The organism is Cupriavidus sp. KK10, from assembly GCF_018223725.1.
In the GTDB taxonomy this organism is placed as follows: domain Bacteria; phylum Pseudomonadota; class Gammaproteobacteria; order Burkholderiales; family Burkholderiaceae; genus Cupriavidus; species Cupriavidus necator.
Map to the genome: position 1 here is coordinate 6054425 of NZ_CP073677.1, position 55649 is coordinate 6110073.

Below are 55649 nucleotides of genomic sequence, written 5' to 3' on the forward strand. Positions count from 1 at the left end.
ATCGACTGGACGATGTTCGGACGCACCGTCTTGAACAGATTCATGGCCCCCTCGCTGGTGCCGTCATTCCAACCGGGACCGGCGGGCATGGCCACGGGCGCGGTCGCGGGCGGGAGTTTTTGCATGAGCTCCTGGCTCGGCATCATCAGCACGTTGTCGTATAGGTTCTGGGCCTGCTGCTGAGCCCGCTGCCAGCCATCTCCGGCGCCGCGCTCTTCGCGGGCGGCAAGGGCGTCGCCCAATCCGAAAATGTCAGTCATCATTTGAGTATCCGTTTGAAGCTGTTGTAGTGATCTTCCGTGTAGTAACAATCGTTGGCAGCGCGTTGTTCCCCGCCGCAGACGATCCGCTTGGCTCCCCGGTTCCGGCTCCTGGCGCTCTTGACCGTGTATTCGCGGTAATACCCGCGTTCACGTTGCGGCAGGATGCGCTCGTAATTGCCGAATCTCGATCCGTCCTTGTCATACAGGAACGGGCCGCCGGCTTCGATGCGCTCCAGGGTCTGCCGTGCATCGTTGGGCAACTGCTGCACTGCAATGGTTCCCATCCCTTCGGTCTGCACCTGCCGCGCCAGTGTCGGCTGCGCCAGGGCCAGCACCAGCGCCGCGCCGGTCATGGACCGGGCCAGCATGCGCGTTGCGTGCCGCATCAGAGAAACTTGGAAACCCACGTTGCTTGTCTTGGTTGAACCGGAAATCGAGCCTGCCGCTGGTTGGGTAGACGATCTATCTGTCCGGGCCACCCTGGCCAGCGCCCTGCGCTACCCGTAGAGGAGCGCGATGGATGCCGGCCGTACCGGGGCGCTCATGGCGAGCGCCTGTATCAAAGGCGTAAGGTTACGCGCATGCACGAAATTAAGCAATCCCGGCCCGGCGGCACCGATAATTCTTCAATTGTTTCAATATGTTAAGCGTATGTGTGCGCATACTAACCATGCATATATGGATGCAAAAAAAGCCGGGCGAACCCGGCTTTTCGTCACAATAGCCTGCTACCGGCCATGCAACCGGCGCTACCAGGCGGTTTAGCGCTTGGCAGCGGCGTCCACCACGACCAGCGAGGTCATGTTGACGATGCGGCGCACCGTGGCCGACGGCGTCAGGATGTGCACCGGCGCCTTCACGCCCAGCAGGATCGGCCCGATCGCGACGTTGTTGCCCGCAGCAACCTTGAGCAGGTTGTACGAGATATTGGCCGCGTCGATGTTCGGGCAGACCAGCAGGTTGGCTTCGCCCTTGAGCGCGCCGTCCGGCACCAGCTGGTCGCGCAGCTTCTGGTCGAGCGCGCTGTCGCCGTGCATTTCGCCGTCGATCTCCAGGTCCGGGGCGCGATCACGCAGGATGGCGAGGGTTTCGCGCATCTTGCGGGCCGAAGGCGCTTCGGACGAACCGAAGTTCGAATGCGACAGCAGCGCGATCTTGGGCTCGATGCCGAAGCGCTTCAGTTCCTCGGCGGCCATCAGCGTGATCTGGGCCAGTTCTTCGGCGGTCGGGTCGACGTTGACGTGCGTATCCACCAGGAAGATCTGGCGGCCCGGCAGCACCAGGCCGTTCATCGCCGCGTAGACCTTGTTGGTGCCGCCCAGCACCTGGTCGATATAGCGCAGGTGCGCCGCGGTGTTGCTGACGGTGCCGCAGATCATGCCGTCGGCCTCGCCCTTCTTGACCAGCATGGCGCCGATCAGCGTGGTGCGGCGGCGCAGCTCCAGCTTGGCGTACTCGGGCGTGATGCCCTCGCGCGCCATCATGCGGTAGTAGGCGTCGGAGTAGTCGCGGAAGCGCTCGTCGTGCTCGGGGTTGACCACGGTGAAGTCCACGCCGGCGCGCAGGCGCAGGCCGAAGCGCTCGATGCGGTGCTGCAGCACGGCCGGGCGGCCGATCAGGATCGGGTTGGCCAGCTTTTCGTCAACGATCACCTGCACCGCGCGTAGCACGCGCTCTTGCTCGCCTTCAGCGAAGACGATGCGCTTCTTCTCCATCTCGACCTTGCGCGCGGCGGCGTAGATCGGCTTCATCAGCGTGCCCGAGTGGTACACGAACTGCTGCAGCTGCAGGCGGTAGGCGTCCATGTCCTCGATCGGACGGGCGGCCACGCCGGACTTCATCGCGGCCTCGGCCACGGCAGGCGCCACCTTGACGATCAGGCGCGGGTCGAACGGCTTCGGAATCAGGTACTCGGGGCCGAACGACAGGTCCTGGATGCCATAGGCAGTGGCGACGATGTCGCTCTGCTCCTGGCGTGCCAGCTCGGCCAGCGCATTGGCCGCGGCGATTTCCATCTCACGCGTGATGGTGGTGGCGCCGCAGTCCAGCGCCCCGCGGAAGATGAATGGGAAGCACAGGACGTTATTGACCTGGTTCGGGTAGTCGGTACGGCCGGTGGCCATCACCGCGTCCGGGCGCACTTCCTTGACCAGCTCCGGCGCGATTTCCGGGTTCGGGTTGGCCAGGGCCAGCACCAGCGGCTTGTCGGCCATGCGCTGGACCATGTCCTGCTTGAGCACGCCAGCGGCGGACAGGCCCAGGAAGATGTCGGCGCCGTCGATCACTTCGGCCAGCTTGCGCTTGTCGGTCTTCTGGCAGAAGCGCGCCTTTTCCGGGTCCATCAGCTCGGTACGGCCTTCGTAGACCACGCCGGCCAGGTCCGTCACCCAGATGTTCTCAATGGGCAGGCCGATATCGACCAGCAGGTCCAAGCAGGCCAGCGCGGCCGCGCCGGCGCCCGAGGCTACCAGCTTGACCTTCTTGATGTCCTTGCCGACCACCTTCAGGCCGTTGATGATGGCCGCGGACACCACGATGGCGGTGCCGTGCTGGTCATCGTGGAAGACGGGGATCTTCATCTTCTCGCGCAGCTTGCGCTCGACGTAGAAGCACTCCGGTGCCTTGATGTCTTCCAGGTTGATGCCGCCGAAGGTGGGCTCCAGCGCGGCGATGATCTGGACCAGCTTCTCCGGGTCCTTTTCGTCGACCTCGATATCAAACACGTCGATACCGGCAAACTTCTTGAACAGGCCAGCCTTGCCTTCCATCACCGGCTTGGAAGCCGCGGCGCCAATGTCGCCCAGGCCCAGCACGGCGGTGCCGTTGGTGATCACCGCGACCAGGTTGCCGCGGGCGGTGTAGCGGAAGGAGTTGGCCGGATCGGAAACGATCTCTTCACAAGCGGCGGCCACGCCCGGCGAATAGGCCAGGGCCAGGTCGCGCTGGTTCGACAGCGGCTTGGTCGGCGTGACCGAGATCTTGCCGGGGGTGGGAAACTCGTGGTACTCGAGCGCCGCTTTGCGCAGCGCCTCACGCTGCTGCTGTTTCAGATCGTCTTGGGACGGGGACTGCTGAGGGCTGGTCATCGGCGCATCTTCCAATCGGTGGAGCCGTCATTGACGAGGCAGGGGACGATCGGCGGACCGGCTCCACGTGCCCGCCCTTCTCTTCCTTTGGAACCCAGCATTTTATATAGTGAAATACTATTTCACAATAAGCGTTTTGCTTGGGGCACCTTTGCGATTCGGTACAATATGCCCCATCCTCCGGGGCAATACCAGCAAGCGTAGCGCCTGCCCGCAGAAGTGGCGCACCGCGTGCCGGTCATGGCTGTCGTGCGCGGCAGTATCTTGCTGAAATGCCGAGCGCACCCCATCCTGACGCGCTGCGCCGGCGCCGCGGGATTGCCCCGGATCGCCAATCATCTTCGCGCAACGCGCAGCCCTTCCGATCCCGTCCACCCGGCGGGGCGGATCTTCCCGACGACGATGTCCCACGCCCAGCCAGCCCAGCTTTCCGAGTTCGACCTGATCCGCCGCTATTTCACGCGGCCGGTGCGCAAGGCCGCGCTCGGCGTAGGCGATGACTGCGCGCTGATTGAGGGCCGCCCCGGCCATCACCTTGCCATCAGCACCGATATGCTGGTCAGCGGCCGGCATTTCTTCCCGGACGTGGCGCCGCGTGCACTCGGCCACAAGGCGCTGGCCGTGAACCTGTCCGACCTGGCCGCCATGGGCGCCGAGCCGCGCGCGTTCACACTGGCGCTGGCCCTGCCCGAGGCCGACCCCGCCTGGCTGGCCGAACTGGCCGACGGCATGCTGGCGCTGGCCGACGCCCACGGCTGCGAACTGGTCGGCGGCGACACCACGCGCGGTCCGCTGACGCTCTCGCTGACGGTGTTCGGCGATGTGCCGCTGCGTGCCGCGCTGCGCCGCGACGCCGCCCGGCCCGGCGACGATATCTGGATTTCCGGCACGCTTGGCGACGCCCGCCTGGCGCTGGGCGACTGCCGCGGCGAATGGCTGCTGCCGGAGCCCGAGTTCAGCCAGGTGCGCCCGCGCATGGACACGCCCACGCCACGCGTGGCACTGGGCATGGCCCTGCGCGGCATGGCGCATGCCGCACTCGACATCTCCGACGGCCTGGTCGGCGACCTGGGCCATATCCTGGAACGCTCGCAAGTCGGCGCGCTGGTCGACGTCGATGCGCTGCCGCGCTCGGCGGTGCTGGCCGGCCAGCCGGACGCGATCCAGCGTGAATGCGTGCTGGCCGGCGGCGACGACTACGAGCTGTGCTTCACCGCGCCCGCCGGCAACCGCGACGCCATTGCGGCGATCAGCGAACGCCTGGCGCTGCCGCTCACACGTGTCGGCGCGATCACGCCCGAGCCCGGCCTGCGGCTGGTCGACGGTGCCGGCAACCCGACCCGGTACGAAGGCGCCAGCTTCGACCATTTCGCTGCCCCCTGACACCGGGTCACAGGCATGTCATGATGCCGGCATCGGCGCGCTGCGCGGGCGCGGGAGTCCCGCAGGCATGGCAGTGCAAGCCGGCCATAACCATAAGCAGTAACTGCATCACACGAGCCAACTTTGATGTCCACCTTCCCTCCCGGGGCCGCGCCGCGCGACCCCGCCCTGACCCTGGAAGCCGGCCAGACCGTCAAGGTCACGCGCCCGAGCGCGCGCTTCATGCTGGCCCATCCGGCCCACCTGATCGCCTTCGGCTTCGGCTCGGGCCTGTCGCCCGTTGGGCCGGGCACGGTCGGCACGCTCTACGGCTGGCTGTCGTTCGTGGTGATTTCGCTGTGGATCGCGCCCACCACCTGGCTGTGGATCATCGCCGGCGGCTTCCTGGTCGGCCTGTGGGCGTGCGCACGCACGGCGCGCGACATGGGCGTGCACGACCATGGCAGCATGGTCTGGGACGAGATCGTTGCCTTCTGGCTGGTGCTGGCCTTTGTCATGCCGACCGGCTTCTGGGGGCAGTTTGCCGCCTTCCTGTGGTTCCGGCTGTTCGACATCGCCAAGCCGGCGCCAATTGGCCACTATGACCGCACGCTCAAGGGCCCGGGCCTGCGCGGCGGCTTTGGCGTGATGTTCGACGACATCTTCGCGGCCTTCTATACGCTGCTGGTGTTTGCGCTGTGGCGCTCGTTCTGAGCCACGCATCGCCAGCCATGACAAGCTGATTCCCCCCAAAACTACCCTGTATCCACCATGTCTGTCAGCCGCCTGCTCGACCAGCTCGCCATCCAGGCCGGCGTCGCCCTTGCCGACAAATCCCTGATGCTGGCCACTGCCGAATCCTGCACCGGCGGGCTGGTGGCTGCCGCCATTACCGATGTATCCGGCTCGTCCGGCTGGTTCGAGCGCGGCTTCGTCACCTATTCCAATGAAGCCAAGTCCACCATGCTGGGCGTGCCCGCCAAGCTGATCCGCGACCACGGCGCGGTCAGCGAGGAAGTGGCGCGCGCCATGGCCGAAGGCGCGCTGCTCAACAGCCGCGCTCAGGTGGCGCTGTCCGTCACCGGCGTGGCCGGCCCCAACGGCGGCACCCCGGAAAAGCCGGTGGGCATGGTCTGCTTCGGCTGGAGCAACCGCATTACCACGCATACCGAGACCCAGCGCTTTCGCGGCGACCGCGGCCAGATCCGCCGGCAGGCGGCCGAGCATGCCATGCGGGGGCTGCTGGAGCTGATCCGGAACGAGGCCTGAAGCCGGCGGCCGGCAACCTCCGCCCAGTAAAAAACCGCGCCGTCTCCGGTGCGGTTTTTTTCCGTGCCCGGCCTCAGCCGTGGCGATAGCGATTGATAGTCTCGCGCGTCTGCAGCGCGACATTGCGCGCCGCAGACGCAAAATCCTTCTCGCGGCTGGCGTAAAGGATGGCGCGCGACGAGTTGATCATCATGCCAGTGCCGTCCGCGGTGCGCCCCGCCTTGACCGTGGCCTCGATGTCGCCACCCTGGGCGCCGATGCCCGGGATCAGCAGCGGCATGTCGCCGACGATCTGGCGCACGCGCGCAATTTCGTTGGGGAAGGTCGCGCCGACCACCAGGCCCATCTGGCCGGTGGTGTTCCAGCGCTCGCGCGCAGCCTCGGCCACCAGCTGGTACAGCGGCTTGCCGTCGACCTGCAGGAACTGCACGTCCGAGCCGCCCGGGTTGGAGGTGCGGCACAGCACGATTACGCCGCGGTTCGGGTAGGCCAGGTAGGGCTGCATCGAATCGAAGCCCATGTACGGGCTGACCGTGACCGCGTCAGCCCTGTACCGCTCGAAGGCCTCCAGCGCGTAATGCTCGGCGGTCGAGCCGATGTCGCCGCGCTTGGCGTCCAGGATCACCGGGATGCCGGGGTGGGCGTCGTGGATATAGTGGATCAGCTGCTCGAGCTGGTCTTCGGCGCGCTGCGAGTGGAAGTACGCAATCTGCGGCTTGAAGGCACAGACCAGGTCGGCGGTGGCGTCAACGATCTCGCGGCAGAACGAAAAGATGGCGCCGCCCGCCCCGGTCAGGGACAGCGGCAGCTTCTGCGGGTCAGGGTCGAGCCCGACGCACAGGAGGGAATCGTTGCGCTGCCAGGCGGCAGCAAGCTGCTCGGTGAAAGTCATGGGTACTCGGAATATCCTGGTGGCGCCGGCGCCCCATTGGCCGCGACCGGCGCGGTTGGCCGCAGCGGCGTGAAAACCTCTCACCCCTGCAGCATATGTCGCTTCCGGCAATTTTACCCGCTGCGTGCTATCGTTTTGCGCTTCCTCTCAAAACAAAGCGCGGCATGACGCACAGCCGCGCCCCGTCATGTCTCTCGATCGCCGCGGTATCTTCCTGCTTGTCGTGCTCACCCTTGCCTGGGGTATCAACTGGCCCATCATGAAGGTAGGCGTAGCGCACTTTCCGGCACTGGGCTTCCGCCTGCTGTGCATGGCGGGCGGGCTGGTGGCGCTGGGGCTGGCGCTGCGGCTGCGCGGCGATTCGCTGGCCGTGCCGCGGCGCGAATGGGGCACGGTGGTCCGCCTGGCCATTCCCAACATGGTGATCTGGCACCTGTTTGTGATCTGCGCGGTCAAGATGCTGTCCTCGGGCCGCGCCGCCATCCTGGGCTACACCATGCCGATCTGGGCAGTGGTCTGGGGCCTGGTGTTCTTCCGCGAACGCATTGGCGCCTGGGCCTGGCTGGGCATCGGCTGCGCGCTGGCCGGCACGGTGCTGCTGCTTTCCGGCGAGATCACCGCGCTGACCGGCAGCCCGGCCGGCACGCTGCTGATGCTGCTGGCCGCGGCCGGCTGGGGCTTCGGCACCCAGCTGATGAAGCGCACCCAGACCGACGTGCCCATCGGCGCCATGACGTTCTGGATGCTGGCCGTGACCCTGCCCTTCCTGGCGGCCGGCTCGCTGCTGCTGGAAGACGGCTGGCGCATGCCCACGGCCATCGAATGGGGCGCCATCGCCTACAACGCGGTGGTGGTCTTCGCCTTCTGCCACCTGGTCTGGTTCGGGCTGGCGCGCAGCCTGCCGCCGGTGGTATCGAGCCTGTCGATCATGTTCATCCCGGTGGTCGGCGTGTTCTCGGGCATGTGGATGCTGGGCGAGCAGCCGCACTGGCAGGATTACGCGGCGATCGTGCTGATGTTCCTGGCGCTGTCCTCGGTGATGCTAGCGCCGCTGCTGTGGCGCCGGCTGCAGGGCGTGCTGGGCTGATCGCCGAGTGGGCGCGCCCCCCGGTCGTGAGAGGGCAACAGCGGGCCGTGTGCGCGGAGATTTCACTTAACAAGCCACCCAACGTTGGGCTACACTCGCGGCCATCACAATCCCGGAGAAATTACGTGGGCAGTAGCATCGGGTGTTCGAGTTGCCGCAGCAGCGCTGCGACCTCTGCGAATGCCATGTCACTGCGGGCTGCGTAACGACGACCCGCCCGGAGCACCCGGCTCCGCGCCTCGTCGGCCTCGCCCGCAGCAGAACTGCGGGCGAGTGTCTTTCCGTGCCACCGGCGGCGCCATCCATGCGCGCCGCACCGCGTGCGGATTTTCCCTCTCCCGGCTAGCCAGCCAACCCAGGCAAACGCCATCGCCTTGTACTGCCCGCCGAGTCCGTTGCGTCCGGCAGCCGCGGTACAGCGCGATCACGCTTGCCCGTGGCCCGGCCCTGGCAGGGCGCCTTCCGGCGTCTCGCCAGGCCATGCAGGGCATGACGGACTACCTGGGAATGCGGCGAGCCGCCTGCGCTTGTCTTCGCGCTTGTCTTTGTTTTTCGTCGCAATCAGCAATAAGGAATCCCGGGGATGATCAACCTGTTCGTCCTGCAGAAAGGCCGGCTTGCCCAGGAGCAGGTCGACGAGCGCAATGAGCTGCTGCAGCACAAGCCGATCTGGATCGATGTCGTCAATCCCGACGACGAGGAACTGAACTGGATCAAGGAAGCCTATGGCGTCGCCCTTCCCGAACTGGAGGACCTGGGCGACCTGGAAGCGTCCGCGCGATATTTCGAGGGCGAGGACGAGAATATCCATATCCGCACCGACTTCCTGCTGGACGAGGAAGAGGCCTTATCGCGCAACGTGCGCGTGGCTTTCGTGCTCACGCGCGACGTACTATTCTCCATCCACGACGAAGACCTGCCGGTGTTCCGGCTGGTGCGGCTGCGCGCGCGTATGCGCCCGGGCTCGGTGCGCAATGCCAAGGACGTGCTGATGGACCTGTACGCGACCGACGCCGAATATTCCGCCGACTCGATCGAGGAAATCTACGAGCGGCTTGAAGAAGCGAGCCGCCGCGTATTGGCCGAGAACGTGACCGATGCCGCCGCCGCCGACGTGCTGGAAACCATCGCCCGCGAGGAAGACTTGAACGGGCGCATCCGCCGCAACGTGATGGACACGCGCCGCGCGGTGTCCTTCCTGATGCGCAGCCAGTTGCTGTCGGCCGAGCAGCAGGACGAGGCCCGCCAGATCCTGCGCGACATCGACTCGATCGAGAACCACACCGCGTTCCTGTTCGACAAGATCAACTTCCTGATGGACGCGACCGTCGGTTTCATCAACATCAACCAGAACAAGATCATCAAACTGTTCTCGGTGGTGTCGGTGGCGCTGATGCCGCCCACGCTGATCGCCAGCATCTATGGCATGAACTTCAAGTTCATGCCGGAGCTGGACTGGGCCGCGGGCTATCCGTGGGCGATTGCGCTGATGGCGGTGTCGGCGGCGATTCCGCTGGTGTATTTCCGCAGGAAGGGCTGGCTGAGCTGAGGCGCTGAATCTGCCGCTGCCTCGCTCCCCTCTCCCGCGCGCGGGAGAGGGGAGCAAACCCTCAGTCGGGCAGCGTGGCTGCCCCCATCCGCCGCGCGATGATGCCCGCCTTGGCGCGGAAGTTCACGCGCACGTTGGCGCAGTACTCCTTCTTGTCGAAGCACTTGGGCGCAGGCAGCGCCGCGGCCAGGCGCGCGGACTGGCCCACGCTGAGCTTGTCCGCGCCGGTGCGGAAGTAGTGCTGCGCCGCGGCCTGCGCGCCGAACACGCCCTCGCCCCACTCCACCGAATTCAGGTAGATCTCGTAGATGCGCTGCTTGTCCAGCCAGAACTCGAGCATCCACGTGATGGCCAGTTCCTGGCCCTTGCGCAGGTAGTGCTGCTCGGACGACAGGAACAGGTTCTTGGCCAGCTGCTGCGTGATGGTGGAACCGCCGCGCACGATGCGCCCGCGCTTCTTGTTGCGCTCCCACGCATCGAGCATGGCATCGAGCTCATAGCCGGGGTGGTTGACGAAGTCGGCATCCTCGCTGGCGATCACCGCGCGCTTGAGGTTGCGCGAGATGCGGTCGTAAGGCACCCATTGCCGGTCGAGGCCGCAGTTCCAGACGTTGATGCCGCACAGGCGCCAGCGCTCGGCGCGCATGAAGGTGGTGGTGGTCGGGTTGATGTACTGCCACGAGGCGATCTGCACGAAGAAGTACAGCTGCATCGCCACCACGCCCGCGGCCACGCAGCCGAGCAGGTAGCCCAGCCAGCGCACCGGGTTGAACACGGCACGGGCCGGCGCGGCGCTGGCCGTGCGGTTGCGGTTGGCCACGGCTGGCGGCGCCCCGGTCAGCCCTTGCGTTCGGCCTGCAGCGCGGCGCGCAGCTCGGCCAGCACGGGCGCGGTGCGGGGCCGCACGCCACGCCAGATATAGAAGGCCTCGGCGGCCTGTTCGACCAGCATGCCCAGGCCGTCGCTCACGCGCGCGCCGCAGCGGGTGGCGAACTGCAGGAACACGGTAGGCTCGGCGCCGTACATCATGTCGTAGGCCAGCACGCCTTCGCCCAGCAGGAACTCGGGCACCGGCGGCACTTCGCCATGCAGGCTGCTGGACGAGGCATTGATCACCACGTCGACGGCTTCGTCCTCGGACAGCCCGTCGAGCGCGTCGAGCCCGCCGCCCCACAGTTCCACGCCGTACTGGTCGGCGGCTTCGACAAATTCTTCCAGCATGTCGCTGGCGCGCGACGCGGTGCGGTTGGCCACCACGATGCGCGACGGCCGGCATTCGATCAGCGGCAGCATCGCGCCCATGGCGGCGCCGCCAGCGCCCAGCAGCAGCACGCGCTTGCCTTCGATCAGCGTGTCGAGGTTGTCCTGGATATCGCGCACCAGGCCGATGCCGTCGGTGTTGTCGCCATGGATCATGCCCTCTTCGATCCACAGCGTGTTGACCGCGCCAGCGGCCTCGGCGCGCTCGGTCAGGCGGTCGGCCAGGTCATAGGCCTCCAGCTTGAACGGCACCGTCACGTTGCAGCCGTAGCCGCCATCGGCAAAGAACTGACGCACGGTGTCGGCAAACCCGTCCAGCGGCGCCTCCAGGCGGTCGTATTGCACCGCTTCGCCGGTCTGGCGCGCAAAGGCGGCGTGGATCGCCGGCGAGCGGCTGTGCGCCACCGGGTTGCCGATCACCACATAGCGGTCGGAAGTGGCTTGGGAAGAATCAGTTGATGTCATCAGCGTGCCTGCAAGCGGGTTTCCAGCCCGCTGCGCGAAAACTTGAAAGTGGAAATGACTTCAAGGATGTCCTGGCGCGACGCCATCTCGGCGGTAAAGGGGCCGAACGGCGCGGCCGCGCGCACGATCGCCACGGCCTGGCGGTCCAGCGCGGGATCGCCCGAGCTCTTGACCACGTCGATGGCATCGACGTTGTAGCCGTCGCGGTTGTAGCCGAGCTTGCCCAGCCGATTGACGTTGATCACCAGGATCAGCTGGCCGTACAGCGGCTTGCCGTTGCGTTGCGGGAAATCAGTGGTGCCGCGCGCCTCGATCTTGTGGCGCAGCCGGTCGTAGTACTGCGCGTAGTCGACCGCCTGGGCGCTGGTGGCGGTCAGCTGGAAGCGCTTGGGCCGCTTGGCGTAGTGGTCCAGGTTGCGGCCGATCTCGGCCTCCAGCCTGGCCATCTCGTCGGTCGAGGTGCGCTCGTCCTGGCCGCGCTGCGGGGTGTCCTGGCGCTTCTCGCCGGGCTTGAGCGGCTGGTTGCGCACCGGCGGCGCGGCCTCGCGCGACTGGGTCAGCAGGCGTTGCTGCTCCTGCTCCAGCTGCTCGACGCGGCGCTGCACCTGGCGCACCAGGTCGCCTTCCTGCGTCTGGGTCTGCGCGGGCAGCGGCGTGGTGGCGCGCTGCAGGTCATGGTCGCCGCCGCCGTCCAGGTTGGCTTGCGCCAGCGCGGTCGGGTTGCGCGGCTTCTGCGCCGACTTGGCATTGACCAGCACCACGTCCAGCGCGGCATCGCTGCGCTTGATCTCGAACACCTCGGGCGCGGCCACCCGCACCATCAGCAGCAGCACGTGCACGGCCACGGAAATGGCCAGCGCCTTGGCCAGCGTACTGCTGTTGTGCCACCTGGCATGCCACCAGTGGCGGGGAGCGGCGAGAGTGGCGTTCACGATGGATGGAGGGTGGCTGAAGGGGCCGGCGGCGGCCTGGCAAGACCGGGGCCACTAGCCCCGGATCAGACAGGCATTGTAAGTGAGCGCCGCCGATTTCCGAAGGCTTCAGCCGGCCGCCGGGGTGCCGGTGTCGCGCTCGCCCGACGCCGCCCCGGCATCGTCGTCGCCAGGTTCGGCCGGGGTTTCGGCCGAGACCCCGGCGGCCTGCTCAGCGGCTTCCTCGGCGGCCGCCTCGGCAGCGGCTTCGGCGGACAACTCTGCGGCTTCCTCGTCGCTTTCCAGCTCTTCCTCGGGCACTTCGCCTTCACCGGCGAAGATTTCCAGCACCCGGCAGGACACTTCCAGCGTGATCTCGTCGGTCTCGCCGATCTCCAGCAGCACCTGCGTGCCGCGCTGCGCCTGGACCAGCTCGGGCACGCGCGTGACCAGCGGGATCTCGGTAAAGCGCACCGCGCCTTCCTTGAGCACCGAGGCCACCATGCGCTCGCGCTTTTCCTGCTTGAGCCAGCGCAGGCACCAGTAGCGCTCCATGGTCGACTGGTGGTCGGCATAGGCGGCGTAAGTGCCTTCGAAGTCCGCCACCGCGGCCAGCAGGTCGGCGTCCTTGGGCTTGAACGGCGCCACCAGCTTGGCGGTCACGCCGTGCTGGGCCACCGCCAGGATCTGCCACTGGTTGACCAGGTCGACATAGCGGCGCAGTGGCGAGGTGCTCCACGCGTACTGCGCCACGCCCAGGCCCTCATGCGGCGCCGGGTAGGTCTGCATGCGGGTGCGGTGCATGCCCCACGCCTTCTGCGTGCGGTAGATGCCCGGCACGCCGTTGTCGGCCAGCAGCTTGCCCCAGGTGCTGTTGGCCAGGATCATCAGCTCGGCCACGATCTTGTCCAGCGGCGAGCCGCGCTTGCGCTGTTCGATGCGCACGCGCTGGCTGCCGTCGGCCTGGTCGTCCAGGTAGAAATTGAAGTCGGCGCGGTTGTGGGTCTCGGGGCGCAGGCCGCTGGCCAGGCGCGCCTTCTGGCGCTCGTCGTACAGGTAGCCGGCAAAGTGCCACAGCTGCGTCAGTGCGTCGCGGAACGGGTAGTCGCCGGTGCCCGCGGCAAGCGCAGCCTCGGTGATGACATCGTCGAGCAGGTTGTGGCGCAGGTTGGCGGCGATCGGCACCATCTCGGCGCGGGTCTCGCTGCCGGTGATCAGCCACACGGTCGGGTCCACCGTCACGTACAGCGACAGCGCCGGGCACGTGCGCCCTTCCTGCAGCGTGTAGCGCTCCACCACGGCGTCGGGCAGCATGGTGATCTTGTCGCCCGGGAAATAGACCGTGGACAGCCGCTGGCGCGCGACCGCATCGAGCGGTTCGCTGCGGCGGATGCCCAGCGCGGGCGCGGCGATATGGATGCCGATGCGCAGCTTGCCGTCGGGCAGCCTGGTCACGGACAGCGCATCGTCGATCTCGGTGGTGGTGACGTCGTCGATGGAGAATGCCTCCACGTCAGCCACCGGCAAATCGGCGGGCGGCTCGGGCACGTCGGTATCCGGGAAGCCGGTGCCCTTGGGGAAGCATTCCGCCAGGAACTTGGCCTCATGCAGCGCGCGCGCGCTGGCGACACCGCCGGCGGCCACCATCAGCCGCATCGGGGTCATGCCCAGCGCCGTGCAGGCCGCATCCATGGCCTTGAATTCCAGGCTGTTCTTGTCCGGCTTGAACAGCAGCTGCAGCACCTTGTTGCGGAACGTCTCCGGCAGCGTCAGCGCCTTGAGCTGGTCTTCATACTCGGCCTGCACCAGCGCCTGCTGGCGCTTGCGCTCGAGCGCGGCCAGCGCCGCCTTGAGCTGGTCTTCGGGCGCGCGCTGGTAGCGGCCGCGCCCCTTGCGGCGGAAGTACACCGGGTTGCCATGCAGCGCCATCGCCAGCGCCGCCTGCTGCACCGGGCCGGGCTCGGCGCCGTAGTACTCGGCGGCCAGCTCGGCAAAGCCGAATTCTGCCTCTGGCGCGCATTCCCACAGGAAGTCCAGGTCGATCTCGGCCGTCATGTCGCCGGTCTGGCGCACCAGCTCGATTGCCGACGGCTGCGCGAACTGCAGCAGCACGTCGCGCGACTTGACCTTGGTGCGCTTGCCCGCTGGCAACTCCACCTGGTAAGCCTCGCCCTGCTGGTTCAGCACGGTGCCGGCGCGGATTTCGCCGCCTTCTTCGAACAGCAACTGCATCGATCGGTACTTTCAGAAATGCGCGGAACCGCGCCTGGCCGCCAAGAGGCAGCGCCGGGGCGGGTCCTGTGGGAGAAATGGTGCAACCGGGCGCAAATTCGTGCGAACGGAAGCGAGTGCGGCGCGCGGGGTGCGAATCGCTGGCCGCGAGCCGCGCCGTATCGGTACGGCCCGAGACCTGGAATGATACCGCACCCCGCTCCGGCGGCTGCGGGGGCCGGCGCACCGGCAAGGTGCGTGCACCCGGCCCGCAGCGGCGCGCAGGCTCAGAGCGACATGCCGCCGCTGGCCTCGATCGCCACGCCGTTGACGTAGCTGGCGTCGTCGCTGGCCAGGAAGGCGTAGATGCTGGCGATCTCGGCCGGCTCGGCCAGGCGGCGCAGCCAGCAGGACGATTTCATGCCGTCCAGCACCTTTTCCGGCACGGTCTGCAGGATCTCGGTATTGACGAAGCCCGGGCACACGGCGTTTACGCGCACGCCCTTGGGGCCCAGCTCGCGCGCCCAGGTCTTGGTAAAGCCGATCACGCCGAACTTGCTGGCGGCGTAGTTGGTCTGGCCGAAGTTGCCGTACAGGCCGACCACGCTGGAAGCGTTCAGGATCACGCCCTTGCCCTGCTCGGTCATCAGGCCGGCCACGGCCTGCGCGCAGTTGAAGACGCCCTTCAGGTTGACGTCGATGACGGCATCGAACTGGGCCTCGGTCATCTTGGCCAGGCGTGCATCCTTGGTGATGCCGGCGTTGTTGACGAGGATGTCGACGCGTTCGTGCGCGGCCAGCACGGCGGCCACCATGGCATCGACTTCGTCGCGCCGGGTCACGTCGACGCGGTAGGCCGACACGGTGGCGCCGGTGGCGGCCAGCTTGTCGGCGGCCTCGCGCACGCGCCCTTCCTGCACGTCGCACAGGACAACGATGGCGCCGTCGGCGGCAAAGCGCTGCGCGGTGGCAAACCCGATGCCGGCGGCGGCACCGGTGATGATGGCAACCCGACCCTGCAGTTTCATCTCGTGATCTCTTTCTTGGTTTCGGTAGTGTGTGTGGAGGGGCTTCGGTCTGTGGTCCGCAAATACCTGGGATGCGGAATCGCCTCGGTCCCCGGGGATGGCCGCGACAGCAGGTCCGGCAGGAACACTTCTGTCACGAGCATGACGCCGCCGCCTCGCCGGAACACCGAGCGCCGCGCCGGCAGCATGGGCAGTGGCGCCATGGCCGGCAGCACGCGCTGCAAGGCCTGGCGCAGCGGATGGTGCGGCAGCAGCCGCGCAAACTGGAACGGCTCGCGCGCCACCGCCGGATCGACAAACAACCGACCGCCAAGCGGGCGCTCGCCCAGCCCGCGCAGGAACGGCCAGTCGCGGCGCGCATGGCGGCAGCGCACCACGGTATGGGCAAACACGGCGGGAATATCGTCGCAGATCAGCAACACCTCGCGCGTCAGCGCGGGGGTGCGGTCGTGCTGGCCCAGCACCTGCCATTCATCGGCCAGCGGGCGCTGCGGGCGCTGCAGCAGGCGCGCCACGCGAAAGCGCTCCGACGCTGCCACCAGGCGCGCCGTCAGCGAGCCGTCGTCACCGGTCACCCAGCGCCGCAGGTTGGGCGTGATGGCTGCATCGAAGGCCAGGTGCGGGCTCCAGCCGCAGCGGCGCGCGGACTGCGCGCTCATGCCGGGCCTGCGCCGGCCGGCACCTTGCCGCCGGGGCCATAGCCGCAGAAGGCGAGCACATCGTCGACGTAGTCGGCAAATTCGCTGATGCCGTGGTCGCTGCCCTCGATCACGCGGATGTTCGCGCCCGGGCAGGCCGCGACCATCTCTCGGTAGTCCAGTACCTCGTCGCCGGTGGCGGCGATCAGGTAATAGCGTTCGGGATCGGTGATGGTGTCCACGCGCAGGTCCAGCAGCTCCTGCAGGTGGCGGCGCTCGACCGTGACCGAGCCGCCGCCGTGCCACAGCGGCTGTTCACCCAGGTACGTTTCCAGGTCGGTCCAGGGGTGGATGGCCGGATTGAGCAGCACGGTCTTGCAGCCATGGCGCTCGCCCAGCCAGCGGGCATAGAAGCCGCCCAGCGACGAGCCGACGATGGCGATCTCCTGGTCGCCGCCGGCCTGCGCGGCGCGGATCGCGGCCTGCGCCTGGGCAATGGCCATTTCGGGCGAGACATTGAGCGTGGGGCAGGCGTAGTAGCGGCCCACGCCCCACTCGCGCATGCGCTCCTGCACCAGCCGGGCCTTGAACGACTGGGGCGAGGAGCGGAATCCGTGCAGGTACAGCAGCATGGTCGTCCTTCCCGCCGGTCAGCGTGCGGCGCCCTGAGCCAGGGCGTCCAGCAGCTTCTGGTGCACGCCGCCGAAGCCGCCGTTGCTCATCACCAGCACGTGGTCGCCCGGCTGCGCCGCGGCACGCACGGCCTGCACCAGCGCGCCCAAGTCCTGGAAGGCGGCAGCCTTGTCGCCCAGCGGCGCCAGCGATTCGGCCAGGTCCCAGCCCAGCGCGTCCCTGCCGGCCGGGGCGCCGTAGCCGAACACCAGGTCGGCCTGCTCCAGGCTGGCCGGCAACTGCGCCTTCATCACGCCCAGCTTCATGGTGTTGGAGCGCGGCTCCAGCACCGCCAGGATGCGGGCATCGCCGACGCGGCGGCGCAGCCCTTCCAGCGTGGTCTGGATCGCGGTCGGATGGTGGGCGAAGTCGTCATAGACCGTCACGCCGCCGGCCACGCCGCGCACTTCCATGCGGCGCTTGACGTTGGCAAAGCGGGACAGCGATTCGATCGCCTGCGCGGCCGGCACGCCCACATGACGCGCGGCGGCGATCGCGGCCAGCGCATTCATGCGGTTGTGGGTGCCCTGCAGGTCCCATACCACGGTGCCCTGGACGGCATCGCCAAACCAGACGTCGAAGCTGTCCTTGCCGGGCGCCGCCGTGGTGGCAGCATCGCTCTCGCGCCAGTCGCCTACGCCAAACTGCTCGACCTCGCTCCAGCAGCCGCGCTCCAGCACGCGTGCCAGGCTTTCCTCCACGCCGTTGACGACGATCCGGCCCTGGCCGGGCACGGTGCGCACCAGATGGTGGAACTGGGTCTCGATCGCCGCCAGATCCGGGAAGATGTCGGCGTGATCGTATTCCAGGTTGTTCAGGATTGCGGTGCGCGGGCGGTAGTGGACAAACTTGCTGCGCTTGTCGAAGAAGGCGGTGTCGTACTCGTCGGCCTCGATCACAAAGAAGTCCGATTCGGTCACGCGTGCCGAGATGCCGAAGTTCTGCGGCACCCCGCCCACCAGGAAGCCGGGGTTATAGCCGGCATCCTCCAAGATCCAGGCCAGCATCGACGTGGTGGTGGTCTTGCCGTGCGTGCCGGCCACCGCCAGCACCCACTTGCGCGCCAGCACGTGCTCGCCCAGCCATTGCGGACCCGACACATAGGGCAGGTTGCGGTCGAGGATGGCCTCCATCAGCGGATTGCCGCGCGAGACCACGTTACCGATCACGAACAGGTCCGGCTCCAGCGACAGCTGGGCGGGGTCGAAGCCTTCGATCAGCTCGATCCCCTGGGCCTCGAGCTGGGTGCTCATCGGCGGGTAGACATTGGCATCGCAGCCGGTGACGCGGTGGCCGGCCTCTTTTGCCAGTACCGCCAGGCCGCCCATGAAGGTGCCGCAGATGCCAAGGATATGAATATGCATGGGTTCCCGGAAAGACTTGAAGCCCGCAGGCGTGGGGATTCGGCACCCGGCGTGGCGCGGCGGCACGGCGGCTGTTTCAGGCCGTGTCTTGCGGTGCGGTGGCCGGGCAGGAAGCCTTCGATTGTACCCGAGCGCCAGCGGCCTTCGCTGCACTGCGGCAGCGCGCGCGCCGGTTGCGCGGGAGCCTCCGGTATCATGGGGCATGACCCGACGCACCACCCCCGACCCTACCCGCCTGCGCGAGGAAATCGCCCAGGCTGCCGCCCGGATGATTGCCGAGGACGGTGCCGACTACGCCACCGCCAAGCGCAAGGCCGCCCGCCAGGTGCTGGGCGAGCAGCGCGTGCCCGGCGAATGGCTGCCCGACAACGAGCAGGTCGAAGCCGAGGTACGCGCCTACCAGGCGCTGTTCCACGCCGACAGCCAGCCCCGCGTGCTGGCGCTGCTGCGCCGGCTGGCTGTGCTGGCCATGGAAGACCTGGCGCCGTTCCGGCCTTACCTGGTCGGCGCCGTGCTCAACGGCACCGCCACCGAGCACTCCGATATCTATCTGCAGTGCTTCTGCGACAGCGCCAAGGATGCGACGCTGCACCTGATCAACGCCGGCGTGGACTTCGAGACCAGCGAGAGCCGGCATTTCGGCGGCCGCGGCGAGGTCGAGACCCTCAGCTTCCTGTGGAAGGGCCAGTGGCCCGACCGCCGCGAGGCCCGGCTTCTCGCCGGCGAGGTGCGCGCGGAACTGGGTGCCCCAGTCGGCATTCATATAGCACTGTATGATGCCGTCGACGAACGCGGCGCCGTGCGTGCCGACGCCTCGGGGCGCCCGGCCCGCGCCGACGTGCAGGCGGTACGGGCGCTGATGGACGCGCCCGGCGATGCCGACCCGGCCTGACGCCCGCCCCCTACTACACAGGTCCGAGCCATCCCCATGACTGAAACCGTTTCCTCGCCCGCCCGCCGCTCCCGCCTCTGGCTGTGGATCGCCGTGGCCGTGGTCGCCTGCGCCACCGGCGCACTGGCCGGCCATTTCGTGTTCTCGCCCAAGCCCGCCAGCGACCAGGCGGTGGAAACCTTCTTCCAGACACGCCTGCCCGACGCCGCCGGCGCTGACCTGGACCTGGGCAAGCTGCGCGGCAAGACCGTGGTGATCAACTTCTGGGCGCCCTGGTGCGGGCCGTGTGTCGAGGAAATGCCGGAGCTGACCGCGCTGCATGAGGAATACAAGAGCCGCCAGGTCGAGTTTGTCGGCATCGGCATCGATTCCGCCGCCAATATCCAGCAGTTCACCACGAAGGTCCCGGTGGCCTACCCGCTCGCCGTGGCCGGTTTTGCCGGCACCGAGCTGTCGCGCAACTTCGGCAACAGCGCCGGCGGCCTGCCCTATACGGTGGTGATCAACCCGGACGGATCGGTGAAGTATCGCAAGATGGGACGGGTGACGGCTGAGGAACTGCGGGCCGTGCTGCCACGCGCCTGAGCATATTCTTCCGCCAAGTTCGCTGAATTTCGGTTTTCTTCAGCGATTTGTTTCGCCGGGGCACCAAAACGGCCAAAATGTGCTTCAAGGGCCGCCGAAGCGTCGCAAAGGTCGCCAAGCCTTGTATTGCGCGCTAGACAAATCCCTCTAAGCTACGGTAATCTCCGCGCAATTTCGTTGATCTGGTCGAGCCGCCGTGACTGCAACCCGCTCCCTCCGTCGCTCAGCCCGCTACCGCAAGGTGCTGGTCCTGCATGGGCCAAACCTGAACCTGCTGGGCACGCGCGAGCCAGAAACCTACGGGCACACGACGCTTGCCGATATCGACGCGGCCCTCGCCGAACGCGCGGCAAAAGCCGGCGTTTCGCTGGATACGTTCCAGTCCAACCATGAGGGGGCACTGGTCGACCGCATCCACGCCGCACGCGCGGAAGGGGTCGAGTTCATCATCATCAACCCGGCTGCCTACACGCACACCAGCGTGGCACTGCGCGATGCCCTGGCCGGCGTGGCGATCCCGTTCGTCGAGGTGCACCTGTCCAACGTGCACCGGCGCGAAAGCTTTCGCCACCACTCCTATTTCTCTGACGTGGCGGTCGGAGTGATCTGCGGGCTCGGCTGGCAGGGTTACCTGCTGGCGCTGGACTACGTGCTGGACCAGGAGCAGCCACCACCCGAGAGTTCGGGGAGCTGAACTCCCAAGATTTTTTCGACAACCTGCGCGCGCCGCCCGGCGGCCTGCGCCCGTTGGCGTGCCTCGGCACGGCGGGCGCGGATTTCCGGTGGCCGGCAACACGATTCTTCCGCCGCGGCCCGTCCCGGGCAGCGGCCGGATAACCCGATTCAGGAGGATAAAAAGATGGACCTGCGCAAGCTGAAGACGCTTATCGACCTGGTGGCCGAATCCGGCATCTCCGAGCTGGAAGTCACCGAAGGCGACGGCAAGGTACGCATCGTCAAGCAACCGCCGCAAATCGTCGCCGCGCCGATGGCCATGCCGCAGATGCAGGCGCTGCCGCCCGCCGCGGCCGCCGCACCGGCTGGTGCCGCGGCACCGGCTGCAGAGCCCGTCGCCCAGCTGCCTGCCGGCCATGTGGTGACCTCGCCGATGGTAGGCACGTTCTACCGTGCGCCGTCGCCGGGCGCCGCGCCGTTCGTCAACGTCGGCGACTCGGTCAAGGAAGGCCAGACCGTCTGCATCATCGAAGCCATGAAGCTGCTCAACGAAATCGAGTGCGACAAGGCCGGCGTCATCAAGGAAATCCTGGTCGAGAACGGCCAGGCCGTCGAATACGGCCAGCCGCTGTTCGTCATCGGCTGATCCTGACCGGCATGCCATGCCGCACGCTGCCATCGGCCACGCAAGTGGTCCCCGCAGCAGTGCCCGCGCGGCATGCCGTGGCGTTGTTTGGCGCCAGGGACGTTGTGGGCTTCGCGGCCCGTTCCGTGCAGTTCCATGCAGTTCCGCGCAGTATGGCGGCCGCGGCGGCGACAGCCCCCGGGCCGCGCGCCCGGCGTGCCGTTGCGGCACGCAGCGGGACCGCTACTGTTCTCGCAGAGAGAGACCATGTTTGAAAAAATTCTGATCGCGAACCGCGGCGAAATCGCTCTTCGCATCCAGCGCGCCTGCCGCGAACTGGGCATCAAGACGGTCGTGGTGTACTCCGAGGCCGACAAGGAGGCCAAGTACGTACGCCTGGCGGACGAAGCCGTCTGCATCGGCCCGGCCCCGTCGCCGCTGTCGTACCTGAACATGCCGGCCATCATCTCGGCCGCCGAAGTGACCGACGCGCAAGCCATCCACCCCGGCTACGGCTTCCTGTCCGAGAACGCCGATTTTGCCGAGCGTGTGGAGAAATCCGGCTTCGTCTTTATCGGCCCGACCGCCGACAGCATCCGCCTGATGGGCGACAAGGTGTCGGCCAAGCAATCCATGATCAAGGCCGGCGTGCCGTGCGTGCCCGGCTCGGACGGCGCCCTGCCCGACGACCCCAAGGAAATCCTGGCCACTGCGCGCCGCGTGGGCTACCCGGTGATCATCAAGGCCGCAGGCGGCGGCGGTGGCCGCGGCATGCGCGTGGTGCACACGGAAGCCGCGCTGATCAACGCCGTCAACATGACGCGCGAAGAAGCCGGGCGCGCCTTCGGCAATCCCGAGGTCTACATGGAGAAGTTCCTTGAGAACCCGCGCCATGTGGAAATCCAGATCCTCGCCGACCAGCACCGCCAGGCGATCTGGCTGGGCGAGCGCGACTGCTCGATGCAGCGCCGCCACCAGAAGGTGATCGAGGAAGCGCCCGCACCGCACATTCCGCGCCGCCTGATCGAGCGCATCGGCGACCGCTGCGCCGAGGCCTGCAAGAAGATGGGCTATCGCGGCGCCGGCACGTTCGAGTTCCTGTACGAGAACAACGAGTTCTACTTCATCGAGATGAACACGCGCGTGCAGGTCGAGCACCCGGTCACCGAGATGATCACCGGCATCGACATTGTGCAGGAGCAGATCCGCATCGCCTTCGGCGAGAAGCTGCGCTTGCGCCAGAAGGATGTGCAGTTCCGTGGCCACGCGATCGAATGCCGCGTGAACGCCGAGGATCCGTTCAAGTTCACGCCGTCGCCGGGCCGCATCACCGCCTGGCACATGCCCGGCGGCCCGGGTGTGCGGGTCGACTCGCACGCGTATGATGGTTACTTCGTCCCGCCCAACTACGATTCGATGATCGGCAAGATCATCACTTACGGTGCCACGCGCGAGCAGGCCATTGCCCGCATGCGCATCGCGCTGTCGGAAATGGTGGTGGACGGGATCCAGACCAACGTGCCGCTGCACCGCGAGCTGATGATGGATGCCAACTTCGTTGAAGGCGGCACCAGCATCCACTACCTCGAGCATCGCCTGGCGGAGCGCGCGAAGGCCTGACGCAACGTTACCCGCAATACACAAGCAGCAAGCAAGGAAGCCCGTGGCATTTCAGGAATGTGTGATCGAAGTGGCGCAGGACCAGGCCGAAGCCTGGTCTGATGCCCTGTTCGACCTCGGCGCGCTGTCGGTCTCGGTGGAAGATGCCGATGCCGACACGCCCGACGAGCAGCCGCTCTTTGGCGAGCCCGGGCTAGAACCGAAGCAACTCGCGTGGAACCGCTCGCGCGTGGTGGCGCTGTTCGGCGACGATGCCGATCCGGCCGTGGTGGTAGCGGCAGCCGCCAACCAGCTTGGCATCGATCCGGTGCCGGCCTACCAGCTGCGCGCGGTCGAGGACCAGGACTGGGTGCGGCTGACGCAATCCCAGTTCGAGCCGATCCGCATCGGCGAGCGCATCTGGGTGGTGCCGTCGTGGCACGAAGCACCCGAGCCCGATGCCGTGGTGCTGGAACTCGACCCGGGCCTGGCCTTCGGCACCGGCAGCCATCCCACCACGCGGCTGTGCATGCAGTGGCTGGAGCAGAACCTGAAGCCGGGCGAGACCGTGCTCGACTACGGCTGCGGCTCCGGCATCCTGGCCATCGTGGCGCGCAAGCTGGGCGCGGGCGACACCGTCGGCATCGACATCGATCCCAACGCGGTGGAAGCGTCGCGCTACAACGCCGAGCGCAACCGGGTGGAAGCCTCGTTCGCGCTTCCCGAATCGGTATCCGAGGCCAGCTACGACCTGGTGGTCGCCAATATCCTGTCCAATCCGCTCAAGCTGATGGCCGCCATGCTGAGCGCGCGCGTGCGCGCCGGCGGACGGCTGGTGCTGTCCGGCGTGCTGGAGCGCCAGGCGGATGAAGTCGCCGCGGCCTACGCGCCCTGGCTGCCGCTGACGGTGTGGCGCAGCGAGGAAGGCTGGGTGTGCCTGCATGGCACCCGCGGCACCCGCCCCTGATTCACACCGATGGCCGCCGTCAAGCTAGTCACGCGCTGCCCGGCCTGCCGCACCGCCTTCCGGCTGGTCGCGGACCAGTTGCGCCTGCGCCAGGGCCTGGTGCGCTGCGGCCAGTGCGAAACGGTGTTCGACGCGCGCGAGCACCTGATCGAGATTCCGCTGCCGACCGACGCTGCGTCCTCGGCATCATCGGCGCCATCTGCGGCAACTTCACCGGCCGCGCCTGCCGCCCCCTCGGCGCCGCCCGCATCGGCTGACGCCGCGCCTGCGCCGCAGCCTGCCTTCACCCCGACCATCGACCCCGGCTATGACGTGCCGGCGCTGGACGCGCCGACGATGCTGATGTCGTCGCCGGAGGACATGGCCATGCCGGCACCCGCCGGCATGGAAGACACCGAGATCGATCAGGCGCTGCGCGAAGCCAACGAAGCCGTCGCCCATCGCGATGCACGCGACGCAGAACGCCAGGCTGCCGGCCCGGATGCGGCAGGGCCCGCCCCCGTCACGGCACCGGAGCAAGCCGAGGATACGCCGCCACAGCCGGCCCCTGCGTCGGCCTGGCCGGTACTCGATCACGGCGCGCTCGATACCCCGGCCGCACCGGCGGCACCCCCGACTGCTGCGGCGGCACCGGCAGCGCCGCAACCCGCCGACGCCGAGCCCGCGCCAGTGGCACCCGCTGCCAACATCCCCAGCGCAAGCGAGTTCCTGCGCGCGGCGTCAGCCGATGCCGGGTCCGAGCCGACCGCGTGGCCGGATGAGGCATCGGCCCGCCCCGCCGCCCCACCCGCCTCACCCACCGTTGGTGACAACGACAACGCCCCCGGCCTCGACACCGGCCAGCCCTTCAGCGTCACCGGCGGCGCCGTCGCTCGCGAGCAGACTACGCGCCGCTGGGCGCGCACCGAAGCACCAACCGGCCCGGTCTTCGCCCCCGACTTCCTGCGCCATGCGCGTGAGCGCGAGCGCGAACGCCAGCCCCGCAAGCCAGTGGCCGTGCCGCGCTCCGCCTGGCGCGTGGCCGCCGTGGTGCTTGCCATCGCCGCGGCCGTGCAAGTGGTCTACCTGGCACGCAGCCAGCTGGCCGGCCAGTTCCCGATGCTGCGCCCGGCACTCGAGGCCGCTTGCGCGCCGCTGGGCTGCGACGTGCCGCCGTGGCGCGACATCGATGCGCTGCGCATAGAGACCTCGCAGCTGCAGCGCCAGGATGAAGACGGCGACACCTACCTGCTGGCGGTCACGCTGCGCAACCTGGGCCGCGCCAGCACCGCCCTGCCCGCGATCGAGCTGGTGATGACCGACCTGCAGGACCAGCTGCTGCTGCGCCGGGTGCTGCAACCCGCGGAGTACCTGGAGCCGTCGCAGAAGGCCTTTGCCGCGCAGGGTCTTCGCGCGGGCACGGAGCTGCCGGTTCGGGTACGATTCCGAACGCAGCAGGCGCCAGCCAACTATCGCGTGCTGATTTTTTACCCCTGAATTCCCGGCCCGCCGCCGGACCCAATCCGAGTCCGGCGGCAGGCCGCGCCCCCCGCTCCGGACACGAACCGGAAATCCATCAGACAACAAGGAGTAGACATGAGCAACGTCACCCTCGGCGGCAACGCCATCGAAGTCGCAGGCAAGTTCCCGCAAGCCGGCGACAAGGCCCCCGCCTTCTCGCTGGTCGGCAAGGACCTGAAGGACGTCACGCTGGCCGACTTCGCCGGCAAGCGCAAGGTGCTGAACATCGTCCCGAGCCTGGATACCCCGGTGTGCCAGGCCTCCGCGCGCAAGTTCAATGAAGCCGCCAGCGGCCTCGCCAACACCGTGGTGCTGACGATCTCGGCCGACCTGCCGTTCGCCATGGGCCGCTTCTGCACCGCTGAAGGCCTGGCCAACGTAGTGCCGCTGTCGACCATGCGCGGCGCCGAGTTCAAGGGCAACTACGGCGTGGACATCAAGACCGGCCCGCTGGCCGGCGTGACCGCCCGTGCCGTGGTGGTGCTCGACGAGAACGACACCGTCAAGTACAGCCAGCTGGTGCCGGAAATCAAGACCGAGCCGGATTACGACGCCGCCCTGGCCGCTCTGAAGTAATCAGCGGCACGCCCGGGAACCCTCGGGTTCCCGGACGGCAGCGGCCGCCCGCATCCCGGGGCGGCCGCTTTTTTGTTTTCTGCCTGACCGATATCGCCCGCAAGGGCTCCGTTCCACTCAATCATCCCAAACACCTGGAGAGAGCATGGCCAGCCTGATCTGCGGCTCCGTCGCCTACGACACCATCATGACGTTCGACGGACGCTTCCGTGAACACATCCTGCCGGACCAGATCCACATGCTGAACGTCTCGTTCCTGGTGCCCGGCATGCGCCGCGAGTTCGGCGGCTGCGCCGGCAACATCGCCTACACGCTGAAGATGCTGGGCGGCGATCCCGTGGTGATGGCCACCGTCGGCACCGATGCCGAACCCTACCTGGACTACCTGCGCAAGCTGGAGATCGCCACCGGCCACATCCGCGTCCTGCCTGAGACCTTCACCGCGCAGGCGATGATCACCACCGACCTGGACAACAACCAGATCACCGCCTTCCACCCTGGCGCGATGAGCCAGTCGCAGCTGAACAACGTCAAGGATGCGCTGGGCGGCGCCAGCGCGCCGGGCCTGGGCATCGTCGCGCCCGACAGCCGCGAGGGCATGCTGCACCACGCGCGCCAGTTCGCCGAGGCCGGCGTGCCATTCATCTTTGACCTGGGTCAGGCCATGCCCCTGTTCAACGGGGAAGACCTGCGCGAGTTCGTTGAACTCGCCAGTTACGTGACAGTCAATGACTACGAGGCGCAGGTCCTGCTGTCCCGAACCGCCTGGACCAGCGCCGAGGTTGCCGCCAAGGTTCGTGCCTTCATCGTCACGCACGGCGAGCGCGGCGCCAGCATCTTTGCCGATGGTCACCAGTACGCGATCCCGGCCGTTGCTGCCGAGCGCATCGTGGACCCGACCGGGTGTGGCGACGCGTTCCGTGGCGGCCTGCTTTACGGCATTGAAAACGGATTAGACTGGGAAACGACTGGCCGCCTGGCATCGCTGATGGGTTCGGTCAAGATCGCGCAACAGGGTCCGCAGAACCACTGGTTGTCGCGCGAGGAAATCGGCAACCGGTTCCAGTCTGCATTCGGGTACCGCTACGCCTGACCTGCGGCCAGCGCGTGGCTTTTTTTCGGGAAACGACATGAACAACAAGCTACGTGGCGGTGCCGTTGCCGTCCTTGCCGTCACCGCCCTGGTTGCCGGCTGCGCTACGCAATCCAACTCCAACAGCGTCTATGGCACGGGCCAGGCGCAGCGCGAACAGACCGTGCGCTACGGCGTGGTCGAAGGCATCCGCGAGGTCACCATCCAGGGTAACCAGAGCGGCGCCGGCACGCTGGCGGGCGGTGCCATCGGCGGCATTGCCGCCGGCAGCACCATCGGCGGCGGCAACGGCGCGGTGGCGGCCGGGATCCTCGGCGCGGTGCTCGGTGGCATTGCCGGCAGCGCGGCCGAGAACAAGATCAACCAGCGCCGCGGGCTGGAAATCACCGTGCGCCTGGAGAACGGCGAGATGCGTGCGATCACGCAGGAGGCCGACGAAGCCTTCCGCCCCGGCGAGCGCGTACGGCTGCTGTCCTCGGGCGGCGTGACCCGGGTCACGCACTGAGCCCTCGCGGCCCCGCAGGGCCGCCCCGGGGCGCAGCAAAGCGCGCCGCACCCGCAAGGGTCGCGGCGCATTTTCTTTTCGGCTTTGCAATTCCGTAACAGTGGCGGACCGCTCCCGCACGCGGCGCGCGCCCATGAAAAAACCCGCCGGGCGGATGCCATCGGCGGGTCGGCAAGACCTGGTGTCTTGCGGACCGGATACGCAGTATCCGGTCATGCGGGCACGCGCTGCGTGCCGGTGCGGTTCCTTGCGGAACGCGTAAGGTCCACTCCGTGGCGGAGCAGCTTACGGACGGTTGCCCGTCGGGAACGGCCAGGCAGCAGCCGGGTTCAGCGCGGTCTTGGCAGCCGAAGCGGGAGCAACGGCAGGGGCCGCGGCAGGCTTGGCGGCAGCCTTCTTGGCAGCCGGCTTCTTGGCAGCAGCCTTCTTGGCAGCCGGCTTCTTGGCGGCAGCCTTCTTGGCAGCAACCTTCTTCACTGCAGCCTTCTTGGCCGGAGCCTTCTTGGCGACAGCCTTCTTGGCGACAGCCTTCTTGGCCACGACCTTCTTGGCGGCAACCTTCTTCACTGCAGCCTTCTTGGCCGGAGCCTTCTTGGCTGCAACCTTCTTGGTCGCGACCTTCTTGGCGGCTACCTTCTTCACCGCGGCCTTCTTGGCCGGGGCCTTCTTGGCGGCTGCCTTCTTGGCCGGTGCAGCCTTCTTGGCTGCGACCTTCTTCACAGCGGCCTTCTTGGCCGGTGCCTTCTTGGCGGCCGGTGCTGCCTTCTTGGCGGCTACCTTCTTCACAGCAGCCTTCTTGGCGGCCGGCTTGGCGGCCTTCTTAGCCGCCGGCTTTTTCTTTGCAGCAGTTGCCATGGATAACTCCTTCACTAGAGAGTGAATATCGAATGACCTAAGTTGGCGACCCGACCGACCCGAGGCGCACTACAGCAGCGCGGCCCCAGTCGAGCGAGCGATTCATCGGCGTGCGGCCCGACCACTGCTGCACGCTAATGAATTTGGTTGCAGGCGCACCGCCCGTGGCGGTGACTTGGCGGCCGGAGCGAGCCCGCAAGCGGGTCTCGGGCACGTGCCGCGCCCTGGAATATTCGATCAGCCCGCACCGCCCGTTGAGCCGGCGCACGGCCAGAAATGAGGAGATATCGGACAGCTGGCCTGCGGTGCGGGCTTGGCCTCGCGCACGGCAGGCGGCATTCATTCGGTGGTAGCGGGTCCAACCCGTTAATGGACCAAGGGAGACTGCACGCGTTTTAAGAAGCCGGTCCGGCCTGGTCTGCGTCAAAGTTCTCGTGCTCCTCAGCTACTACCTTCGTCACTGCATCGAAGCGCGCATCGCGCTCGTCGTTCCATCTTGCTTCCTGCTTCTCTGCAATGAAGTGAGACTCTTGTCAAGGCGAATCATAATTCGTTTGCACGATGATGTTAAGAAAAAAGTGCAAAAAAACTTGCCTGCATGTTTCGCTCGAACTAGTTCTCACGCGCGGTGTCACGAAGACGTTGCCGATAGCATCGCAACGCGTCGCTCGCACGCTGGTGCCGATGCTCGTTTCGCACGCTCGCACAGGCAGCGCGACACCCCATCGCACGCACCGCGCATCGCAGCTTTTACACACCGCGACAAACGCTGACGACCAGCATCGCAACGCGCGCCTGACGACTGCGCAACGACGCTGCGCGTGTCATCACGTTTTCCGAAAAGCCGCATGGACAAAGGCTTTGCGGGCGATGCACCGATACGCGTGCGGCAGCCGTCGACTGGTGCGGACACGTTCCAGAACACGCGCGCGCCGCGCTGTGCGGCACACGCCCTGCATGCTTTACACACTCGGCAGCGCACGCACGCGCCGCCATGCGAGCGAGCCTCGCTCATGCTCGCCTCGCGCTTCGCGCGACAGCGTCGCACACACCGTCCGAGAGTGATGCGTGCACGCAACGGTTTGCATCGACGCAACAGCGCGAAGACATCGCGAGGGCATCAAAGCGTTGCGATCGAGCCAAGCCGCGACGCTCGCGAAGCATCGCGGCAACACTTCGGCAGACGCTTCGATCAAGCCATCGGCATGCGTGTTCGATCCGCGCGCTTGCCGTGCGATCCGGATCGCGCGCGCCGTGCCTCGCGTGTTCGCGCTCTCACCCTCGCCGCTCGCCGCACCACTCGCCTCGCCCTGCCGGCAGCGCGTCGTACGTCCGCTTAGAGGATTGCTTCAGCGCCCGCCCGCCGGTGTCTTTTGCTGCATCACAATAACCCGCAAACGGCAGCTGCATGCGGCTTTGCGGGTAGCGGGCGATGGCGGCGGAAAGGCGCGCGCCGCGCCGCGCCGGATTGCGGCGCGGCCCCGGCGCCAGTAGATTGGCGTGGCTACGAACCTCAAAGGAGACATCATGCGCATCCATTCCCCCCTTGCTTCGACCCTGCGCGCCGCCGTGCTTGCCGCCACCCTGCTCGGCAGCGCCGCGGCGATGGCGCAGGCCACGCCCAGCGGCACGTGGAAGACCATCGACGACAACACCGGCAAGCCGCGCGGGCTGGTGGAGATCACCGAGAAGAGCGGCGTCTTCAGCGGACGCCTGGTCAAGACCTTCGTCGAGAGCGACGGCAAGCCGCGCGTGTGCGACAAGTGCACCGACGCACGCAAGGACCAGCCCGTCATCGGCATGACCATCCTCTCCGGCCTGCGCAAGACCGGCGACAACGAGTGGAGCGGCGGCGAGATCCTGGATCCGGAGAACGGCAAGGTCTACAAGAGCAAGATGTCGCTGGCCGAGGACGGCAACAAGCTCAACGTGCGCGGCTTCATCGGCATCAGCCTGATCGGCCGCACCCAGACCTGGGAACGCGACCACTGACCCTGCCGGCGCGGCACAGGACTCAGGGTTTCTCCGGGGCATGCCGCTGCGTGCCCAGCCGAAGGAGAAATGGCAGTCGAAAAAAAACCGGGCGGTTCATCACCGCCCGGTTTTTTTGTCCACGATGCTGCGCTTTACATCCGGTAGCGCAGGGTGGCCATCACGCTGCGCGGGGCACCCGGCATGTTCAGGTTGGCATTCGAACCATGCGCCGAGACGATGTAGTTCTTGTTGAACAGGTTGTACAGGTTCAACTGCGCCTCGAACGGACCATGGCGGTACCAGGCCATCATGTCCGCCGTGACATAGCCCGGGAGCGTGACGGTATTGGCCTGATCGGCCATGCGGGCGCCGACCAGGTTCAGGCCGCCGCCGATGCCAAAGCCGTTGCCCAGCGTCTTGGTCAGCCAGACGTTGCCGGAGTGGCGAGGCGTCAGCGTGGCACGCTTGCCCTGGAACAAGGGGGTCGACTTGGTCACCACTGCATCCAGGTAGGCATAGCCGGCCAGCACGCGCCAGCCGCTGCCGAGCTCCGCGGCGCCGCTCAGCTCGATGCCGTCCGTGCGCTGCTCGCCAACCGGAATCAGCGCCGTGCCGGTGGCATTGGCTATCTTCATATTGTTCCGTTCCAGCCGGAACACGGAAATCGTCGTGCTCGCCTTGCCGTCGAGCCAGTCGTACTTGGCGCCGACTTCGGCATTGTTGGTCGTCTCTGGTGCCAGTTCGGCGTTGTTGGCGGCCAGCGCGAAGGTCTCACCCGAGGGCTGGAACGACCGGCTCCACGACACGTAATACGACTGCACCTTCGACGGCTGCCAGACCAGGCCCGCACGCGGGCTCCAGGCATTGTCGGTGCGCGACAGGTTCTTCTGGCCAGCCAGGCGCTGGTTGGTGTCCTGCTGGAAGTTGTCGTAACGCACGCCGAACAGCGCCTTCCACTGCTCGGTAAAGGTGATCATGTCCTGCGTGTAGAACGCCAGGGTCTTGGCGGTAGCCAGGTTGCTCGTGGCAGGCGTGCCACCGACCAGGCGCGGCAGCGTCGGCAGTACCGGGTTGAACAGATCGAAGGTGCCTGGCACGGCCTTGGAGAAATTGACGAGATCCTTGTTCTGCTGGCCGATCTCCATCCCGTACAGGATTTCGTGCCTGGTACCGAAGATCGTCGCCTTCTGCGTCAGGTCCGTCTGGTTGAACCAGCCGTGCTCCTCGCGGTAGACGTTGGAGTGCGACATCGTCAGCCGCTGTGTCACCTCGTTGACCGCGCTGGTCAGCGTGTTATTGCGATCCAGCGAGTAGTGGTAGTACCGCGTGGCGTTACGGATCGACCAGTCGTCGTTGAAGCGATGGTTGATCGTGGCAGTGCCCGAGTACACACGCGACTGGCTATAGTCGGCGTCGCGCGCATTGGCCGCGCCGTAGTAGCGCGAGGCCGGCACGTCTACCGGGCGCCCCTTGTAGGCCGGGATGCCGAAGTCCGTCACGCGGCGGTCTTCGAGGTAGTCGGCCTGCAGCAGCACGGTGGTCTCTGGCGCGATGCGCAGTTCCAGGGACGGCGCCACGGCGGCACGGTCCAGGAACTGCTGCGAGCGGTAGCTGTTGGCCTTCTCCACCGCACCGGTCACGCGGAAAGCGGCGGCGCCGTCGGCGAACACGCGGCCCACGTCGGCCTCGGCGCGGCGGTCGGCCCACATGCCGTAGCTAAGCGCGAAGTCGGTGACGTCGATGCCGGGCTTCTTGGTCACGCGGTTGATCAGGCCACCCGACGAACCGCGGCCGTACAGCACCGCTGCCGGCCCCTTGATGACTTCGACGCGGTCGACGTTGGACAGGTCGCGGAAGTACAGCGCATCGTCGCGGATGCCGTCGACGAACTGGTCGGCGATGGCGGAAAAGCCGCGGATCGACACCTGGTCGCGCTGGCCATCGCCGGTGGAGAACGACACGCCCGGCACGTTCTTCAGCGCATCCTGCATCGAAGTGGCGTGCTGGTCGCGCATGACATCACCGGTGACCACATTGACGGTCTGTGGGATGTCGCGCAGCGGCGCCTCGGTCTTGGTCGCGCTGACCGCATTGGGCGGGTTATAGCCGGTGCCAAGCTCGCGGCTGACATCGGCCCTGACCGTGACCTCAGGCAACTGCGCCGAAGCGTCTGGCGCGGCCTGGGCCCACCCCAGCATCGGTTGAAATACGAAGCTCCCCGCCACCGCGGCACAGATCGGGTGAAGTTTTATTCTCATTTCCGTGTAATCGGCTGTAATAGTTTTGAAAACGCGGGCGCATTATCGATTACAGGATTGTCAGGGTCAACGAGATTGCGAATTATTCCTATTCGTGGTCAATATATGTTGCATTGATCACAACCATGGCTGGCACGGCCATTTCTGTGGCGGGTCCCGAACTTCTGCAACGCATTTCCTACACCAGCTGCCCGGCAAGGGCATCGCGCGCCTCGGCAACAAAGGCTGACTCACCGCGCCGGCCCGGCAACAGGAAAAACTCCGCCTCCGGCAGTCGCGGCAGGCCCAACCGCGCAATGGTGGCGGCATCCAGCGGTGCCACGCCGGGGCCGATCGCCGACGCATTCAGGCACGACAACCCCAGCCCCGCCGCCAGCGCCAGGTGCAGCCCCGCGACGCCCGACGCCGAGTGCGCAACCTCGAATGGCAGCCGCTTGCGCAGCAACAGCTGCACCACGTACTGATGCAGCGAGCAGGTATCGGGCAGCAGCACCAGCGGCAGCGTGGCGGGCAGTCTGTCGGCCTCGGCCGGCGCGGCGACCCAGGCCAGCGGCTCGCGCCGCAGCACCGTGCCGCGCGTGCCCGCACCCTGCCCGCGCGTGCCGGGCAGGCGCATGCTGAGGCCGATATCGAAGGTGTCCATCTCCGCGGCGGCATCGATTGCCGCGCTCTTCATCACCGTCACGTGCAGCCGCAGGTACGGGTAGCGCTCGCGCAGGCGCCGCAGCATGCCGGCGATCTCGCCCGGGCGGAAGTAATCGGTCACGGCCAGCCGCAGTTCGCCCGCCAGCGCGTGGCCGCGCAGCTCCTGCAGGGCCAGCTCGTTCAGCGCCAGGATACGCCGCGCGTGTTCCAGCAGCCGCTCCCCCGCCGGCGTCGGCACCGCGCCATGCCGTCCGCGCGACAGCAGCGGCACGCCGGCGCGCTCCTCCAGCTTGCGCAGCTGCTCGCTGACCGAGGACTGCGACAGGAACAGTCTGGGCGCCGCCGCTGACAGGCTGCCGCTGTCCGCGACCGTGACAAAGGTGCGCAACTGGTCGGTTTCGAATCCACGCATGGCAAGGCTCCGGCAAGGGTGGCATTACTTCGGATAACCCGATGGTCCACATCGGCTATTCCCGCTTTTCCGATACTACACCACCCCCTACCATGGCATCACCCACCCACGCAAAAGCAAGGAGCCAGCCATGCCCCACATCGTCCTGCACCTGTCCGGCCAACCCGATGCCGCCCTCACCCGCCGCAGCGCCAGGGCGATCGCCGACCTGACCGAGCGCGTGCTCGGCAAGAAGCGCGACGTGATTGCCGTCACGGTCCAGTACATCCCGCACGACAGCTGGATCATCGCCGACATGCCGCTGTCGGAGCAGGGCCGCAACGCCTTCCACCTGGACATCAGCGTGACCGATGAAACCAACACCAAGGCGGAGAAAGCGCAGTTCATCGAGGCCGTGTTCGAGACCATGTCGGGGCTGCTGGGCAAGCTGCATCCGGTGTCGTACGTGCACGTGATCGACGCCCGCGCAGCGGCCTATGGCTACGGCGGGCGCACGCAGGAGTATCGCCACCAGCACGGCTGAAACAGCGCATCGCCTTCATGCCGGCCGCTGTCATCCCAGTGCCCCGCGGCGAGACCAGAGGTTTCGCCGCGGGCCAAGCTGTGGCACAGTCGCCCGCTGATCCCTTTTCCTGACGGACTGACAGAGACAAGGCGCCACAAGCGCCAGCCCCCGCGCGGCAAACGGACCGCACCTCAGGACAAGGCAACCCTGAAGGAGATCCGATGTCGTTTCTGATCGTGCTGGCAGCCCTTGCCTTTCTGATGTTCGCCGCGTACCGCGGCTACAGCGTGATCCTGTTCGCGCCCATCGCCGCGCTGGGCGCGGTGCTGCTGACCGACCCGTCCGCGGTCGCACCGGTGTTCACCGGCATCTTCATGGAGAAGATGGTCGGCTTCGTGAAGCTGTATTTCCCCGTGTTCCTATTAGGCGCGGTATTCGGCAAGGTAGTTGAGCTGTCCGGCTTCTCCGAGTCCATCGTCGCCGCAGCGATCCGCTATATCGGGCGCTCGCGCGCCAACGCGGTGATCGTCACAGTGTGCGCGCTGCTGACCTATGGCGGCGTGTCGCTATTCGTGGTGGTGTTCGCGGTCTATCCGTTCGCGGCCGAGCTGTACCGCCAGAGCAACATCCCCAAGCGGCTGATGCCGGGCGCGATCGCGCTGGGCGCGTTCTCGTTCACCATGGATTCGCTGCCGGGCACGCCGCAGATCCAGAACATCATCCCCACCAACTTCTTCAACACCACCTCCTGGGCCGCACCGGTGCTGGGCGTGGCCGGCTCGCTGTTTATCCTGGTGGTGGGCCTGAGCTACCTGGAATGGCGCCGCCGCGGCGCCGCCGCGCGTGGCGAAGGCTACGGCACCAACCTGCGCAACGAGCCCGAGCGCAGCCAGTCCGGCAAGCTGCCGCACCCGCTGCTGGCGCTGCTGCCGCTGGTGGTGGTGGGCGTGGCCAACTTCTGGCTGACGCGGATGATCCCGCTCTGGTACGGCCCTTCCAACAGCGTGGCGCTGCCGGGCCTGCCCAAGCCGGTGGAAACCAAGATCGCCAGCGTGACCGCGATCTGGGCAGTGGAAGGCGCGCTGCTGCTGGGCATCGCCGTGGTGCTGGTGACCGCCTTCGGCGCCCTGCGCGAGCGCTTTGCCGAGGGCACCAAGGGCGCCGTCGGCGGCGCGCTGCTGGCGTCGATGAACACGGCATCGGAATACGGCTTCGGAGGGGTCATCGCCGCCCTGCCCGGCTTCCTGGTGGTCAGCGACGCGCTGCGCGCGATCCCCAACCCGCTGGTCAATGCCGCGGTCTCGGTCAGCACGCTGGCCGGCATCACCGGCTCGGCCTCGGGCGGCATGAGCATTGCGCTGGCGGCGATGTCGCAGACCTTTATCGCGGGCGCGCAGGCCATGCAGATCCCGCTGGAAGTACTGCACCGCGTGGTGTCGATGGCCAGCGGCGGCATGGATACGCTGCCGCACAACGGCGCCGTGATCACGCTGCTGGCGGTGACCGGCCTGACCCACCGCGAGTCCTACCGCGATATCTTCGCCGTCACAATGATTAAGACCGCCGCGGTGTTCTTCGTCATCGCCGTGTATTTTCTGACCGGACTGGTCTGAAGCAATCCCGGCCCACGCGGCTTGTACATTCCAGGTGTTGTTAACAGTGTGGTTGGGTGCCGCCGGGCACCGGCCCGGCAAACCAGGAAGCCAACATGAAGCAAGTCACCCTGCCCGACGGCGAGCGCGTCCCGGCGCTCGGCATGGGAACGTGGAATATGGGCGAGTCGCGCGCAGCGCGCGCCGAGGAAGTCGCCACGCTGCGCCTGGGCCTGGACCTTGGCCTGCGGCTGATCGATACCGCCGAGATGTATGGCGAGGGCCAGTCCGAGGAAATGATCGGCGAGGCCATCGCTGGGCGCCGCGACGAGGCCTTCCTCGTCAGCAAGGTCTATCCCTTCAACGCCAGCCGGCGCGGCACCGTGCAGGCCTGCGAGCGCAGCCTGAAGCGGCTGCGCACCGACCGCATCGACCTCTATTTATTGCACTGGCGCGGCGGCGTGCCGCTGGAAGAGACCGTGCAGGCCATGGAGGCGTTGCAGCGCGACGGCAAGATCCGCCGCTGGGGCGTGAGCAACCTGGACCTGTCCGACCTGCAGGAGTTGTGGGACGCGCCGGGCGGCGACCGACTGGCCACCAACCAGCTGCTGTACAACCTGGGCCGGCGCGGCATCGAATGGGACCTGCTGCCGTGGCTGCGCCAGCGCGGCGTGCCGGTGATGGCCTATTCGCCGATCGAGCAGTCGCGCCTGTTGGGCAACCCCGGGCTGAAGCGCTTTGCGCGCGACCACGGCATGACGGCGGCACAGGCGGCACTGGCCTGGCTGCTGGCGCAGGAAGGCGTCATCGCCATCCCCAAGACCGGCCGGCGCGAGCGCCTGCAGGAGAACCTGGGCGCGCTGTCGCATACGCTGTCGGCCGCCCAGCTGGCCGAGCTCGACCGCATCTTCCCGCCGCCCGACGGCCCGGGCCCGCTGGAAATGCTCTGACCAGGCTGCCGGGCGCGTGCCCTCAGGGTACGCGGGCCACGTAGCGCTCGCGCTCAACGTAGCGCACCAGGTAGCTGCGCGCCTTTTCGCGCGTATCGGTGGTCACGCGCGCCGCTGCCTGGCGCGCGCTGCTCTTGCCGTGCGACGACGACATCTGCGCATCCAGGTAGGTGCGAAAGGAATCATGCATGGCGTTCAGTTCAGGCTCGCACGCGGCCAGCGCCAGGTTGGCCACGTCCTTGGGCTGGCCCTTGGCCGACAGGTTGTCGTTGGCCTTCTTCTGGGCGCAATCCATGTATTTGGCGCGCAGCGCCTGCCAGCCGCTGCTGTCGACGGCCGACTGCGATCCGGCACCCGCGGCGCCGGCGTCATTGGAAGAACCCGAAGGATGTGAAGCGCACGCGGCCAGGAAGGCCAGCGGCAGGGCGGTCAGGAGTTTTTTCATGGAAGGATGATGCTGTCACGGCGCATTGGCCACCCCCATGTGTCAGCCATGGGACGTTCCGGGCGCAAGACTGACTATTCTTGCCGCGAATGCCCCCCCGGCACCACCTTCGTCACAAATGGAAACGTCTCTGCGCGGTCCGGCATTTGCCCGGGTGCTTCCGGCGCCTATGCTTCAAAGACGACAACAACACCAAGGAGACGAGATGAAACGTCGAACCTTCCTTTCGGCCAGCGCGGGTCTGGCCCTTGGCAGCCTGGCCCTGGGTGCCTGCACCACCACCAAACCCGAAGCCACCAGCGACAAGGCCGCCCGCCGGCGCGAGCTGGATTCCGGCGTGGACGGCACGCTGTCGCGCCTGTACGACTCGGTCAAGGGCTCGCGCGAGCTCGGCAACCGAGCACGCGGCATCCTGGTGTTCCCGAAGACGCTGACGGCGGGCTTTATCGTCGGCGGCGAGTATGGCGACGGTGCCCTGCGCTCGGGCGGCGCGACGCGCGGCTACTACCGCCTGATCGCCGGCTCGGTGGGCTGGCAGATCGGTGCGCAGTCCAAGGCCGTGATCCTGATGTTCCTGACGCCGGATGCCTACGACAAGTTCGTGCGCAGCAGCGGCTGGACCGCGGGCGTCGATGCCACTGTGGCGGTGGCCACCATTGGCGCAAACGGCGTGCTGGACACCAACACCGGCCAGCAGCCCATCGTCGGCTTCGTCATGACCAATGCCGGCCTGATGGCGGGCCTGAGCTTCGAGGGCAGCAAGATCAGCAAGCTCGACCTGTAAGGGCGGACCTTCGGTGACCGCCGCGCGGCTTGCGTGCTGCGCGGCGCCCTCCTTTTTCGCGTCCGCGGGCCGCGAGAGGATAGAATTCGTCCCTTTGGCCGAATTCCCATGTGGTTCAAGAATCTGCAGGTCCATCGTTTCTCCGCCCCGTGGTCGCTGAGCGCCGACGAGGTTGAAGCCAGCCTGGCGAAGCACGCCTTCTTCCCCGGCACCAGCCTCGAAATGCAGACCCAGGGCTGGGCCTCGCCGCGTGACAACGGCCAGCTGGTCCATACCGTCGGCCGCCAGATGCTGCTGACGCTGCGCACCGAAAAGAAGCTGCTGCCCACCACCGTGGTCAACCAGGTCACGCGCGCCCGCGCCGCGGAAGTCGAAGAGCAGCAAGGCTACAAGCCGGGCCGCAAGCAAATGAAGGAACTGAAGGAGCAGGTCACCGAAGAACTGCTGCCGCGCGCCTTCAGCATCCGCCGCGACACGCGTGTGTGGATCGACCCGGACAACGGCTGGCTTGCCATCGACGCCGCCGCCACGGCCAAGGCCGATGAAGTGCGCGGCATGCTGTTCAAGGCGCTGGATCCGCTGCCGCTGATCAACCTGCACGTCAACCAGTCGCCGGTGGCGGCCATGACCGAATGGCTGGCCGGGGATGCGGCACCGGGCGGCTTCACCGTCGACCAGGAAATCGAGTTGCAATCCGGCGCGGAAAGCAAGGCCACCGTGCGCTATGTGCGCCACCCGCTGGACCCGGAAGACCTGCGCCGCCATATCGCCGCCGGCAAGCGCTGCACGCGCCTGGCGATGACGTGGAACGACCGGGTGTCGTTCGTGCTGACCGACGGGCTGGTGGTCAAGAAGGTGGCCCCGCTCGACGTGATCAAGGAACAGGCCGATGGCACGGCGCACGATGAAGACGAGCGCTTCGACGCCGATTTCACCATGATGGCCGGCGAACTCTCCGGCATGCTCAGCGACCTCACCGAGGCGCTGGGCGGCGAGCGCAAGGCGTAAGCCGAATTTCTTGCAGGAACGTGGCGCTGTCGAAAGACAGCGCCACGCTGGCGGTTACTCGACCCAGTTCACCTTCGGGAACCGCCCGGCAAACCCCTCCGGCATCGCCACCACGTTCTTCCCCACGTAGTCGAAGAAGACAAAGCCCGACTTGGCCATCGCGATCAGCGCGCCATCGGCCGGCCGCGTGATGCGGAAGATGATGTCGCCGCCGTACTTGTTGAAGTCCATCACCCCCACCTCGAACTGCAGCTGGTCGCGCGCATGTGCCTCGTTGCGGTACATCGTGGCCAGGTCGGTCACGATGATGCCCACCCCTTCCTGCCGAACATCCTCGCTGCCGAATTCATACAGGAACCGCGCCCGCGCCTCGGAGATCATCGAGATCATCGAATCGTTGGCAAGGTGGTTGGCCGAGTTGATGTCGGTCACGCGCACGGTCAGGTGCGTGGCGTAGCAGAACTGGTCGGCAGGCAGGTCGAGTTTGAGGCGGGCCATGATGGAACAAGCAAGAAATGGATCGGGCGCCGCACGGGATCAGGCAGGCAAGCGGCAGAGACGGCGGCGGCGCCCATCATAAGGGAAACGCCGGTTCGGATTGCGGCACTGCCGCATAAACCCTCCCGCACATGCCCCCGGGTAAGTACTCCCCACTCTTTTCGTCCATCCCGCCGATGCCCCGGCATGGCGCTGCCTCGTAGGCTGCGGGTTGCCGTGGTCACTGGCGCCCTGGCGCACCCGTACCGCGCACCGACACGATGTCAACGACTGGAGGAAACACGATGCAAGCCGACCGCCGCAAAGTCCTGCACTGGCTGGGAGCAGGTTCCCTGGCCGCCACCGCCTCGACCCTTGGAGTCAACCGGGCGCGGGCCCAGCAGGCTTACCCGTCGCGCCCGGTGCGTCTGGTCGTGCCCTACCCGCCCGGCGGTGCCACCGACGTGCTGGCGCGCGCGCTGGGCGACCCGCTCAGCAAGCTGTGGCAGCGCCCGGTGATCGTGGAGAACCGCCCCGGCGTGGGCGGCATGATCGGCGCCGACGTGGTCGCCAAGGCGCCGGCGGACGGCTACACCCTGCTGCTGGCCCTGCCCAGCCTGGTGCAGACGCCCTATATGGTGGCCAAGCCGCCGTTCGACCCGCTGCGCGACCTGACCGCCATCAGCCAGCTATGCACCACCAGCCTGGTGCTAACCGCCAGCAGCGCCATGCCGCGCACGCTGCCGCAGATGATCAGCCTGGCCAAGTCCCAGCCCGACAAGTATTCCTATGGCACCTATGGCATTGGCACCGGCGCCCATCTCTACATGCAGGTCTTCCTCAAGGGCGCGGGCGCCCAGCTGGTCCATGTCCCGTACAAGGGCGAAGCCCCCATCGCCACCGACCTGATCGGCGGCCAGATCTCGCTGGGCACGCTGTCGCCGATGACCGTGCGTCAGCATGCGCGCACCGGCAAGCTCCAGCCGCTGGCCGTTACCGGCAATACCCGCGCGCCGATGCTGCCGGATGTGCCAACCTTCCAGGAACTCGGCTACAAGGGGCTGGATGGCCCGGCCTGGTTTGGCCTGTTCACCACCGCCGGCACGCCGCAGGCCATCGTCGACAAGATCTCGGCCGATGTGGAAACGGTGATGGCCGCGCCGGAGATCCGCCAGCGCCTGGCCGAGCTGGGGCTGATCGTCAAGACGACGCAGCCGGCGGCGTTCGCGGCGGCGACCAGAGCGGATCAGGCGTACTGGGGCAACGTGATCAAGGAAAACAATATCCGGCTGGACTGAGGCATGGCGACTGAAGCAGCGCCGCGGGCCGCGCCGGCACATCGTAGCGCCTGGCGCCGGCTCTGAACATCACTCAATTGCAGCAATTTTCCCGCGGTGTTGCGCGGCTGCGCCATGGCCTGTCGCAGCCGATAGGCGTCGATATAATCAGCCGCGCAACACCATAAAGTAAGACATTAGAACAATTAGCCATCAGGCGAACGGGGTGCAGCGTCTTCTCGACTTACGCTGCGAGGGAACCATGATCAGCGCTGACCACGCCCTGACCGGACGGCTGTCCGCGACCATCCCTGCCCGCCGTGCCGCGGGCAGTTCCGTTTCTGCGCAAGCCGCGCCGCACACCCCGCTGCTGCAAGGCGTGCACCGCCGCGCAGACCAGTTGATGACGGCCATGCTGTGGGTGCTGAGCCTCCTGTCGCTGATCGTCGGCAATCACTATGGGTCGACCGGGCTGACGCTGGCGCTGGGCTTGCCAATGGCGCTGCTCGGCACGCTGATGGCGGTCACCCTGCCCGCCCGCCTGGCTACGCGGCTGGCGATGGCCGTGCTGCTGATGATCTTCGTCGCACTGCTGATCCACCAGGCGCACGGGCAGGTGGAATTCCACTTCCTGGTGTTCGTCTCGCTGTCGCTGCTGCTGGCCTACCGCGACTTCCGCGTGATCCTGCTGGCGGCGGCGGTGATCGCGTTGCATCACCTGAGCTTCAACTTCTTCCAGCAGTGGGGCTGGAACACCATCTGCTTCACCGACCCGAGCTTCAATATGGTGCTGTTCCACGCCGCCTTCGTCATCGTGCAGACCGGCGTGCTGTGCGTGATCGCGTGGCGGCTGGAGCGCGATGCCCACTCCACCGATGAACTGAGCGCCCTGGCCGCGGGCATCGAACGCGAACCCGGCTACCTGACGCTGACCGCCGATGGCACCCACCCGGACAGCGACTTCGCGCGCGCCTTCCGCAAGACGCTGGACACTGTGCGCCAGACACTGCTGCAGGTACGCAACACCGCCGGTACCGTGGCCAACGCGGCTGGCAACATCCTGGACACCAGCGCCACCGTCGCCCGCCGGACCGACGAACAGGCTCGCACCGTGGCGCACACCATGCAGGACATGCAGGCGCTGACCCAGGCCGCCCGCGCCAGCGCCGACCAGGCCCGCGGCGCCTGCGAACTGGCCGGGGCCTCCAGCACCGTGGTCGCGCGCGGCAGCGGCGAGATCCTGTCGGTGATCCACACCATGGGCGAGATCAACGAGGCCTGCGGGCGCATCACCGAGATCATCGGCGTGATCGACAGCATCGCCTTCCAGACCAATATCCTGGCGCTGAACGCCGCCGTGGAGGCCGCGCGCGCGGGCGACCACGGCAAGGGCTTTGCGGTGGTGGCTGGCGAGGTCCGGCAACTGGCGCATCGCTGTGGCGCCGCGGCCAAGGAGATTCGCGGGCTGATCAATACCTCGGTCGAACGCGCCCACGCCGGCACCGAGTTGGTCGGCCATACCGGCGAGACCATGAACGAGGTGGTGGCCAGCATCGGCAAGCTTGCCACGTTGGTAGAGGAACTGGCGACGCTGGGCGACAACCAGCGCAGCGGCATCGAAGGCATGGCCCGGCGCGTGGCGGAGATCCAGGCGGCATTCGAGGAGAATGCAGAGTTGGTGGCCAGTGCCGCCGAAGCTGCGCGGGTGCAGCGGCAGCAGACGGAGGGGCTGAACCGGGCGGTCGGGGTGTTCCGGCTGGGCTGACACCCGCTCAGCTCAATCCTCTTTCTCGTCCCCCGTGGGGAAATGCACGCCTGCACGGCGCGCCGCCAGCATGATGTGGCGCTCCATCGCGCGCTGCGCCTGCTCCGGCTGGCGGGCGGCCAGCGCCTCTATGATGGCGCTGTGCTCGGTGAAGGTGGCATTGCGCGCGCCGCGCCGGTAGTACGGCAGGCGCTGGCTCTCGCGCATCACCTCGGCGCTTTCGCGCAGGATCTCGCGGATGACCTGGTTTCCGGACACCGTGACGATCAACGTGTGAAATTCATAGTCGAGCTGCGAGGCTTCGTCATAAGCATCCGCCTCGATCGCCCGCTGCATCGTGGCCGCGTTCTGGCGCAGCTGTTCGATCTCGTTCTCGGAGATGGCCAGCGCGGCCAGCCGTGCGGTCAGCCCTTCCAGCGCGAAGCGCAACTGGTAGATATCGATCAGCGAATGCGTGGCCGCAAAACGCCAGGGCGGCGTGGCTGCGGCGCTGTCGCCGGCGGCCGTCACGTAGACGCCCTTGCCCGGGCGCGACACCACCACGCCCATTCCCTGCAAGGTAGAGATCGCCTCACGCAGTGACGCGCGGCTGATGCCGACCTTCTCCGCCAGCTCCCGCTGCGCCGGCAGCAGCGTGCCCGCGGGGAACGTGCCGTCGCGCACCCATTGCTGGATAAGGCTGACAGCCTGGTTGGCGACGGAGGTGGAAGATCCTGTCATACGTGAGGGGGGGTGACCAGTAAGAGGTGACGCACAAGGGGCGCGAAGCCGGTTGCCGGAAATTCTAGCCGACAAACCGGCCTGTCCTGCCCCTTACTTGTTGACCAGCCTGGCCGGCACCGAATAGGTCAGCAGCGCGCCGCACAGCAGCACCGCTGCCAGCACGAACATCGCGGCATCCGTGCTCCGGGTGGCATCCTTGATCAGGCCGATCATGTACGGGCTGATAAAGCCGGCCAGGTTGGCGAACGAGTTGATCAGCGCAATGCCCGCCGCCGCGCCCACGCCCGACAGGATGGACGTCGGCAGGCTCCAGAACAGCGGCGAGGTAGCCAGGCTGCCGCCGGCGGCCAACGCCAGCGCTGCCAGCGACAGCGCAGTGTTATGGCTGAAGACCGCGCTCAGCACCAGGCCCGTGGCCGCGCAGCAGAACGGCACGATCAGGTGCCAGCGGCGCTCGCGCATGCGGTCAGAGCTACGGCTGACCAGGATCATCGAACACACCGCCACGCCAAACGGGATCGCGGTCAGCAAACCCACGTCCAGCACGCTCTTCACGCCGGTCTGCTTGATCAGCGTGGGCAGCCAGAAAGTCAGCCCGTACTGGCCCATCACCGTGCAGAAGCAGATCATCGTCATCTTCAGCACGCGCGAGTCCGTCACCAGCGTGCGCAGCGACATATGGGCGGACTTCTGTGCGTTTTCGGCGGCGATATTGCGCTCCAGCAGCGCCTTTTCATCGGCCGTCAGCCAGCGCGCCGACTGGATGTTGTTGTCCAGGTACCAGAGCACGGCCACGCCCACCAGCAGCGACGGCACGGCCTCGATCACGAACATCCACTGCCAGCCGCGCAGGCCGTTGACGCCGTGCATGGCCTCCATCACCCAGCCCGACAGCGGCCCGCCGAAGATGCCCGAGATCGGAATCGCCGCCATGAACAGTGCCACCATGCGCGCGCGCCGGTGCGACGGGAACCAGTAGGTCAGGTACAGGATCATGCCGGGATAGAAGCCCGCCTCCGCCGCGCCCAGCAGGAAGCGCAGCACATAGAACTGCGTGCTGGTCTGCACGAACATCATCGCCGCGGAGATCAGGCTCCACAGGATCATGATGCGCGAGATGGTGGCCTTGGCGCCGATGCGGTGCATCAGCAGGTTGCTGGGCACCTCGAAGAAGAAATAGCCGATAAAGAACAGCCCCGCGCCCAGCCCGTAGACCGCCTCGCTGAACTGCAGGTCGGCCAGCATGCTCAGCTTGGCAAAGCCCACGTTGACCCGATCCAGGTAGGCCACCACGTAGCACAGCATCAGGAACGGCAACAGCCGCCAGGCCACCTTGCGGAACACCGCGTCCTCCCTGGCCTGTGCCTGCGCCTGCGCCTGCGGCACGGAAATGGCATCCGGCCCGGCATGGGCGGTTTCAGTCGGAATCATGGAAGTCTCCTTGGTTTTGTTCGAGTCATCGGCGTGGCAAAGCCTGGATCGCATCCGGCACGACGCCAAATCGTCATACCGGTCTGACCAGTAGATGCCGAATGGTAGGGAGGCACCTTGCCGGTGTCAAGGAGCGATTGGACTGGGGAAAGCCCGTATCTGCAGGCCGATTTTGGCGAGAGTGCCCGCTGCGTGGGGATCGCACCAAACTCCGCCGCTTGTGCAAAATCGAGACTTGCTGCAAAATCCGGCACAACTGGTCCGACCAGTTGATGCTGGCCCACATGATGCGTGCCACAGGGCAGACAGCCGCTTGCCGGCCCGACCTTCAGCTAGGAGACTTTGATGGGAACCACGCCCCCGCTCATGGCATCAGCCATGGTGTGCCTGCATCCGCTGCCGCTGAGCGCGGCCGCCTTTGCGCCCTTCGGTGACGTGATCGAGGCGCGCCCAGCCGGCGACCCCGGCGCCTTTCCGATCAACGGCGGCATGGTCATGCGACACCACGACCTGGCTGCCGTCGAACTGGAAGGTGGCCGGGCCCTGATCAACCTGTTCGAGGCCAAGCCCTACGCGTATCCGCTGGAGATCGCAATGCTGGAACGCCATCCGCTCGGCAGCCAGGCCTTTATCCCGCTATCGGAGCAGCCCTTTGTGATCGTGGTGGCGCCAGCTGGCGACGTGCTGGATCCCGCTTCGCTGCGCGCCTTCATCACCAACGGGCGGCAGGGCGTCAACTACCGCCGCGGCGTCTGGCACCACATGCTGCTGGCCGTGGGCGTGCCGGCGCGCTTTGCCGTGATCGATCGCGGTGGGGATGGCAACAACTGCGAGGAGCGCACGCTGGCGCAGCCGTTGCTGCTGGAACTCCCGCCGGCGCTACACGCCGCATGAGTGTGTGGAGGCAACCGCGACAGGCCGCGGTTGCACCAGCCCGTCGCGCTTACTTGGCGTCCGGCCAGGAGACCTGCTTCCAGTAGGCCTCTTTCGAGCGGATCTTGCCATTCACCACCCGGTAGACCTCCAGCCCGGCTGCGTCCACTTTCTTCTTCCCGCCGCTGGCCGGCACCCGCACGCGGAAGCGCATGATGGCCAAATCACCGCTGTACTCAAGCTTGACGTCCACTAGATGGGCAATGACTGGTTGTCAAGTGACACCAGAAAATAAGCACAATCCGAGTGGATCGGAGCATTGTCTTTGGACTGGCCCGAGCGGGCGTTGAGAGGACTCTGGAATCGGCGGAAACGAAGTCGTAGCCAGCATCTTGCTACGCTGGTCGAGGGCTTGCCATCATGCGGATCTCCTGCGCGCTGGCAGAATGAGACAGCCAACGGGCCGGAGCGCAATACTTGCCTAGCGCAGCGGTATTGGGAGACGAAGATCCCGCAAGGCAGCGCGCAGAGATTTGTCGACGCGGCCGGGCCGGTTACTCCTTGCCGCCGAATGGCTGCGGCTTGAGCGAGCCAAGGTAAGCGACCAGCGCGTTCATGTCGGCACCACTGATGTTCTTGTACCAGTCGAACGCCATGGGCGGCTTGTAGTGCATGCCGTTCTTGCCTGTGCCTCGGATGGCCTGGGCGATCTCTTCCTTGCTCCAGTTCTTGAGCCCGCTCTCATGGGGAGTCAGATTGCGTGCCACACTCTCGCCCCAAGGACCTTTGAACACCTGGCCGCCGGCGCCCAGACGCGTGAGCACCAGCTCTCCCTTTTCATCCCGCGGCGTGTGACATTCCATGCAATGCCCGATATCGGCGAGGTACCGGCCATACGTGATCGTCTCCTTGGGCGAGGGCGCGCTAACGCCTTTCACAGCCGGGCCGTAGCTGGGCGGCAACGGGATGTTGTACTCGGACTTCCTGACGGTATTCTTCACGGGCGGCTGTACCCTCAGATAGGCGATGATCGCTGCCAGGTCTGCGTCAGACATGCGCCGGTAGAACTCGATAGGCATCGGCGGACCGATGATGGTCCCGTCCGGCCGGATACCTTCGCGGATCGCCTTGCCGAGCTGTGCATCGGTCCACTTGCCGATCCCTGTCTCAGGGTCTGGCGTAATGTTGGCCGCGTACGCCTTGAACGGCGGGTGATCGAAGACCATACCACCCGACAGGCCCCTGGAGAAGACAGGCGCCCCATTTTCCGCTCGGGCAACATGGCAATTGCCACAAGCCACCACCCCCTCCATCAGGTATTTGCCACGCGCGATGCGCGCCTGGTCCTGCCCGCTGCTTGCGCCAATTTGAGACATCAGGAACAAGCCTGCGGCCAACCTCAGGAATATCGCCATGGTTACCCCTTGCCTGGATTCCTGGCCAATGCGCCCGGACTGAATCCATCGAAGTATCGGCAAATCCTGTCTGAATGGAATCCTCCAAACAGTTGAGTACGGCGGTGGAGGGGGCCGATATCCAGCGCTGCGGCAGGAGTTCGGCGATGTCACCGGTCTCCTGGACAGGCAGGCGCTGGAGCACGTCCTAGCCCCCTGCCCCACGGCATCTGCCAGCCCGAAAGCTGCCCCGGCCTATCCGGCGGTGTGCCGAATGTTGCCTCGCCCGGATCGCCCGGCACCAGGCATCACTTCTTCTTCCTGGGATCATCAGCCGGGTTGACGAAGTTGAAAGCCCAGGGCCCCGTCGCATTGATCTGGATAATGGTTTCGTCCTTCGTCCAGCCAAAATGGTGCATCTTGGGTGGCATGACAATCAGGCTGCCGGGGCCGAGCGGCGAGGTCTTTTCCGGGTCGAGCTTGTCGCCCATGCCATAGTTGAACGTCCCTGAAAGCACGGTCACCCGCTCCACGCCTGGGTGCCAGTGCGCTGCCACCTTAGCATCCGCGGGTAGCTTGATCCGGGCCGTGAACGGCTCTTTCTTGTCCATCTGCCCCTCGAGAACGGCGAGTTTGGCACCCGGTATCAGTGGCAGGTCCGCCCATTTGATCTCGTCGGCGGTGACCTTGATCATGCTGCCCGCAGGGGCAGCCAATGCCGCAGACATCGTCAGGCAGACGCCGAAGGCCAGTGTGGCAATCGGGGGAAGCTTGTTTTTCATGGCGCGCTCCTTCCTGAGACGGCAACCAGACAGCCGGAGCGGTGACGGCACAGACCGCATTGATGCCATCTGGCACCCGATTCCGCCACCAGCCGCGCTGGAGACATCCACTGCATGGCACAGGTTCAGGCATGCAGGCTCGAGCGTCTTCATCGCCCGAAGCAATAATCTGATGCATATCACGGGCCACCCGTGGTGGGAGGCTGACGGGCGGGTGCGTGACGCTTGCCCGGTGTGTCGGTTGCGCGGTAAATCGGCCAGATCGTTTCAGTTGTGAAACACCGGCGGCTAGCGTACCAGGCCCCGACTTTCAACTCCCCTTCCACACCGGCGACCGCCGGCCCACAAACGCATCCACTCCTTCACGAAAGTCGCTACTGCCATAGCACAACCGCACCAGATCGTCCGTGTCGGCCACCGACTGCACGGTCTGGCGCCGCAACGCCTCCTTAACGACCGTCTGCGTGACAGGCGCCAGCGCGCCAAGCCGGTCGCATAGCGAAGCGACCTCGGCCTCTAGCGCCTCCGCGGCATATACGCCCTCCAGGAAACCGCAGGCCAGCGCGGCGTCCGCGTCGAGGATCTGCGCCAGCAGCAGCATGCGGCGCACCGGCTGCAGCCCCCAGGCCGCTCGCAGCTTGGCAAGATTCAACGCCGACAGCGTATTGCCCAGCGTGCGCGCAATCGGCACGCCAAAGCGGCCCTTGGGAGTAGCGACACGGAAGTCGCACGCAGTAGCGATAGCCAGGCCGCCGCCCACCGCCCAGCCTTCGATAACCGCCACAGTTGGCATCGGCAGTTGCTCGACCAGGCGGATGCCTTCGTCGATACGCGCTTCGTAGGCAACCCCGTCGTCGCCGCTGGAGAACTGCTGGAACTGCGCGATGTCGGTACCGGCAACAAAAGCCTCACCGCCCGCGCCGCGCAGCACCACCACGCGCGCACCCGCATTGCCTTGCGCCGCAAGCCTGCGGCAATGCGTGCCGAGTTGCTCGTACATGGCCCACGTCATCGCATTGCGCGCGGCAGGACGGTCGAACGTCAGCGTCGCGACCTGCCCCTGCATCGTGAGCGTGACCTGTCCGTCGTTGCCGGAACCGCCTTCCGGCGGCAGCGCGGCCTTCATGATCCGAATGCGCCGGCTACAGCCAGCGACTGCTGTTCGTCCTTCGGAATACCCAGTTCGGCCAGGATTTCTTCCGTGTGCTGGCCAAGCAGCGGCGGGGGGCGCCGTACCTGCTGGGGCGTGCCGCCCATCTTCACGGCGAAGCCGATATTGGGCACCTTGCCCTCGATCGGATGATCGATCTCGATGCGCATCTGGCGGTGCCGGCCGTGCTCGCTGTCGAAGGCCTGCGGGTAGGTCAGGATCGGCCCGGCCGGGATGCCTACGCCGAGCAGGCGTTCGATCCAGTAGTCGCTGCTCTCCTTGACGAAGCTCGCCTCCAGCGTCGCGATCAGTTGCTGCCGGTTGGCCAGGCGCAGCGCCACGGTGGCAAAGCGCTCGTCCGCCAGCAGATCGGCCCGCTCAAGCGTGTTGCACAGCAGCTGCCACAGCTTCTGGTTGGTGGCCCCCATGACGAAGTAGCCGTCGGCGGACTTCATCGCCTGGTAGGGCGCGCTCATGCGGTTGGCCGTGCCCAGCGGCTCGGGCTCGCGGCCCGTGCCCCAGTATTCGCAGGTGTCCCACACCGAGAACGCCAGCGCGGAATCGAACAGCGACGCATCGACATACTGCCCCTTGCCCGTCTCCCTGGCGCCGATGTAGGCAGACAGCATGCCGTAGGTCGCGAACAGTGCGCAGCCGATATCTGCCACCGGCACGCCCGCCTTCACCGGCGCGCCACCCGGGTAGCCGGTGACGCTCATCACGCCCGACATCGCCTGCGCCATCAGGTCAAAGCCCGGCCGCCCGGCCCACGGCCCGCTCTGGCCAAAGCCCGAGATGCTGCAGTAGACCAGCTTCGGATTGATCTTGGCGAGGGTCTCGTAGTCGATCCCCAGCCGCTTCATCACGCCGGGGCGGTAGTTCTCCACCAGGATGTCAGCCGTTTCCGCCAGGCGATAGAGCACCTGCCGGCCGGATTCGGTCTTCAGATCCAGCGTGACGCTGCGCTTGTTGCGGTTCATGTTGAGGAACCCCATGCTGTCCGAGCCCTTCATCTTGAAGCCCATCGCGCCGCGCGTCTGGTCGCCTCCATCGGGCGGTTCGATCTTGATCACATCGGCGCCGAGGTCGGCCAGCAGCATGCAGGCGTAGGGCCCGGCCATGACCTGGCTGACGTCGAGCACGCGCACGCCGGCCAGCGGCAAGGTGGAGGCAGGCGCCTGTGCGCCGGAGTCGCGGAAATCTGTCATGGGGTGCTTCTTCCTGGATAAATGGATGGGGCAACGTGCGCGCGTGCGTCGGTTCTCGGCCATCGTCTTGCAGCGCTCAGCTCTCGGCCTTTACGCCGGCGTCCTTCACGACCTTGGCCCACTTGGTGGACTCAGAGGCGATGAATGCACCGAACTGCTGGTTGGTGCCGCCGGAGTCCTCGGCGCCAAAGCTCTTGAGCCGCTCGGCAACGTCGGGCATGGCCAGCACGCGGTTGACGTCCGCGTTCATGCGCTGCACCAGCGCCGGCGGCATATTCTTCGGGCCCACCAGGCCGTACCACGACGCCGCGTCCAGCCCGGGAAAGCCGGACTCAGCCAGCGTCGGCACATTGGGATGGCTGGCCGCGCGCTTCAGGCGCGTCTGCGCGATCGCAATCACCTTGCCCTGCTGGATAAATGGCGTGGCGGCGGTCATGGTGTCGAACGCATAGTCGATCTGCCCGCCGATCAGGTCCGCCACCAGCGGGCCCGAGCCCTTGTAAGGCACGTGCACCACGTCGAGCCTGGCTTGCAACCGGAACATCTCCAGCGCCAGGTGCTGCGCCGAACCGATGCCGGACGAACCAAAGGAGATCTTCCCCGGCTTCTGCCGGCACAGCGCCACGATGTCCGAAACGCTGCGCACCTTCTGTTCCGGACGGCAGGTCAACATATTGGGCGTGACGCCCACCATCGAAATCGGCGTGAAGTCGGTGCGCGGGTCGTACTTGACGTCCAGCAGCGCCGGGGCGATCGCGTGGCTGTTCACATGCGCCATCAGCAAGGTAGTGCCGTCAGGCGGCTGCTTGGCCACATAGGCGGCGGCGATGGCGCCGGTGGCGCCGGGCTTGTTCTCCACCAGCACGCTGGTGTTCCACATGACCCCCAGCTTCTGCCCGATCACGCGTGCCAGCACGTCGGTGCCGCCCCCGGGGGCGAAGCCCACCACAATGCGCACCGGGCCGGCGATATCGGCGGCTCGCACCAGGCTGGGCATCACCAGCCCAGCCGCTGCCGCCAGAATGAATTGTCTGCGCTGCATTGCGTGTCTCCGTCCTGTAGTTATGGAGCCATCATCCGCAATGCATCCGCCGCGGGCTATCGCTATTTGGGGGATTCTGGTTTCGCGTTTTGCGCAAGCACCGCCAGCACGCTGACCGCCGCCGAGGAAAGTGTCCCATGGGGCCGATGGCACAGCACAAACTGCCGCTGCGCCCAGGGCGCGGCAATGGGCAGCCGCACAAAGCGGCTGCCGCCCGCCACCTCACGCGCAATCGCCTCCGGCATCACCCCGCCGCCCAGGTTCTGCGCCACCAGCGCGGCCATGCTGTCGAAGCCGCCCACGCGCATGCGCATGCGCAGCACGCGGCCGGCCTCCTCCGCCAGCCGCTCCAGCACGATCGAGATCGCCGAGCTCTCGCTGAGCACGATCAGGTCGCAGTCCAGCACGTCGTCCGGCGTGACCTTGCGGCGCCGCGCCAACGCATGGCCGCGCGCCACCACCAGGACCAGTTCGTCATTCCGATAGGGCGCGGTCGGCAGGTCGATCACGCCCAAGCTGCCGTCGTAAATGCCGATGTCCACGGTGCCGCGGCGCAGCGACTGCTGGACTTCCGCGCTGTTCATTTCCTGCAGGTCGATGCGCACGCCGGGGCAGGCGACGGCGCAGCGTTGGATGTCGAAGGGGAGGAACTGGATGACTGCGGACTTTGGCGCCGCTACCCGGACCACGCCCAGGTCGCCGCCGACGAAGGAGGCGGCGTCGTCCTGCATGCGCTGGACGGTATGGGTGATGCCGCGGGCGTGGGCCAGCAGTGCGCGACCGGCTTCGGTCAGGGCCATGCCGTGGGGGAGGCGTTCGAAGAGGGAGACGCCTAGTTGGGCTTCCAGTTCGAGCACGCGTCTTGACGCGGCAGCGGGGGCCAGATGGAGACGCTCCGCGCCGCGGGTAATGCTGCCGGCGTCGGCCACGGCGATGAAAAGCTGGACGGTGGTGAGGTCAAAATGCAGGCGGGTGGTGCGCAAGGGGGGTGAGGACGTCACGATGGTCGGCGCTTATGCAGGCGTCGTCGCAGGGGGCGAGCTACGGATTGAGGGAAGAGGAAACCGTTACGGGCGCCTTGGAATGCGGTACCGCGCGCCATCTGATTCTCCACTTATCAAGCGGCGTCAGCAACTGCGGATTTCCCGCGCAACCCTCGCGAGGGTGTCCGGCGTGACTGGCAGACCAGACCACGCGTCGACGGTGGAACTGCGAGCTTTCGCTCAGGGAATATGGAGAACCTCCGCGATCTTGTCGACGAACTTTACCCCGAGCTTTCCGTAGCCGTCCGCAGTCGGGTGAATCTCGTTCTCCCAGTCTGCCGTGGCGCCATCGTCGTCGGTCCCGGCCGGGTCCAGCGTGTCGCGCGTCTCGGCCACATGAAAATTCGGGATACCGGCCTGGCGAATGACTTCATCGGCAAGTCGGTCGGTGAATTCATTGGCCAGGTCAATCCAATTTCCCTCGGGAATGCCATAAACCTGCAGCGCCGGAAACAACCATGGCCCACGGCCCAGCCCCGCACCGCTGTTGCGCGGCGTGGCGTAGTCGTAGGTGTGCGTGATGATCGGCGTGTTCTGGTTCTGCGCGCTGATCCGGCGCAAGAAATCCAGGGCTCGGTACTGGTCCAGCATATACCGTGTGAATGCAATCCAGCCCGGTCGGGAGATAAATGTACTGATCGCGTCAGGGCCATCCCATTCATCTTCGGTCAACAGCAGTCTGTCGTTGGGCGGCCTGCGATGGCCGTTGGCATCGTTCGGCGTGGTCTGGATGGCGTCGATCAGGTCATTGCCGCCACCGGACAACAGGATGACGCTCCAGGCCTGGTCGTGCGGACCGACGAGGAAACTGTAGAACAGGGGATCCAGGCGGCTGTCGAGCATATGCGCCAGGGTATCGCCAGGATCCGCGCAATCCACGGCGATGGCGCTGCGCGACAGCCACATGTTCATCAGCAGATTTGAGCCGCTAAACGGCCTCAACGTATTAATGGAGAACCAGGAGTCCCCCTGGGCCAGGCATTGCAGGCTGAAGTCGCCGAGCATCGGCGCGCCTTCGCGCATCATCTCAAAGGACTGCACTGGCTTGAGTCGGTTGGGGCGTTCAGCTGATCCCGGCATCGCACATCTCGCTCTACTCTCGACAACTTTCCAAACCCGCCTGGCCGGTCATCAGCCGTCGTTGAAGGAAATCGTAGGCGCTGCCATGGCAATACCAAGTCATCGCGCTTGAAGTCTGGTCTGCACGGAATTAACAATGCTTCAGTCATGAAACATCTCGCACGTGCAGCGAGCATTATTTACACGGCGCATCGAGCGTCCCTGGTGGCAGCCGGGGCTCCACCTGTACACAGCGTTTAGCAGTCGTTGGGCAAACGCCTGCGGCTCGCAACGCCCTGGCTGCTGCCTGCTTCTATTCCACTTGCCTTTCCCGTGAAACCCAATAGCTTTGTACTAAACAGAGTTCGATTGCCCCGCTAGTGACAAGGCAACTGTCGAGGCTGCGGTTCCAGGCCTGGGAAGTCGAGCAAGCGCGCGTAAAGACTTTGCTGACTGACAGTAAAGGGGCGGTTTCTTTGTCTGTTACGTCATACAAGCGCGTTTCACTCCATTGGCGCCTTGATGGGCGCGAACGACTGGGGCACTTACCATTGGACGGTTCCCATGAAAGCACGCCATCAATCCCTTTTCGATCTCGTCCGCTCAGGGCTTCTATGTGTCACTGTGGCACTGTTCGCCGCCTGCGGCGGAGGTGACGACGGGAAACCAGCTGTCAATCCGCCTCTCCAATTCCAGGTGGTGTCGTTTGGCGACAGCATTTCTGATGTAGGAACCTATGCGCCAGTTGCGCAACTGGTCGGCGGCGGGCGTTTCACCACCAACCCTGGGCAGGTGTGGACCCAGGATGTTGCAAACTTCTTCGGCGGGACACTGACCGCGGCGCAAACCGGTGGCTATGGTGCGCCAGTGCGGAATCACGCAGACGGATTGGGTTACGCCCAGGGAGGCGCCCGTGTAACGGATCCCAATGGCATCAACTTCAAGGCGAATGGACTCGGCGCGTTGACGGTGCCGATTGCAACGCAGCTGCAAAACCACCTTTCAGCGCACGGCAACTTCAATGACGGCCAGCTTGTTCTTGTCCAGGGAGGCGGCAGTGATATCCTGATCCACGCCGACGCGGTTGTAGGAGGAAGTGAGACACTTGGTGATGCGAATCAGGCCGTGACGCTTGCCGCGCAGCAATTGGCGGCAATCGTCGGAAAGATCCTCCAATCCGGTGCCAAGCATGTCGTTGTCTCAAACGTTGGCAATATCGGCGTGTCGCCGTTGGGGGTCAGCGACAACAGCCTCGGGTCCCTTCTCACCGGGATGACGCTCACCTTCAATTCTGCGTTGACGAACGCGCTCCAGACTGCAGGCATCCAGAACCAGGTCATCAACATTGATCAGTTCGGCTTCATCAACGATGTCCTTGCCCATTTCAAGGAGAAGGGATTCCAGGTCAGCAATACCGGGACCGGCTGCAACCTGCAGCTTCTGTCCAAGGAGATCGAAGTGAGTTCGCTGTTCTGCTCACCGAAGACCTACACGGTGCCGGACGCTGATCAGACCTATATGTTTGCTGATGAGGTCCATCCGACCACGCATCTTCATGCGCTGTTTGCGACGCTGGTGGAGCAGGCAGTGCAGGCGGCGAGCAAATAGGAGAGCGGATGGGGGCAAATCGATCGTTCCACATACTTTAGTTGCGCACCGACAACGGCACGCATCGCGGCCTCGACCCAGCCCCCCCCCCACTTATCGCGGCACAAACAATTGCGGATTCGCCGCATAACCTCGCGAGCATGTCGGGCGCGACTGGAGAACCGGCCCGGCGGATCATCGGAGCGCTACAGATGAACGGCTATCGTATCGATGCCCCGCCATTCGCCTTACAGCCATGGCGGTCTTGCGGCACGATGGAAGCGGTGTGCGCATCAAAATATATGCCATCGTACCGGCCTCCGGAATAAAGAAACGTGTAGAGCAGCTTACGTTTGAATTGCCCCCTCAGGCGAAGCACGGGACTTGCGCAAGCCTCGGCAGACAAGGCGCTGACATTCCGATATTTGAGCAGCGGTTTGTCAGACCCCTTGTGCAGCACGACAACATCCCATCCGATAAACCGCATCGGGGTATCGCTCTCGTTGCCGAACGTTCTGGCATGTGTCTGGCCGTTCGCGTCGCCAGCCTTTAGCACTCGATACTGTACGTGGCACTCTCCGCAGACATACTGCATATGTATGACATCGACTGTTGTGTCTTTTTCCGACAGCTGAAAGGGGTATAGGAACGCAGCCAGGAGCTCACGCATGCCTCCGGTACTGGTCGCGTCTCCATTTCGTAGCGCGCAGCGAACGTCAACCATAGTTCTCCTCGTTCGTCATTGAACTGAAGATCTATAAGCTACGTGCGTAGTGCCGGCTGTAGGCCACGTCCTAAAATGAGGTCGAAATTTCCGCGCTTGAGCGGAGTTACGCGGCTCTCGCGATGCGGGACGGTGATATCCACGCTTCATGCCCGTGAGTTGTTGGAATACCTCTGTTTTCCTGTGGAGAAAAGGTTGGATTTCCTGCATGCACCCGAGCGGTACCGCCTGGCTGGCTGAACCGGTGCGCATAGTGTATTTGCGGGCAACTTTCCCCCGCATCTGGTGCTGTGGTGCCTTTCATACGCGCAGCTCTCACCGAGACACGCCTCTGCCGAACTTCTGCCTTGAACATGGCAGGCATACGGCAGTGACCGTACGCCTACCTCTAGCCTGCGCAATTACAACGCATTCGCACGTACTGAATCCAACGCGTCACATGCAATTGCCAATTGCTCGGCGAGCGCGGTTGAAGCCGACGTCATTGGCAAACGCAGTTCATCAGACAGCCAGCCATGCCTGGCCAGTAATGTCTTGACCGGACCTGGGTTAGGTTCTGCAAACATGAGTCGAATCAGGGGAATTAAGGCATGGAAAAGGTGGCGCGCGACG

General features: G+C 66.2%; 54 protein-coding genes (2 of these 54 running past the window's edge). 25 read left to right on the forward strand and 29 right to left on the reverse strand.

Annotated features, from left to right (window positions below; genetic code table 11):
- The 3 genes from KB879_RS28170 to KB879_RS28180 all read right to left on the reverse strand — a co-directional run.
- Nucleotides 1-263, reverse strand: partial view of a barstar family protein gene (locus tag KB879_RS28170; RefSeq protein ID WP_013957976.1) — the 5' end (the start) only. 355 nt of this gene lie to the left of the window's left edge; the window shows 263 of its 618 coding nt (coding positions 1-263); it begins with the start codon at nt 261-263; the stop codon falls past the left edge of the window.
- Complete coding sequence (locus tag KB879_RS28175) at nt 260-631, reverse strand: ribonuclease domain-containing protein (RefSeq protein ID WP_011616017.1); 372 nt, start codon at nt 629-631, stop codon at nt 260-262. Before KB879_RS28175 ends, KB879_RS28170 begins: the two co-directional genes overlap by 4 nt.
- A gap of 393 nt (nt 632-1024) precedes the next feature.
- Complete coding sequence (locus KB879_RS28180) at nt 1025-3349, reverse strand: NADP-dependent malic enzyme (protein ID WP_153954204.1); 2325 nt, start codon at nt 3347-3349, stop codon at nt 1025-1027.
- Nucleotides 3350-3751: 402 nt separating this feature from the next.
- Here KB879_RS28180 and thiL point away from each other — a divergent pair, with 402 nt between their 5' ends.
- The 3 genes from thiL (at nt 3752) to KB879_RS28195 (ending at nt 5980) form a co-directional block, all read left to right on the forward strand.
- A complete protein-coding gene (thiL, locus tag KB879_RS28185) occupies nt 3752-4732 on the forward strand; it encodes a thiamine-phosphate kinase (RefSeq protein WP_211980290.1) in 981 nt (326 codons plus the stop codon).
- A 126-nt stretch (nt 4733-4858) separates the two neighbouring features.
- Nucleotides 4859-5425 carry a phosphatidylglycerophosphatase A gene (locus KB879_RS28190; RefSeq protein WP_013957980.1) on the forward strand — a complete coding sequence of 189 codons (567 nt, stop codon included), beginning with the start codon at nt 4859-4861 and terminating at the stop codon, nt 5423-5425.
- A gap of 57 nt (nt 5426-5482) precedes the next feature.
- A complete protein-coding gene (locus KB879_RS28195) occupies nt 5483-5980 on the forward strand; it encodes a CinA family protein (protein WP_013957981.1) in 498 nt (165 codons plus the stop codon).
- 73 nt (nt 5981-6053) lie between these two features.
- Here the strand turns inward: KB879_RS28195 and pyrF are convergent, their stop codons facing one another.
- Nucleotides 6054-6872 (reverse strand): orotidine-5'-phosphate decarboxylase, encoded by an 819-nt coding sequence (gene pyrF / locus KB879_RS28200; RefSeq protein WP_013957982.1) that lies wholly within the window; start codon nt 6870-6872, stop codon nt 6054-6056.
- 187 nt (nt 6873-7059) lie between these two features.
- Here pyrF and KB879_RS28205 point away from each other — a divergent pair, with 187 nt between their 5' ends.
- The gene (locus KB879_RS28205) at nt 7060-7959 is read left to right on the forward strand and encodes a DMT family transporter (RefSeq protein ID WP_211980291.1); all 900 of its coding nucleotides are present in this window, start codon (nt 7060-7062) and stop codon (nt 7957-7959) included.
- Nucleotides 7960-8542: 583 nt separating this feature from the next.
- Nucleotides 8543-9508: a magnesium/cobalt transporter CorA gene (gene corA, locus KB879_RS28210; protein WP_013957984.1), complete on the forward strand. Its 966-nt coding sequence runs from the start codon at nt 8543-8545 to the stop codon at nt 9506-9508.
- 61 nt (nt 9509-9569) lie between these two features.
- Here corA and mtgA read toward each other — a convergent pair whose 3' ends face one another.
- The 8 genes from mtgA to mpl form a co-directional block, all read right to left on the reverse strand.
- Nucleotides 9570-10271, reverse strand: a complete 702-nt coding sequence (gene mtgA / locus KB879_RS28215; protein ID WP_041228464.1) for a monofunctional biosynthetic peptidoglycan transglycosylase — start codon at nt 10269-10271, stop codon at nt 9570-9572.
- A gap of 74 nt (nt 10272-10345) precedes the next feature.
- On the reverse strand, nt 10346-11233 hold the full coding sequence (gene aroE / locus KB879_RS28220) for a shikimate dehydrogenase (RefSeq protein ID WP_013957986.1): 888 nt from the start codon (nt 11231-11233) through the stop codon (nt 10346-10348).
- Nucleotides 11233-12165 carry an energy transducer TonB gene (locus KB879_RS28225; RefSeq protein WP_013957987.1) on the reverse strand — a complete coding sequence of 311 codons (933 nt, stop codon included), beginning with the start codon at nt 12163-12165 and terminating at the stop codon, nt 11233-11235. The genes aroE and KB879_RS28225 overlap by 1 nt, the downstream gene beginning before the upstream one ends.
- 108 nt (nt 12166-12273) lie before the next feature.
- Nucleotides 12274-14376: a ribonuclease catalytic domain-containing protein gene (locus KB879_RS28230; protein ID WP_013957988.1), complete on the reverse strand. Its 2103-nt coding sequence runs from the start codon at nt 14374-14376 to the stop codon at nt 12274-12276.
- 266 nt (nt 14377-14642) lie between these two features.
- A complete protein-coding gene (fabG, locus tag KB879_RS28235; protein ID WP_013957989.1) occupies nt 14643-15383 on the reverse strand; it encodes a 3-oxoacyl-ACP reductase FabG in 741 nt (246 codons plus the stop codon).
- Entirely contained in the window at nt 15380-16042 is a 663-nt protein-coding gene (locus KB879_RS28240; RefSeq protein WP_013957990.1) for a chorismate lyase, read from the reverse strand. The genes fabG and KB879_RS28240 overlap by 4 nt, the downstream gene beginning before the upstream one ends.
- A complete protein-coding gene (locus tag KB879_RS28245) occupies nt 16039-16653 on the reverse strand; it encodes a YqiA/YcfP family alpha/beta fold hydrolase (RefSeq protein ID WP_013957991.1) in 615 nt (204 codons plus the stop codon). The genes KB879_RS28240 and KB879_RS28245 overlap by 4 nt, the downstream gene beginning before the upstream one ends.
- An 18-nt stretch (nt 16654-16671) precedes the next feature.
- Nucleotides 16672-18057, reverse strand: coding sequence for a UDP-N-acetylmuramate:L-alanyl-gamma-D-glutamyl-meso-diaminopimelate ligase (gene mpl / locus KB879_RS28250; protein ID WP_211980292.1), 1386 nt, complete (start codon nt 18055-18057; stop codon nt 16672-16674).
- A 202-nt stretch (nt 18058-18259) separates the two neighbouring features.
- On the opposite strand from mpl, the gene KB879_RS28255 reads away from it, so the two are divergent.
- From KB879_RS28255 to KB879_RS28300, 10 genes are all read left to right on the forward strand, one after another.
- Entirely contained in the window at nt 18260-18949 is a 690-nt protein-coding gene (locus KB879_RS28255) for a hypothetical protein (protein ID WP_013957992.1), read from the forward strand.
- 36 nt (nt 18950-18985) lie between these two features.
- Entirely contained in the window at nt 18986-19534 is a 549-nt protein-coding gene (locus KB879_RS28260) for a TlpA disulfide reductase family protein (RefSeq protein WP_013957994.1), read from the forward strand.
- Between the two features lie 196 nt (nt 19535-19730).
- Nucleotides 19731-20228, forward strand: coding sequence for a type II 3-dehydroquinate dehydratase (gene aroQ, locus KB879_RS28265; protein ID WP_211980293.1), 498 nt, complete (start codon nt 19731-19733; stop codon nt 20226-20228).
- A gap of 165 nt (nt 20229-20393) precedes the next feature.
- Complete coding sequence (gene accB / locus KB879_RS28270) at nt 20394-20855, forward strand: acetyl-CoA carboxylase biotin carboxyl carrier protein (protein ID WP_114130930.1); 462 nt, start codon at nt 20394-20396, stop codon at nt 20853-20855.
- Between the two features lie 246 nt (nt 20856-21101).
- On the forward strand, nt 21102-22454 hold the full coding sequence (gene accC, locus KB879_RS28275; protein WP_018312111.1) for an acetyl-CoA carboxylase biotin carboxylase subunit: 1353 nt from the start codon (nt 21102-21104) through the stop codon (nt 22452-22454).
- A gap of 43 nt (nt 22455-22497) precedes the next feature.
- Nucleotides 22498-23400 (forward strand): 50S ribosomal protein L11 methyltransferase, encoded by a 903-nt coding sequence (prmA, locus tag KB879_RS28280; RefSeq protein ID WP_013957998.1) that lies wholly within the window; start codon nt 22498-22500, stop codon nt 23398-23400.
- Nucleotides 23401-23409: 9 nt separating this feature from the next.
- On the forward strand, nt 23410-24876 hold the full coding sequence (locus KB879_RS28285; protein ID WP_211980294.1) for a DUF3426 domain-containing protein: 1467 nt from the start codon (nt 23410-23412) through the stop codon (nt 24874-24876).
- Nucleotides 24877-24975: 99 nt separating this feature from the next.
- Entirely contained in the window at nt 24976-25476 is a 501-nt protein-coding gene (tpx, locus tag KB879_RS28290) for a thiol peroxidase (RefSeq protein WP_013958000.1), read from the forward strand.
- A 145-nt stretch (nt 25477-25621) separates the two neighbouring features.
- Nucleotides 25622-26569: a carbohydrate kinase family protein gene (locus tag KB879_RS28295; protein WP_211980295.1), complete on the forward strand. Its 948-nt coding sequence runs from the start codon at nt 25622-25624 to the stop codon at nt 26567-26569.
- 37 nt (nt 26570-26606) lie between these two features.
- Entirely contained in the window at nt 26607-27074 is a 468-nt protein-coding gene (locus KB879_RS28300) for a membrane protein (protein ID WP_013958002.1), read from the forward strand.
- Between the two features lie 285 nt (nt 27075-27359).
- On the opposite strand, the gene KB879_RS28305 is transcribed toward KB879_RS28300, so the two are convergent.
- Together KB879_RS28305 and KB879_RS28310 are read right to left on the reverse strand one after the other, a co-directional pair.
- The gene (locus KB879_RS28305; RefSeq protein ID WP_153954198.1) at nt 27360-27929 is read right to left on the reverse strand and encodes a histone H1-like DNA-binding protein; all 570 of its coding nucleotides are present in this window, start codon (nt 27927-27929) and stop codon (nt 27360-27362) included.
- Nucleotides 27930-29204: 1275 nt separating this feature from the next.
- Entirely contained in the window at nt 29205-29468 is a 264-nt protein-coding gene (locus KB879_RS28310) for a hypothetical protein (RefSeq protein WP_148271588.1), read from the reverse strand.
- Between KB879_RS28310 and KB879_RS28315 the strand changes: the two genes are divergently transcribed.
- On the forward strand, nt 29457-29921 hold the full coding sequence (locus tag KB879_RS28315) for a DUF2147 domain-containing protein (RefSeq protein ID WP_013958005.1): 465 nt from the start codon (nt 29457-29459) through the stop codon (nt 29919-29921). The genes KB879_RS28310 and KB879_RS28315 overlap by 12 nt on opposite strands.
- Before the next feature lie 134 nt (nt 29922-30055).
- Here KB879_RS28315 and KB879_RS28320 read toward each other — a convergent pair whose 3' ends face one another.
- The gene (locus KB879_RS28320) at nt 30056-32161 is read right to left on the reverse strand and encodes a TonB-dependent siderophore receptor (RefSeq protein ID WP_211980296.1); all 2106 of its coding nucleotides are present in this window, start codon (nt 32159-32161) and stop codon (nt 30056-30058) included.
- 178 nt (nt 32162-32339) lie between these two features.
- Nucleotides 32340-33218 (reverse strand): LysR family transcriptional regulator, encoded by an 879-nt coding sequence (locus tag KB879_RS28325; RefSeq protein ID WP_211980297.1) that lies wholly within the window; start codon nt 33216-33218, stop codon nt 32340-32342.
- A 130-nt stretch (nt 33219-33348) separates the two neighbouring features.
- Between KB879_RS28325 and KB879_RS28330 the strand changes: the two genes are divergently transcribed.
- The 3 genes from KB879_RS28330 (at nt 33349) to KB879_RS28340 (ending at nt 36265) form a co-directional block, all read left to right on the forward strand.
- Nucleotides 33349-33741, forward strand: coding sequence for a tautomerase family protein (locus KB879_RS28330; RefSeq protein WP_013958008.1), 393 nt, complete (start codon nt 33349-33351; stop codon nt 33739-33741).
- A 203-nt stretch (nt 33742-33944) separates the two neighbouring features.
- Nucleotides 33945-35336, forward strand: coding sequence for a GntP family permease (locus KB879_RS28335; protein ID WP_211980298.1), 1392 nt, complete (start codon nt 33945-33947; stop codon nt 35334-35336).
- 95 nt (nt 35337-35431) lie between these two features.
- Nucleotides 35432-36265, forward strand: coding sequence for an aldo/keto reductase (locus KB879_RS28340; RefSeq protein ID WP_211980299.1), 834 nt, complete (start codon nt 35432-35434; stop codon nt 36263-36265).
- A gap of 22 nt (nt 36266-36287) precedes the next feature.
- Here the strand turns inward: KB879_RS28340 and KB879_RS28345 are convergent, their stop codons facing one another.
- Entirely contained in the window at nt 36288-36710 is a 423-nt protein-coding gene (locus KB879_RS28345) for a hypothetical protein (protein WP_211980300.1), read from the reverse strand.
- A 205-nt stretch (nt 36711-36915) separates the two neighbouring features.
- Between KB879_RS28345 and KB879_RS28350 the strand changes: the two genes are divergently transcribed.
- Nucleotides 36916-37494 carry a YSC84-related protein gene (locus tag KB879_RS28350; protein ID WP_211980301.1) on the forward strand — a complete coding sequence of 193 codons (579 nt, stop codon included), beginning with the start codon at nt 36916-36918 and terminating at the stop codon, nt 37492-37494.
- A 108-nt stretch (nt 37495-37602) separates the two neighbouring features.
- Nucleotides 37603-38502: a recombination-associated protein RdgC gene (locus KB879_RS28355; RefSeq protein WP_211980302.1), complete on the forward strand. Its 900-nt coding sequence runs from the start codon at nt 37603-37605 to the stop codon at nt 38500-38502.
- A 54-nt stretch (nt 38503-38556) separates the two neighbouring features.
- On the opposite strand, the gene KB879_RS28360 is transcribed toward KB879_RS28355, so the two are convergent.
- Entirely contained in the window at nt 38557-39000 is a 444-nt protein-coding gene (locus KB879_RS28360) for a thioesterase family protein (protein ID WP_013958014.1), read from the reverse strand.
- Between the two features lie 284 nt (nt 39001-39284).
- Here KB879_RS28360 and KB879_RS28365 point away from each other — a divergent pair, with 284 nt between their 5' ends.
- On the forward strand, nt 39285-40277 hold the full coding sequence (locus KB879_RS28365; RefSeq protein ID WP_211980303.1) for a tripartite tricarboxylate transporter substrate binding protein: 993 nt from the start codon (nt 39285-39287) through the stop codon (nt 40275-40277).
- A 241-nt stretch (nt 40278-40518) separates the two neighbouring features.
- A complete protein-coding gene (locus KB879_RS28370) occupies nt 40519-42021 on the forward strand; it encodes a methyl-accepting chemotaxis protein (protein WP_211980304.1) in 1503 nt (500 codons plus the stop codon).
- Between the two features lie 12 nt (nt 42022-42033).
- Here the strand turns inward: KB879_RS28370 and KB879_RS28375 are convergent, their stop codons facing one another.
- Together KB879_RS28375 and KB879_RS28380 are read right to left on the reverse strand one after the other, a co-directional pair.
- Nucleotides 42034-42741: a FadR/GntR family transcriptional regulator gene (locus KB879_RS28375; protein ID WP_013958017.1), complete on the reverse strand. Its 708-nt coding sequence runs from the start codon at nt 42739-42741 to the stop codon at nt 42034-42036.
- 93 nt (nt 42742-42834) lie between these two features.
- Nucleotides 42835-44172, reverse strand: a complete 1338-nt coding sequence (locus KB879_RS28380; RefSeq protein WP_371827427.1) for an MFS transporter — start codon at nt 44170-44172, stop codon at nt 42835-42837.
- Nucleotides 44173-44520: 348 nt separating this feature from the next.
- On the opposite strand from KB879_RS28380, the gene KB879_RS28385 reads away from it, so the two are divergent.
- Nucleotides 44521-45069, forward strand: coding sequence for an ureidoglycolate lyase (locus tag KB879_RS28385; protein ID WP_211980306.1), 549 nt, complete (start codon nt 44521-44523; stop codon nt 45067-45069).
- A 49-nt stretch (nt 45070-45118) separates the two neighbouring features.
- Here KB879_RS28385 and KB879_RS28390 read toward each other — a convergent pair whose 3' ends face one another.
- From KB879_RS28390 to KB879_RS28425, 8 genes are all read right to left on the reverse strand, one after another.
- Nucleotides 45119-45301: a nuclear transport factor 2 family protein gene (locus KB879_RS28390; protein ID WP_148271590.1), complete on the reverse strand. Its 183-nt coding sequence runs from the start codon at nt 45299-45301 to the stop codon at nt 45119-45121.
- Between the two features lie 301 nt (nt 45302-45602).
- On the reverse strand, nt 45603-46463 hold the full coding sequence (locus tag KB879_RS28395) for a c-type cytochrome (protein ID WP_211980307.1): 861 nt from the start codon (nt 46461-46463) through the stop codon (nt 45603-45605).
- A 287-nt stretch (nt 46464-46750) separates the two neighbouring features.
- Complete coding sequence (locus tag KB879_RS28400; RefSeq protein WP_114133555.1) at nt 46751-47224, reverse strand: cupin domain-containing protein; 474 nt, start codon at nt 47222-47224, stop codon at nt 46751-46753.
- Nucleotides 47225-47534: 310 nt separating this feature from the next.
- Nucleotides 47535-48350, reverse strand: coding sequence for an enoyl-CoA hydratase/isomerase family protein (locus tag KB879_RS28405; RefSeq protein ID WP_153954187.1), 816 nt, complete (start codon nt 48348-48350; stop codon nt 47535-47537).
- Entirely contained in the window at nt 48347-49582 is a 1236-nt protein-coding gene (locus tag KB879_RS28410) for a CaiB/BaiF CoA-transferase family protein (protein ID WP_211980308.1), read from the reverse strand. Before KB879_RS28410 ends, KB879_RS28405 begins: the two co-directional genes overlap by 4 nt.
- A 76-nt stretch (nt 49583-49658) precedes the next feature.
- On the reverse strand, nt 49659-50624 hold the full coding sequence (locus KB879_RS28415; protein WP_211980309.1) for a tripartite tricarboxylate transporter substrate binding protein: 966 nt from the start codon (nt 50622-50624) through the stop codon (nt 49659-49661).
- A gap of 62 nt (nt 50625-50686) precedes the next feature.
- On the reverse strand, nt 50687-51625 hold the full coding sequence (locus tag KB879_RS28420; protein WP_211980310.1) for a LysR family transcriptional regulator: 939 nt from the start codon (nt 51623-51625) through the stop codon (nt 50687-50689).
- A 222-nt stretch (nt 51626-51847) separates the two neighbouring features.
- Nucleotides 51848-52693, reverse strand: a complete 846-nt coding sequence (locus KB879_RS28425) for a GDSL-type esterase/lipase family protein (protein ID WP_249221206.1) — start codon at nt 52691-52693, stop codon at nt 51848-51850.
- Nucleotides 52694-53290: 597 nt separating this feature from the next.
- On the opposite strand from KB879_RS28425, the gene KB879_RS28430 reads away from it, so the two are divergent.
- Entirely contained in the window at nt 53291-54334 is a 1044-nt protein-coding gene (locus tag KB879_RS28430) for an SGNH/GDSL hydrolase family protein (protein WP_041228469.1), read from the forward strand.
- Between the two features lie 1104 nt (nt 54335-55438).
- Here KB879_RS28430 and dapA read toward each other — a convergent pair.
- On the reverse strand, nt 55439-55649 hold the final stretch of the coding sequence (dapA, locus tag KB879_RS28435; protein WP_013958029.1) for a 4-hydroxy-tetrahydrodipicolinate synthase. Its footprint extends 686 nt past the window's final position; only the last 211 of its 897 coding nucleotides appear in the window; the start codon falls outside the window, past its right edge — the gene reads right to left on this strand; its stop codon occupies nt 55439-55441.

What these genes read in the sequence shown, in the direction of transcription:
- KB879_RS28175 (WP_011616017.1), bottom strand. Translation starts at nt 631, where the DNA reads ATGCTGGCCCGGTCCATGACCGGCGCGGCGCTGGTGCTGGCCCTGGCG.
- KB879_RS28180 (WP_153954204.1), bottom strand. Translation starts at nt 3,349, where the DNA reads ATGACCAGCCCTCAGCAGTCCCCGTCCCAAGACGATCTGAAACAGCAG.
- thiL (WP_211980290.1), top strand. Translation starts at nt 3,752, where the DNA reads ATGTCCCACGCCCAGCCAGCCCAGCTTTCCGAGTTCGACCTGATCCGC.
- KB879_RS28190 (WP_013957980.1), top strand. Translation starts at nt 4,859, where the DNA reads ATGTCCACCTTCCCTCCCGGGGCCGCGCCGCGCGACCCCGCCCTGACC.
- KB879_RS28195 (WP_013957981.1), top strand. Translation starts at nt 5,483, where the DNA reads ATGTCTGTCAGCCGCCTGCTCGACCAGCTCGCCATCCAGGCCGGCGTC.
- pyrF (WP_013957982.1), bottom strand. Translation starts at nt 6,872, where the DNA reads ATGACTTTCACCGAGCAGCTTGCTGCCGCCTGGCAGCGCAACGATTCC.
- KB879_RS28205 (WP_211980291.1), top strand. Translation starts at nt 7,060, where the DNA reads ATGTCTCTCGATCGCCGCGGTATCTTCCTGCTTGTCGTGCTCACCCTT.
- corA (WP_013957984.1), top strand. Translation starts at nt 8,543, where the DNA reads ATGATCAACCTGTTCGTCCTGCAGAAAGGCCGGCTTGCCCAGGAGCAG.
- aroE (WP_013957986.1), bottom strand. Translation starts at nt 11,233, where the DNA reads ATGACATCAACTGATTCTTCCCAAGCCACTTCCGACCGCTATGTGGTG.
- KB879_RS28230 (WP_013957988.1), bottom strand. Translation starts at nt 14,376, where the DNA reads ATGCAGTTGCTGTTCGAAGAAGGCGGCGAAATCCGCGCCGGCACCGTG.
- fabG (WP_013957989.1), bottom strand. Translation starts at nt 15,383, where the DNA reads ATGAAACTGCAGGGTCGGGTTGCCATCATCACCGGTGCCGCCGCCGGC.
- KB879_RS28240 (WP_013957990.1), bottom strand. Translation starts at nt 16,042, where the DNA reads ATGAGCGCGCAGTCCGCGCGCCGCTGCGGCTGGAGCCCGCACCTGGCC.
- KB879_RS28245 (WP_013957991.1), bottom strand. Translation starts at nt 16,653, where the DNA reads ATGCTGCTGTACCTGCACGGATTCCGCTCCTCGCCCCAGTCGTTCAAG.
- mpl (WP_211980292.1), bottom strand. Translation starts at nt 18,057, where the DNA reads ATGCATATTCATATCCTTGGCATCTGCGGCACCTTCATGGGCGGCCTG.
- KB879_RS28255 (WP_013957992.1), top strand. Translation starts at nt 18,260, where the DNA reads ATGACCCGACGCACCACCCCCGACCCTACCCGCCTGCGCGAGGAAATC.
- KB879_RS28260 (WP_013957994.1), top strand. Translation starts at nt 18,986, where the DNA reads ATGACTGAAACCGTTTCCTCGCCCGCCCGCCGCTCCCGCCTCTGGCTG.
- accB (WP_114130930.1), top strand. Translation starts at nt 20,394, where the DNA reads ATGGACCTGCGCAAGCTGAAGACGCTTATCGACCTGGTGGCCGAATCC.
- accC (WP_018312111.1), top strand. Translation starts at nt 21,102, where the DNA reads ATGTTTGAAAAAATTCTGATCGCGAACCGCGGCGAAATCGCTCTTCGC.
- KB879_RS28285 (WP_211980294.1), top strand. Translation starts at nt 23,410, where the DNA reads ATGGCCGCCGTCAAGCTAGTCACGCGCTGCCCGGCCTGCCGCACCGCC.
- tpx (WP_013958000.1), top strand. Translation starts at nt 24,976, where the DNA reads ATGAGCAACGTCACCCTCGGCGGCAACGCCATCGAAGTCGCAGGCAAG.
- KB879_RS28295 (WP_211980295.1), top strand. Translation starts at nt 25,622, where the DNA reads ATGGCCAGCCTGATCTGCGGCTCCGTCGCCTACGACACCATCATGACG.
- KB879_RS28300 (WP_013958002.1), top strand. Translation starts at nt 26,607, where the DNA reads ATGAACAACAAGCTACGTGGCGGTGCCGTTGCCGTCCTTGCCGTCACC.
- KB879_RS28305 (WP_153954198.1), bottom strand. Translation starts at nt 27,929, where the DNA reads ATGGCAACTGCTGCAAAGAAAAAGCCGGCGGCTAAGAAGGCCGCCAAG.
- KB879_RS28315 (WP_013958005.1), top strand. Translation starts at nt 29,457, where the DNA reads ATGCGCATCCATTCCCCCCTTGCTTCGACCCTGCGCGCCGCCGTGCTT.
- KB879_RS28310 (WP_148271588.1), bottom strand. Translation starts at nt 29,468, where the DNA reads ATGGATGCGCATGATGTCTCCTTTGAGGTTCGTAGCCACGCCAATCTA.
- KB879_RS28320 (WP_211980296.1), bottom strand. Translation starts at nt 32,161, where the DNA reads ATGAGAATAAAACTTCACCCGATCTGTGCCGCGGTGGCGGGGAGCTTC.
- KB879_RS28325 (WP_211980297.1), bottom strand. Translation starts at nt 33,218, where the DNA reads ATGCGTGGATTCGAAACCGACCAGTTGCGCACCTTTGTCACGGTCGCG.
- KB879_RS28330 (WP_013958008.1), top strand. Translation starts at nt 33,349, where the DNA reads ATGCCCCACATCGTCCTGCACCTGTCCGGCCAACCCGATGCCGCCCTC.
- KB879_RS28335 (WP_211980298.1), top strand. Translation starts at nt 33,945, where the DNA reads ATGTCGTTTCTGATCGTGCTGGCAGCCCTTGCCTTTCTGATGTTCGCC.
- KB879_RS28340 (WP_211980299.1), top strand. Translation starts at nt 35,432, where the DNA reads ATGAAGCAAGTCACCCTGCCCGACGGCGAGCGCGTCCCGGCGCTCGGC.
- KB879_RS28345 (WP_211980300.1), bottom strand. Translation starts at nt 36,710, where the DNA reads ATGAAAAAACTCCTGACCGCCCTGCCGCTGGCCTTCCTGGCCGCGTGC.
- KB879_RS28350 (WP_211980301.1), top strand. Translation starts at nt 36,916, where the DNA reads ATGAAACGTCGAACCTTCCTTTCGGCCAGCGCGGGTCTGGCCCTTGGC.
- KB879_RS28355 (WP_211980302.1), top strand. Translation starts at nt 37,603, where the DNA reads ATGTGGTTCAAGAATCTGCAGGTCCATCGTTTCTCCGCCCCGTGGTCG.
- KB879_RS28360 (WP_013958014.1), bottom strand. Translation starts at nt 39,000, where the DNA reads ATGGCCCGCCTCAAACTCGACCTGCCTGCCGACCAGTTCTGCTACGCC.
- KB879_RS28365 (WP_211980303.1), top strand. Translation starts at nt 39,285, where the DNA reads ATGCAAGCCGACCGCCGCAAAGTCCTGCACTGGCTGGGAGCAGGTTCC.
- KB879_RS28370 (WP_211980304.1), top strand. Translation starts at nt 40,519, where the DNA reads ATGATCAGCGCTGACCACGCCCTGACCGGACGGCTGTCCGCGACCATC.
- KB879_RS28375 (WP_013958017.1), bottom strand. Translation starts at nt 42,741, where the DNA reads ATGACAGGATCTTCCACCTCCGTCGCCAACCAGGCTGTCAGCCTTATC.
- KB879_RS28385 (WP_211980306.1), top strand. Translation starts at nt 44,521, where the DNA reads ATGGGAACCACGCCCCCGCTCATGGCATCAGCCATGGTGTGCCTGCAT.
- KB879_RS28395 (WP_211980307.1), bottom strand. Translation starts at nt 46,463, where the DNA reads ATGGCGATATTCCTGAGGTTGGCCGCAGGCTTGTTCCTGATGTCTCAA.
- KB879_RS28400 (WP_114133555.1), bottom strand. Translation starts at nt 47,224, where the DNA reads ATGAAAAACAAGCTTCCCCCGATTGCCACACTGGCCTTCGGCGTCTGC.
- KB879_RS28405 (WP_153954187.1), bottom strand. Translation starts at nt 48,350, where the DNA reads ATGAAGGCCGCGCTGCCGCCGGAAGGCGGTTCCGGCAACGACGGACAG.
- KB879_RS28410 (WP_211980308.1), bottom strand. Translation starts at nt 49,582, where the DNA reads ATGACAGATTTCCGCGACTCCGGCGCACAGGCGCCTGCCTCCACCTTG.
- KB879_RS28415 (WP_211980309.1), bottom strand. Translation starts at nt 50,624, where the DNA reads ATGCAGCGCAGACAATTCATTCTGGCGGCAGCGGCTGGGCTGGTGATG.
- KB879_RS28425 (WP_249221206.1), bottom strand. Translation starts at nt 52,693, where the DNA reads ATGATGCGCGAAGGCGCGCCGATGCTCGGCGACTTCAGCCTGCAATGC.
- KB879_RS28430 (WP_041228469.1), top strand. Translation starts at nt 53,291, where the DNA reads ATGAAAGCACGCCATCAATCCCTTTTCGATCTCGTCCGCTCAGGGCTT.